The sequence below is a fragment of the Terriglobales bacterium genome (genome assembly GCA_035487355.1).
In the GTDB taxonomy this organism is placed as follows: Bacteria; Acidobacteriota; Terriglobia; order Terriglobales; family Acidobacteriaceae; genus QIAW01.
In genome coordinates this window covers 1-57671 of the sequence record DATHMF010000104.1, presented here as the reverse complement: position 1 = coordinate 57671, position 57671 = coordinate 1, and the positions used below count along the sequence as shown (strand labels likewise).

Below are 57671 nucleotides of genomic sequence, written 5' to 3'. Positions count from 1 at the left end.
AATAAAACCTAGTGGAAATTAAGGAGTCGGAACTGAGAATACCTCGCATCTCAGAGTGCGGTTCCATTCACATACGATGTATCGAGATACAGTTTTAAACCGATTTATTGTCACATTCTCTCTGAGTGTGACTCTGCTCTACCCGTTACGGTCGCAGGCACAAGAAAAAATAAAGACCGCCTCCGCTTCCAGCGACCACAACCCAGGAGCCGTGGTCGAAAAAATCACGGAGAATTCTTCCGCTGAAAAAGCAGGGGTGCAGGCAGGCGATCTCCTGCTGCGCTGGGTCCGGGGTGATGCCAAGGGTGAAATCGCATCGCCATTTGATGTTTCCCAAATTGAAATCGAACAGGCTCCGCGTGGGACCATCACGCTCGAAGGTTTGCGTGGAACCGAGAAACATACATGGGTGCTTACGCCCGGTGCCTGGGGCCTCAAGACCCGGCCGAATCTTCCCTCAAATCTTATTTCGCTTTACCAGGAAGGCCGTGATCTGGCCAAAACCGGCAAACTAACCGAAGCCGCTGAGCGCTGGCGATCGGCTGCGAGCCAGGTAGATCATTCTGCGCCTGCGTGGTTGCATCTGTGGCTGCTTTTCCACGCGGCAAACGCACTCGCAGGAGGGCATCAGTGGAAAGAAACCAATGCCGCCTATGAAGAAGTAATTGCACAGGCCGCAGATGCGGGCCCGAAGATTAAGGGAGATCTGCTGCAAGCCTGGGCCGAGGCCTTCCGCCAGCAACGCGATTGGGCCAACGCAGAGAAATACTTTCAGCAAGCCGCAGAGGAAAACCAAAAGCTGAGTCCTGAAAGTATGCTTTTGGCAGAGACCTTCGATGGCATGGGTCTTTCGGCTTTGCAGCACGGTGATCTGACCGGCGCTGAAAAGTACTATTCCCAGGCGCAGGCAATCCAACAAAAGCTCGCTCCCGGCAGCCTCAATCTGGCAAAGAGCCTTAACAATCTTGGTCTTCTCGCCCGCCGTCACGGTGATCTGACCCATGCCAAGGAATACTTCGATCAAGCCTTAGACATACGAACAAAGCTCGCCCCAGACAGTCTGGATGTTGCCGATAGCCTGAACAACCTGGGTACCGTAGCGTGGAGTCATGGCGACCTCGCCGCAACCGGGAATTACTACCAACAAAGCCTGGCCATCCGGCAGAAACTCGCTCCCGGCAGTCTGGATGTCGCCACCAGTCTCAGTAATCTGGGCACCGTAGCCTGGAAGCGCGGCGATCTGGCCACTGCAGAAGAGTATTTCAACCAGTCGTTAGAGATCAGAGAAAAACTGAACCCCGGCAGTCTGGATGTTGCCGCCAGTCTCACCAACCTGGGTAGCCTAACCTGGCGCCGTGGCAATCTCGCCAAGGCGGAGGAATATGGCCTCCAAGCTATAGCCATCCAGAAAAAACTTGCTCCCAGCAGCCTCGAAGTTGCCGTGAACCTCAATAACCTGGGTCTGGTGGTCGAGAACCGCGGCGATCTGACGAAGGCACAGGAATACTTCGATCAAGCCTTAGAGATCCGGGAAAAGTTGGCGCCCGGCAGCCTTGAGGTTGCATCCGTTCTCAATAACCTGGGAGATGTGGCCTGGGAACGCGCCGACCTGAACAAGGCAGAAGAGTATCACCGTCGCGCTTTAGACATCCGGCAGAAGCTGGCTCCAGACAGCCTCGATGTGGCGACCAGTCTCAGTAATCTTGGTACGGTGGCTTGGGATCGCAGAGACTTGGCGAAGGCGGAGGAATATGGCCGCCAGGCTTTAGCCATCAAGCAAAAACAGGCTCCCGACAGCCTTACTTTGGCAGAGACCCTCACCGTCCTTGGAGGTGTAGCTCGAGATCGTGGGGACATGGCGAAAGCAGAAGAATATTATCGCCAGGTTTTACCAATTTGGGAAAAACTGGCGCCTGAAAATAAAGACTATGCCGAGACTTTAGCGGCTTTGGCTCGTCTCATGCTGCGCAAGCAGCAAATCGACGCTGCCCTGCCGCTCTTCGAGAAGGCTCTAACCGCCCTGGAAGGTCAGGCCGCTCATCTCGGTGGCTCCGAAGATGTTCGCTCCAACTTTCGTGCGCAATATCTTGGTTGTTATCAGGACTACATTGATCTGCTCATCCGCCAGAAGCAGCCGGAGCAGGCCTTTCAAGTGCTGGAGCGTTCGCGGGCGCGGACCATGCTCGAGATGCTGGCCGAAGCGCATATTGATGTTCACCGCGGCGTAGACGCTGCATTGCTCGAGCGGGAGCGGTCACTTGCAGCCGATCTCACCGCCAAATTCAACGGCCGCATCCGTTTGCTGAGCGGCCCGCATAGCGATGAGCAGGCAGCAGCCGTCAACCAGGAGATCGAAAAGCTTCTGGCCCAGCAGAAAGATACCAGGGAACAAATCCGGGCAAGCAGCCCGGCTTACACCTCCTTGACCCAGCCACACTCGCTGAGCACCAAAGAAGTTCAGCAGTTGCTCGATGGCGATACACTGCTGCTGGCGTATTCTCTGGGCGATGAGCGCAGCTACGTGTTCGCGGTAACGCAGGATTCCCTCGCTGTCTATCCGCTTCCGAAGAGCACCGAGATCGAAGAGGCCACCCGTCGCGCCTACGAAGAGTTGAGTGTCAACAGCCCTGCAACCGGCTATGAATCCACGGTAGCTTTAAGCCGCACTTTGCTGGGTGCGGTCGCTGAGCGCCTGGGGAAAAAACGGCTGGTGATCATCGCTGATGGCGCACTGCAATATGTCCCCTTTGCCGCGCTGCGAACTTCTCAGGGAGCGCCTCTGATTGCCGAGCATGAAATTGTTAATCTACCTTCGGCTTCGACGCTCGCAGTATTGCGCAAAGAAACCGAGACGCGAACACGAGCGCCCAAACAGGTTGCGGTACTGGCTGATCCGGTCTTCGACAGCAATGACGAGCGGCTAAAACCGGCAGCCCCTAATGATCTCCGGAAAAAAGATCCCGCGAAAAATGAAAACAGCACGGTCGCGACTGGAACGCAGCCGGCAATCGTCGAAGATTCCACAGCCGACCTGTTGACCCGCTCGGCTGCTGACCTGGGCATGACCGCCAAAGGTACGCTTTACCTGCCTCGTCTATTGAGCACACGTCAGGAAGCGAAAAGCATTCTCGCAGTAACCCAGGCCGGACAAGCCTTGGAGGCCCTGGATTTTGACGCCAGCCGGGCCACGGCAACCAGTCCAACTTTGGCGCAATATCGAATCGTGCACTTTGCCACGCACGGACTGGTGAACAGCACGCACCCTGAGTTATCAGGTCTTGTGTTGTCACTGGTGAACCTGCAAGGAGAGCCGCAGAACGGTTTTCTCGACCTGCAAGACATCTACAATTTGAACCTGCCGGCTGATTTGGTTGTGCTCAGCGCCTGCGAAACCGCCCTGGGGCACCGGATTCAAGGTGAAGGCCTGGTTGGCCTGACGCGTGCATTCATGTATGCAGGCGCGCCCCGCGTGGTAGCAAGTCTGTGGCGAGTGCCCGACCGCGCCACGGCAGAGCTGATGAAGCAGTTTTATACAGCCATGCTGGTTGAGAGCTTGCCGCCGGCAGCTGCCTTGCGCAAGGCCCAGATAACCTTGTCGAAAGAAAAGCGCTGGTCGGCCCCGTACTACTGGGCCGGGTTCACGCTGCAGGGCGAGTGGAAATGACATTTGCCGAAGCTACTGCCGCGGGGAATGAGCAACCAGCAGATCTGGTAAGAAGAATCCTGGCCGGCGAGCCAAGCGCAGAAGAGGAGTTGGTTTGCCGCTACACGCGGGGCGTGACAATTATCGTTCGGCGGATTGTCAAAGACCCTTCTGTTACCGAGGACCTCTGTCAGGAAACCTTTCGGCTGGTACTGGAAAAAGTCAGGCGAGGAGATTTGCGCGAAGCGGAAAGGCTCTCCGGATTCGTTTGCAGCCTGGCGCGAAACCTGGCGATTGATTATTTCCGCCAGGCAGCGCGGCGTGAAACGCTGGAGGATATGGAAGCCACCCGGCCACTTCCCGACCCTGCCCCCGATCAGCTCAGCCTGCTATTGCAGAAAGAGAAAGCCAAGGCCATCCGGCAGGTATTGAAAGAGTTGAAATCGGAAAGGGACCGTGAGGTGCTCTACAGGTTTTACATCGCCGAAGAAGAAAAAGACCAGATTTGCGCCGATCTTGGCTTGAGCAGCCTGCATTTCAACCGGGTACTTTATCGCGCACGCGAGCGCTTCAGGGAGCTGTGTGAACAGACCATCAAAAAATAGCGCATATCAGGTTGAGATAAATGAATTCTTGTCCACACCTTATGAATGTGAGCAAGAGCCAGAAGAGGGGGCTCCATAGCATGGACCATTCCTACATAGACGAGCACAACATCATCGCTCGATACGGGATGGGAAAGCTCTCATCCGAAGAGTGCGTGAGCTTTGAAGAGCATTTTGTGGATTGTCCCCAGTGCCAGGAGCAGTTGGAGACCACGCAAGACTTCAGACAGGCGTTCAAGACGGTGGCTGCAGAAGATGCGATCAAACCGCATCTCGCCACCGGACCGGGATGGTTGGCCGTATTCAATTGGCGCCCGGCCCTGGTTGCGGTGGCCGCATGTGCTGTTATCTTCGTAGTACCAAGCTTTTTCTTAATCAGGGAGCTGCGCCTTGCGCACGCTGAACTTAGCCAGGCAAGAGCGGCAGCGGCTTCGCATCCAAGTGCATACGAACCCCAGGCCAGCGCGGAATCGGCGAAACCGCTTCCCGAACCACACCCGGCATCGTCGCCCAGGACAGGCGGAGCTACGGCTGTCGCCAGCAACACCAACGCGTCTTCAGAACATACTTCAGGGGAACAAACTGCGGGGGGGCAATCTGCTGCGGGGCTGCCGGCCGTGGCATCCATATTCGCATTAGTGACCGTAAGGGGAGGGGATCTCAACGATTCTGAACCGGTCAACCAGGTTGTGATTTCACGGTCATCACAGTGGGTCGTACTCTCAGTGGATCGAGACGATCTGCAGGATTTACGAAACTATCGCGCCACGTTGGCTGATTCCCATGGACGGGTCTTGTGGCAACTGGGCAATCTTGCGCCTGTGTCGTCAAACGCGCTGGGTATCAGCGTGCCCTTCAATCTCTTGCACGATGGCGATTATCTTCTTACGCTGGAAGGCCGCTCCCGCGAGGCAGGCAGTGCCATCTCTCGCATTTATCCCTTTCGTGTGAAGATTAAGCAGTAGTCTGCAACTTTTCCTGAAAAAATCTTAACCCGCTGGGATAATTCCCCGCTTTTCCCCACTTTGCTCACTGAGCGGCGCCAGTTCCGCTTAGCACTCTCGCCCGAGATCGAAGCAGGAGTTAATCCATGAACAAAGGGAACCTACGTATCATTCTCGCTGCTCTTGCCGTTGTTGCCGGCCTGATGAAGCTTTTTATATACCTGAACACGCCCGAGCAGATGGAATTCCATACCACTGAAGCTGGCGAATACGTTGACAGTGGCAATGTGTACCTCCAGATGGGGCACTATGATCAAGCTATTGAAGATTATGATCAAGCCATTCGCCTGGAGCCCAATAACGCTGTGGGCTATTACGACCGCGGCCTCGCCTACTTGGATCTCGGGCAAGATGAGCGTGCTATTGAAGATTACGACCAGGCCATTCGTTTAGATCCCAACAATGCTGATGCCTACGAGCACCGTGGCGTCGCTTACATCGAGCTCGAACAATATAAACGCGCTATTGAGGACTACGATCAGGCTATTCATTTGCATCCCAATGACCACGAGGCCTACAACAACCGTGGCGCGGCCTATGCCAAGCTCAAGCAATATGAGCGTGCCATTCAGGACTACGACCAGGCCGTTAGCCTGGATCCCAAACCGACTGATACCTATGACAACCGTGGCAACGTGTACGTTGCTCTCAAGCAATACCAACGCGCTATTCAGGACTACGACCAGGCCATTAGCTTGGATCCCAATGATGCTGATTCCTACAGGCACCGTGGAATGGCGTACAAAAAACTCAAACAAAATGATCGCGCCCGTCAGGATTTTGATCGCGCCAAACAGCTTGAGAAAACAGCAGACACGCTGCGGTAAGGATCACATCAGCAAAAAGGAGGGTTGAAAGCATGGATCAGGTGTTGTATGTCTTGGTGTCCGTGTTTTTCATTCTTGCTGCCTTCACAAGGCTGATCGCACTGATAGGTTCCAGAGCGACTACCCAGGCCTCGCACGAAAGCAATAAAGGTATCCAATTGGCAGAGGCAGGAAAATTTCAGGAGGCGATTACACGTTTTAATCGGGCGATTGACCTGAGCCCCAATGATCCTATGGTCTTGTACGATCGCGGCCTGGCTTATTACTATCTGAATCAATATGAACGCGCACTTCAGGATTATGATGACGCCATTTGCTTAAACTCGAATGAATCTATTTTCTATTACAACCGTGGGTTGACCTACAAGGCGCTCAACCAATCTGACGCAGCCATCAAAGATTTCAGCCAGGTCATCCGCTTGGATCCAAGAAATGCGGAGGCCTATTTCAACCGCGGCCTCGCCCACAATATTCTGCGGCAATACGAGCAAGCCATCCAGGATTTTGATCAGGCTGTCCGCTTGGAGCCCTATCACACTCAACTTTTCTATAACCGCGGGCTGGCCTATCAAGAACTCAAACAAGATGTCCGGGCGCAACGGGATTTTGATCACGCCAAAAAACTCGAGGAATCCGGCGACCCGCCGCGGTAAGGATTCGAGTAGCCATGAATTTCATGAAACCCGCGCTAATCGCTCTCTCCGTGATCTGTCTCACAATTTGCGTGTTCAGCGCGCCGCGACACAAGATAACGCCTAAATTCGAACTGCTGCCCGGCGAGCTGGATCTTCGTTCCACTCATTCGAGGGAGCGCTGGCGAGGCACTCCCCAACGGGTCCCTCCGCTGTTCTTGCCCGATGGCAGGATGGTGGTGGTTGCCGCCGATAGCGTCTATATGCTGAGCAAACAAGGAAAACAGCTCTGGAAGTATGCAACCGGGGATGGAAAGGACCCGGAAGAAGTATATGACGAGGGATTTGGAGCAGGAATTGCGGTCAGGGAAATCGCCTTCCAACCCGCTCGCAATGAACTCGCGCTTGTCTGCGAAGATAACCTAAGCGTACGGCTCGATGCGGCCACGGGTAAGCTCAAGTGGGTAAATGAAGAAATGGGTCCGGGCGAGGACTTAGGTGTAATTGCCTACGGTAAGGGCTTTTTATGGCGTGATAACAATGGGTTCGGTTCGGGCGACCTGTCGTATCGCGAAGAAGATGGCGAATGGGCGGTCGAAACCCCCGATGATCCCGAGATTTTTGTAAATGGCGATAAGATTTATTGCATCGAGAGGATCTACTCCAGGAAGACGGGGCGCTACAGAATTCTGCTGCGGGAACTCCATCCGCCCTTGAATCGAGTGAACACCCCGCCGCGGCGATTAACCGATATCCAAAGAGCGGTTGACAATGGTGACTTCCTGCGCGCACAGGGGAAATATCAGGAAGCAATCGCAAGCCTTGATCAGGTCATTCAACACAACCCCGATGTAGCCGAGGCCTACTACGAGCGTGGCCAAGTTTACTATGATCTCGATCAATATGACCATGCCATCCAGGATTACGATCAAGCCATTCGTTTAGCCCCAAATTACCATGAGGCTTATTTCCGCCGCGGCGAGGCCTACCGGCGCCTCAAGCAATATGAGCGTGCCATCCACGACTACACCGAGCCGATTCGCGTGGCTCCAGAAGGCGCCTTTAAAAGCTACATCGCCCGAGGCGACACGTACCGCGATCTTGGACAAGATACGCGTGCCATTCCGGACTACGGCAAGGCTATTCGGCTGGCTTTCTCAAATTACGAGGCCGCTCCTGAGGCCTACACCAAACGTGCCGAGACATACTTTGATCTTGGACAATATGAGCGCGCCATTGCGGATTACGATCAGGTCATTCTCCTGGATCCCGATAACACCAACGCCAACCATAGTCGCGAGCTGGCGTACAAGGAGCTCAAACAACATGCCCACGCCCAGCGACGTTTTAACCCGACTCGACACAAGGTGATACCCAAGCTGGAACTGCTGCCCGGCGAGCTGGATCTTCGGTCCACCCACTCAGCGGACGTTCCCGAGCGAATCCCTCCTCTGATCTTGCCCGATCACAGGATGGTTGTGGTCGCCGCCGATACCGTCTACATGCTCAGCGCAGAAGGAAAGCAGCTTTGGAGATATGCAACCGGAGAGGCAAGCGACCCCGATGAAATGCCTGTTGGCGACGGAAGTGTGGTCATAGAAATTACTTTCAATGCTGCGCTCAACGAACTCGCGCTTTTGGGTGTAGATAGTCTCACCGTACTGCTTGACGCGACCACGGGGAAGGTCAAACATCAAAGCCAGCCCAATGGCCCAGGCGTTGAATTGAGCATGCTTGCCTACAAAGAAGGCTATCTAAGGCGCTACGACCCGGGAGCGGGGAGCCATCCCCAAGACCATTTGGCATACGCGGAAAACCCTTCCGAATCCGGCCTCTGGAACGTTTGGGATATCGATCTTCCCGACAGCGATGCCGAGATTTTTGTAAACGGAGACAAGATCTATTACATGCGCAGGAGTTATTCCAAGAAAACCGGCGGTTACAGAATTCTTCTGCGCGAATTCCATCCGCCACTGACGACGCAAAAATGCGACGATTGCGACGCCAAGACAGTATCTGGAGCCGATGCCGATGCCGATGCCGCCAAGGCGGTTCAAGAAAGCAGGCTGCTCTCCGCTGAAAAGAGGATCGCAAGCCTGGACCAGACGATTCGCTCATACCCCAACTACGCTGAGGCCTATGCGAGCCGTGCCGAGACTTACCACACTCTCAGACAATACGACCGTGCCATTCAAGATTACAGCCAGGCCATCCGCTTGCGACCTGATGTCACAGAATACTACCGTGAGCGCGCCAACCTATATTACCTATTGGAACAACCTAAGCTTGCGATTCAAGACTACGATGAGGCTATTCGTTTAGATCCAGAGAATGGCCACGTGGCCCGTGGCCAGGTCTACGTTGATCTCGGGCAAAAGAAGCGGGCCTTTCGGGACTTCGCCGAGGCCATTCGCTTAAGTCCAGAGGATGCGTCCGATGTCTACATGGCCCGTGGCGATGCTTACCGTGAGTTTGGAGAGGATGCGCACGCCATTCCCGAGTACGGCAAAGCCATTCGGTTGCTTGGACCGCAGCCTGAAGAGGCCTACAGCAAACGCGCCGAGACTTACTCATCTCTTGGACAGTATGAGCGTGCCATTGCAGATTATGATCAGATCATTCGCTTAGATCCCGATAACTATGAGGCTTACGCTGGACGTGGCTCAGTCTACTTGTCTCTCAAACGATATCAACAAGCTATCAAGGACTACAACCGGGCCATTCGCTCAGAGCCAACGTGGGGTGCTTTGTACTGCGACCGTGGCGATGTGTACCGCGCTCTTGGCGAATACAAGCGCGCCATCGAGGATTACGACCAAGCCATTCGTCTGGACCCTAATCAGTGGTACACCTTTTACAGCGGTCGTGGCGCAGCTTACCATAAGCTCAAACAATACCAGCAGGCCATTCAGGATTACGATCAAGCCCTTCGCTTGCTAGGTGCTGATGAGGCCTTGTATTTCAGCCGTGGTGTCGCTTATCTCGATCTGAAGCAATACCAGAACGCGATTCAGGATTTCGATCAGTTCATTGGCTTGCACCCTATTGACGCGGATGCCTACTACAACCGTGGATTGGCATATAAAGCCCTCAAGCAAGACGACCGCGCCCAACAGGATTTTGATCGCGCCGAAAAACTCAAAACGTCCTCCAGCGCGCGCTGATCAGGAGTAAGCCAGGTGCCTTTTACTTTTTTCACTCTTCTACCTAACGGCGATATCAAGATCCCTGATCAGAACGGTGCCACACGCATCATCGGTCCCGGGCATCCCGACTACCGGCGCCTTTGACGGGCAACAGACGCCAGGTTTACCCAACATAGTTCCGTGAGAAGGGCTCTGCGGTACAGAAGCAATCAGATTTTTTTTGCGGCAGCCACCCGAAAAAATCAGGAATAGGATGAGATAGTTCCGTGCTTTTCCCCACTTTACACAGTAGGCGCCGTTGGGTGCTGAAAGAGGGAAGGAAGACCACGGGAAGGGGCCTTTCTTCCCTCCAAAAGACCCTGAACCCTTTCCCCATTTACTCCTCATTTTGCAAACATCTACCGAACCCAAGGTAGAATGGCGGAGTAGCTCAACTGATTTTGGGCAAGCACTCCGAACCATGCAGACTAAATTATTCTGGATGATCTTCCTGATCCTCAGCGTTCTGGCGGATATTTATCTCCCGCTCATTTGGGGATTGCTCGCCACCCTTCCCATCGCAATTCTAAGTTGGTGGATTGTCTATCGCAGCGGCTGGCTACCCTGACTGCAGCAGCCGGATCCCCAGCCTTCTTCCGCAAAAACCAGCACAAGTGAAATAGATGGCCTCGATAGCAGAAGAGGATTTTTGTGGCTAAGAAAAACCTTCTTATGCGTGAGATAACTGACCGGCTTCCCCCACTTTACTTCTAAGACGCAAACTTCGTGATTACATCTGGCCGAGAAAACGGAATATACAACATGAACAACCTCCGTAAGGTCTTGACCGAAGACATAAGTTATTTATACCTGCTTGCATTTCTCCTCACCGGAGATCAAAACGCGGCCATGCAGTGCGTGGTCAACGGTCTTGAAGATTGCATTGCTGATAACTCAGCCTTCAGGCATTGGGCGCGCTCGTGGAGCACGCGCACCATTATCAGGAATGCGGTCCAAATGATTGCACCCGCGCCGAACCAAACCGGGAGCTCGTCGCCGGTCCACCCGGCAGTGGAAGCACAGTGCAACGCAGATGCCTTGATCGCTGCGGTCATTCAACTGCCGCCATTTGAACGCTTTGTTTTTGTGATCTCGGTGCTCGAAGGTTATTCTGATCGCGACTGTTCTACACTGCTGCACTGCACGCCTGAAGAGATAACTGCTGCGCGTGCACGCGTGCTCCAGAGCGTAACCGTGCCCGGCGAAGCAGCTCCTGTGGCGGCAAAATCGCGCTCCTGGCAGGGATCCCTGTTATCTCACGCAATTGCCTTTCTCGCCGCAATCAATGTTTTACTGTGACCAATGGTAGATCTCCCCGGGCGGATTCGAAGCCCATTCCGTATGACCCGCCACATGGTCCCATTGTGGTATCAAAGTCTTGGTTCCCGCAGAAACGAGGATTACCATTGTCCTTGGAAGTGTGTCCAGCATCCAGAATGCGGGGCACGGTGAGCTTTGGAGAGCGCTGCGAACCGAGAGCGAGTCGGGCCCCTTACGGTCTTTGAAAATTTGCAAAGCCTTTACCCAGGTGCCTAAGCTTTTTAAGTCTTGCTGTATCTGTTTCTGTGCTGCTCCCAGCGCCGGAGCCGGGGTCCCCAACACGCGCCGCGTGTGTTGGGGTGGGGAAGGCGCGGCCAGAGGTTAGCCGACCGCGGAAGCGCTGGGTAAGCTGGAAAAAGATCGTGAGCCCTGGAAGAGCGGCACTTGCCAAATAGAGCAGGTCTCCAATACTTCAAAAACAGCACGAATGATACACATTCAGTAAACACCACAGACTACCTCAGCTAGTCTTCGCCGCGACAACAACCTTCCCCAATAAATACGCGGCGATCACGCTGTTTCAGTCACCCTAAACAATATCCAGCAAGTGGGGTAGGGGAGCTGGCTTTTTGCACGAGAAGCCGAGGGCATGAAGATAACTAAACAGTAATCCAATCTAGTTAATTAACTTCCCAGATTCCATGTTTCCTAAAAAGCTATATCCGTCTCTTCTCCCCAGCGCATAGAGGTAATCGATCTTGGCGGGGTCGGTATAGTCCCAGCTCGCCACATTCACGTATTGCGAGGGCCCGGCGTAAACGAAACCAGGACGACCGTTCATCTGGTTCCTTTTTCTGGCGAGCAACACCAGGGTTGGGCCCGGCTCTTCCGGCAGCCCGCTCACTGGAACATTCTCGACCAGGCCTCCGTCTAACGCGATGCGGCCATCGAGTGAATACAGGGGAGTAACCGGTGGGGTGCAGGAAGAGGCCAGCACCAGGTCGGCAAGTTCTGCCGGTGTCCGGCACTTTTTAACGGAGACGAACTCCTTCGAGAAGCCCACCCGCGCCTCGAGTTCACGGTAGAACTCGCTCTCGGCTTGGCCCTTCAGGGCACACATCGCCAGCCCGGCCAATATCCCCGGATACCCGGGCAACGATGAAGACGTCCTGGTTAACAGGACGTGAATCTCCGGCCCCGAATACAGCGCCTCGATTGCCGACTGGTCAAAGATGCGGATAAGCGTTTCACGATAAATGGCGGCATGAGGAAAGACCGGCTGGTCACCGAACAGGTTCGATAGGTAGATATTTTTCTTGTTGTTCGCTATACAGGCTTTGAAACACTCTATCGCCCATTCCAGCCTGCCCGTGATCATGGCGCATGCGATGGCCGAACTGGCGCTCACAGAAGATATGAAATCGGGCCTGATACGGCTCTCTTCATTCAAGACCGAGATGAACCCGGCCTGCCAGGTGCACTTGATTCCGCCACCCTCTAAGACGAGATGTTTTACCTGCTCTAACATTCGGTCCTGCTGAACGTCGCGGCTGCAGCTATTTTAGCGCTTCCAGGCCAGGTTGGAAGAACGATGATAAATAGTGCCCGATGGCCGGGAACTGGGTTGCCAACAAGGTAAGCAGCGGCACAGCGCCAAAGGAGATGACCCGGTAATAGAAGTCCAGCCCAAGCTCGTTGGGTTTGGTGCCGGTGATGCGGCTCAGGATGGGGTCCTTGTGCAGCTGCATAAGGACAATCAGGATCGTGACACCAATGACGGCAAAGATGGCGGTAAATGACCAAACCAGGGACTGGTGGGGCTCAAAGGCGTAGACATTCAGCGAGATCAGCGCCAGGCTGAACAAAATAGCCAGCAGGATCAGCAAATGCTTGATGTGCCCCAGCACGCAGCGGATAAATGCCATGTAGCGCAGGGCCACGAACTCCTCCAGGCGCTGCATCTGCAGTACCTTCTCATCGGTCTTTTCCGGCTGGCAATAGACAACGACCTGCTTTTCGCCTTTCTCCAGCTCGTCTTTTTCTTCCGAACAGTGCGTCAGCCAATATCCTCGAAGGTCGCTCAGGCAGGCATTGAGCACATTTGCCAGCAGCCCCTGAAGCTCGCAGAAGCACTTCTCCACGGCGTGAAGAATCTCGCTATCCGCCTTTGCTTTCGAAGGGGTGCGGTTGTCGGCGGTGGCAGCTTGTTGAGAAGAAACCGTTCTGCCCGGTAATTGGTTGCGGAGCTCGTTTCTTTTGGCCACGGCCGCTTCTATGGCTTGTTTTAGAGCGTCGTCCACCTTCAGTTGGGCGTCCGGATCACGGCCGCAACTGTTGATCTGTTCTATGACCTCGAAAGAGCGGGCCATATTGGTCCATTCAACGTCCTGTCCACCGGACTCCCATATAGGAGACCAACTCCCCTCTTTCAGGCGGCTGAAGGCCAGGCGAATCGGCGACCACTCCAGCTCCCGCAAGAGCTTTCTCAGCCTCGACCAGATTTGTACCAGGCGCAGCCCGCCGGAGAGCGTTAGCGCCACCAAGATGCACAACAGCACGCCATAAAGCACGCTAAAAGCAACGTGCTCAAACAACCAGAAAGGCTGGAAAGGATTGAAGAAGAACAGCCATACCCCGAAGATGAGAAAAAAAACGATCTGATAGTTTGGGTTGAGAAAATACCTGTAGACAGAGTCCGCAATGCAATTTTCACTCCGGGCGCCAGGGAGGCCATTGGTAATGTTCAGCTTCGGGCGAACGTGATCATGAAAGCGCAGCCGCCATATCTCAAAGACGCACCAGCAGTACGAGGCGGCAAACAGCGGGAGCATAGGCGTAAACGGGGAGACGCCGGTTGCCAGGTTCACTGTACGATAAGCGAAAAAGAAACCATAGTGCGAGGGGCCGTCAGCCAGAAGCAACAGCCAGAGTCCTGCTCCGGCGACGGCAAGAACCCACACTACCGCACAAAGACCGTTCTTGCTCCAGAAGGGGAGCTTTGCCTCCGCTTGCTTCTCTTCTTTTGCTTTCTGCCAAATCCCATGGAAAACATAATTCAGCCAGGCACAGATGAGCAAAAGACCCAAAATGGCAATAGGGACCACAACCACAATTGCCAGGACAGAAAATCCTGCACGAAGGCCGAAGCGCCACGCTGGTGCTGCCAGCATCGCCAAGGCAAGGGCGAGACAGGCAGAAGCCACGTTGATGAAAAATAGACGTTGTCCGGGAGCTGCGCAGCCCAGGGCAAAGTCGCGGAACCGTGACTTCAAATTCGAAGCTGTCCAGAGTATGAAAATATGCAGGAAGGCGAGCGCACACAGTAGCAGCGTGATTACATGCCAGCCCGCGGAAAAATCTACATCTTCCAATATAGGGTCGAGACCTTGCGTCGGTGTTGTAGAGCCGGATTCTGGCTCCCGGGTAAGGATCTGTATCGGCCAATACCCTCCCGTACCTACCGCTGTGAGCCATAGCGGAAGCGGCGTTGTTTTGGGATCAAAGTCCGCTTGAGATTTCACGAAAGGCTCGCGGAATTCACGAAGACCGGAATTTTTATCCGGGTCAGGCGCGGGAACCACTTGTTTCATTACCAGCAAGGCGGCGTTGTATTGGCCTTCCTCATATTGATCGGCAAGTGGCAGATATTTGAGGGCTGGTCTCCTGTTTGTCTGGTTCGTTTTGTCCTGGCTTGTCCAATACGAGTTGCGCCCCACCAGCGGATAGGTTGTGACCGCAAGCATTCCGATGTACGGCACGTTATCAAGCTGGCGCTCAAACATCAGGTCTGAATTGAGAACGAAAAGGCGGGCATCCGGGCAGGCGTTCCGAAGAAAATTGCTAAGAAACAGAACATCCAGCACATTACTGCCAATCACTCCAATGTACTTGTAGTGCTCGCGCCGCAACTGGAGCCCGATTTGCATCAGCACCGCCTCTTTAGAGAGCGGCCCCTGTTGCATGGAGAAGTCGGGTGGCTCATCGCTGTTGTTGGGTTGCCTGTCGGTAAGATCGAACGGCAGGGAATTTTGTGCAGCCCCTGAATTGTTCGCCCCAGAAGCGGAGGTCTGGCCCACCGCCTTCTGGTATGCGTTGCGCAGGCTGGAAATCTCGCGCGGATAAGAAAAAGAGTCCAGCTCGCAGGAGACAGGCTGATCGTCAGGATCGGTCCTGCGCTGCGTCTCAGAATCGGTCCTGCTCATCCCACTGCTCCCTACCGTCCCATAGGTGGTGGCCGCTTCCGAGAGGATTGCGATCTCCGCATGGCCCTTGCAGTTAATGTTCTTGCTCTGTTGCAGCAGACTTACAAATTTGCTGACCGCGGTCTCTGTGTCGTTCACCAGAGACCTGAACTTGAGATGCGGCGGGCTTGTCTCATCTGGTTGAATACAGGCGGGAGAAAACGATTTTTCCAATAGTGCAGGTTGATCGAACAAGTGTTGATTGTGAATAGCACATAGGCTTGAAACCGTGCCGCTGTATGCCGTGAAGTCTGGGGAACTCTTTGCGGCGGTCAATCTCCGCAAAGATTCGAGGGATCCGGAAAAGGTAGGCCCCATGATCCAGATTCGGCCTGAGTTGCCACACCCAGACTCCTGCTGCCCGGGATTCATACAAACCTTCTGCACGTAATCCACAGCGTTGCTGAACTGGGTGCCATTGATACCGGCGGTGGATGTATCGGCGACCAGAAAAACGTAAAGAACGCTTGGAATCTTCTCGCTCGCTGCGCCGTTCCATCGGAACATGACTAAACCCGGATACGCTTCTTTTTCATTTTGGTCTTTCGTTGATGGCCGCGACCCGTCGCTGCCTGTCGGCCACGGCAGCCAGTAATCATCAATTACGTAATTCATGGATTGCGCCGCTAGCTGCAGGGCTTCGACTGACCGGTCGAATACGAGCGCCATATGACTGTGGACCGGGTCGGGCACGATCGCAATCATCGCCCGCACTTGCTCCTGGGGCGGAATGCACCATTGTTTGTCTCGGGGATCCTCCCCTTGTGCCATAAATAAAGGACATTCACCTTCAGGCCGCTTCCCGGCAAAGTGCCGGCGCGAGGCCTGCCATGGACCATCTTCTGGCCATGTCTTCGGCGAGCTTTGCGTCTCAGCCAGAGCCGCGGCCGCCAAATGCTCCATCTGTGTTGGATTCACAGCGGCAACGCCGGGACCGGTTGTCGAGCCGCGCAGCAGGAAAAGTGCGAGAATGGCAGTTCCCAAAGCAGAACCGGCAGCGGCGCCGCGCTTCATGGCTGGGCCTGCCCCAGCCGCTCAAATGCCTCCTCCAGGTCTGAACCGAGCTCGAAATCATGCAGCGTCTTGCTTGCCACATGCAAGCCAAGCCGCCTGTAGCTTTCGAACTGCGATTCAGAGAAGAACTGCTGAGCAGTAGACTGCTGCGGAAACTCGCTGTGTTCGCTGCGATATTCCTCAACATCTGCAGGTTCGTCTCCGGTGATGCTGGACTTGAGGTACAACAGACAGCCCGGCGCGCTATTCGGTTCCGGGTAATGGATTCGTCCTACCACGTAATGCGAGCCGTTGAGACCGTCGCGGGGCCGGATAGGACGCGGGTCAATTTCAATCTCCACCCCGAAGTCGGTCCGGCACTTCCGCACTGCGCCGCCCAGAGATCCAAAGTGGTAATCGCTGTCCGCTTCTCCATCAATCGCGATCACGTAGTGGCAACGCCGGCGTACCAATTCGTAGAGTCCGAGATTTTCGAAATGACCACCGTCAGAGAGATTCAGGTAACTCGAGCTTTCGTCCACAAAACCAAACAGCTCCCGCCCCAGCCACCACAGCGCCAATAGAGGCCCCGACCTCTGATAAGTGTTTGCATCCATGGGATTACCCATCCACCAGCCTAGCCGCACATCGAACAAGGTCAACAGGAACGCGGTTTGCGGTGAAGAGTGGTATCCGCTGTTGGGATTCACCGCCGCTCCTGATATTGCCATCGCTGTACCCAGGTGCAAGCCACCGCCGCCCGTCACCTTGCTATCTACAAAAGTTGCCGCCTCGGGCGCCTCACCCCGGGCGATTCGGTCGGCTTCCGAGCGTCCCGGGAAGAACCCGGAATATTGGGGGGTAAATATCCAGGGAAGTGCTTTTCTCTCCTGGCTGGCCAGATCGGAACCGGCGGTTACGGTGAGGGTGGCGTTCACAATAGGGTAAGGAACATGTAGAGGTTGGGATGCGTTGTACTTAAGATCAGCCAGCGGGAGATCGTCCTGCGGATCGAATCCAGTGAATGAATCTGCTGCCCGCGTTTTAGTCGCGCTTGCTCCCAGATAGCAGCGCACCAGGCGGTTCTTGTAAAAGTGGTGCATAGAAAATTCGTTGATATTCACTCGCACAGAAAGCACGAGGAAGATCACGGTAAACAGAATCAACAGCGCAACCGGATAGACCCATGGTGGCGTAGTAATCGCAATCGAATCCCAATACGAATTGGCAAAGTTAGAGAAAAACGACCCAGGTTTGCGGATTATATTGATATGCAGCAATACCTGCGCGAAGAACGTCACCGCCACCAGAAAACCAGGAACAGCAATAAACGGCCCGTAGCGCGCGACTAGATCAATGGTCTGGCTTTGGTTGGCTCCGCCGCTGCCATTTGTGGCTCCGGTTTTGCTGCTCTTGCCTGCCAGGACGCTCATGACCGTGCTCGCAATCCAGGCAGTCGCTGCGGAAATGATAGGCACTTTGCTTTTCATCCAGATTTGCGCAACTCCGAGCGGCAAAAAAATCGCAATGGCGAACAGGATTGCCCACACCCCGGTGATGGTCACAAGCAGGGCGCCGGTTCGGGCAAGCCACTCCCGGCTCGAATCGGGAAAATCTTGTCCCATCAGGCCAATTTGCAGGGTCATCCCTGCCATCAATACCAGCGAATAGAGAGGAGGCGCCCACGCCATTGACAATTGGCTCCCCGAAGACGACGTGACGTCCCAGGAGATCACGAGCCTTGTGACCAGAACAAATAGAAGCCATGTGAGGCCGGTGCTTGCCAGTGACATCCAGATGATATGGAGGAGCGCAACAAGACCGCCGCGGTTATTGCGGCGCGCCTTGAAGCAAAGCACGAAGCCACCGTGCCACTGCAGGGCCGCAAAAAGTATCCACAGCAGCAGCCCGCCAACCACAGCCACAGACCGCAAAGGAGCTCCTTTAGGAGTGACCGTACAAGTGAGAAAAATCACGGCTAAGAAGATGGGCAAAACCACCAACTTCCACACCGCTCCTGTGCCTTTCCCTTTTGGGAATGCTGCTTTAGCATCAGGATCGGATTCCCGTTTCGCAATTCGGCTGAGGTTGTAGATGAGTGAAATCACTGTAACCAGGGCCAATGCCACCGAAAGACCCAGAAACACCCAGGAATAGGTTGTCCCATCCGTGACAGCCAACTGGTGAAGTCCGATACCGGGCCACGCCACCAGCAGAAACAGCGCCGCAAACGCCGAAATGATGATGGCCTGGTTAAGCATCATGTTTCGAAACCAGATGAGCGGAATAAGCAAAGTGTCTATAGAGAACCCGTGCCGAGGCGCCAGGTAGTTGCTGTATTTCCGCAAGAACGTGATGGGGTCTTCGCTCGAGGGCCCCGGAACTTTCCGGGTCAAAGCCTCATAACTTTGGTCGCGTTTCAGAACACCCTGAAGCCAGGACCCGATGTATCCGCCCCCGGAAACAGTCGAGAGGTAATCGGCTTTTGACAGCAGCTCCTTTTCTTCCAGGCCTTGCAATACGCCAAGCGCAAATGTCGCGCTGCGGATTCCTCCTCCAGAAATCGAGACTCCAAAGAGCTTCTGGTCATGGCAATGCTGGACCCACTCCGCGCGGTCCAATATGGGAAGATCAACGCCTCGCCGGTGCAGGATGTCTTCCAGCTCGGCAACGGCGACCTGGGAAAATTCGACTGCCTTTGGATTCACCTTCATGCTTTTTGACCTCGCTGCGCATCCTCGATGATCACGTCAGAGGCCTTCTCGCTGACCATGTAGATCGGAGTCACGATGAAGTAGCCTGGGATTTTCGGAAAAACCGAGGCGTCCACTACTCGCAGCCCTTTGGTTTTTCGGACGCGGAAACGGCTGTCCAGAACGGCCATGTCGTCGTTATCCGCCCCGATTTTGTTGGTGCAGGAAGCATGATGACCCCAGGCTTCGTTCTGGATAAAGTCGCGCAGCTTTTCTTTGCTGTCGATTCCGGGGCCCGGCACCAGCTCATCGCCAATGATCCCAGAGAGCCTTTCATTCATATCGCGAACAAACTCGACCCCTTCGATGACTGCTTCGAGATCGGCTCCGCTCTGGTCATTGCCTTCACTGAAGTAGCGAAATTCGATTACCGGTGTATCGCGCGGATCGGCCGAGCGCAGCGTTACCCGCCCGGCCGTATTATTTGTGTGCGCTTTGAGAATCGCCCACGTAAACCGGTTATGGTAGCGCTCGAAGTTCTTGGAATATCCCGGCTCGTAGCCTTTAAAGAAACCCGGCAAGCCGAATACATAAAGGTCCGGCTCGGGTTTGTCCTGCGTAGATTTCTTGATGATCCCGATCAATGCGCCGTTGGAAGCATAGATGCCTTTGCCTTGCTTCCACTCTTCGAGGTAGGCATCCACCGGAGCGCCTTTTTCAGGCGGAGCGAACGTTGCCCCTTCCAAGAGGCTGAACGGCCGCTTCAATTCAGATACCACGCCAACTTCGTAACGATCTTGCAGATTTGCGCCTACGCCAGGCAGGTTCGCAACTTCGCGGATACCGAATTTGCTCAGTTGCTCGCGCGGCCCAACTCCAGAGAGCATCAGCATCTGAGGGCTATTGAAAGCGCCTCCGGCCAGAATCACTTCGCGGGCAGTTGCGCTGCGCGCTGCCAAAGGCGCGTGGCCGTCAAATCCAGGATCGGCTTTATAAAGGTGCGCACCCTCAAAGAACTCCACTCCAACCGCTGTGTTTCCGTCAAACAATACGCGGGTCACCAGCGCTCCCAGTTGTATCGTCAGATTGTTTGGATACTCCTTCTGCGTCTTTAATAGATACTCCCGTGGGCCGTTCCGCTTCCCGTTGGCAACGGCAAGCGGGGTAAACGCAAGTCCTTCAGAATTATTCTTACGGTTGCGGGAATCGTTTGGGTCAAAGCGGCACTCCAAACCGACTACCGGATTCCCAATATGGTCCTTCAACACTTCTTTTACTCCGTTGAGAAGCAGGGCCACAATCTCCAGATCTTTCAAAGCTAGCTTGGGATCGCCTTCACTGGTGGTGAGCCAGCCCTTAAAACCGTGCCCATGATGCCAGTCGCGCCAGTCTTCCTGACCTTCTAAAAGCTCGGTAATGCTCGATACCACGCCTTGGGCAACGTATTCCGGCGAGTCCGGCGGGGAAACATAGGTGCAGTTTTCCAGGCGCTCGAAATAGCTGCTCATTTTTTCTGCGTTCCAGCTTTGGTCGCCGGTGATCTGCGCGATGCAGTTCCAGTCGCTGTCCTGTGGCATCACCGTAATCATGGCATTGTGGGCGGTGCAGCCTCCCAGAGTTCCCGCGCGCGGATACCAGATGCCGTTCATCGCCTCCACGAATTTCGAATCCAGCTTCTGCCTGGCCGTATCGGAATAATGACGGACCGAATAACTCCAGGCGCATCCCGGGTACTCGGTAGAGAGACCGTGAAAAATCGGTACCTCGTACATGTAGCTTCCCAGTTCGTCCGACGCGCAGGAATCGCCTCCAGCTTCGAGTACCAAAACTTTGAATCCGGCGCGCGCCAGGTTCGCCGCAAGTGGCCCTCCTCCTGCTCCCGAACCTACGATGATGTAGTCAAAATCTCTTGCGCTCATTTCTCTCTCCTGCGCTGGGTTATTAAAATACGTTGCAAATCTTTGGGAACACTCCGGCTGCGACCCCGATGCAAGGCTCACCTGACTTGCTGCGCTTGGGACATGCAAGCGCCGGCTGTTCCCTACTCGCGCCTGATCTGCCTGCCGCTTCTAGAATGTCTTCAGGAATTCGATCAGTGCTCGTTTATCTTCATCGCTCAATGCCGGCTCGCCAGTCGCGTAACTGGTGCCGAAATAATGGCCGCGGTTGACCACGTAGTCCGGGCATTTGCTCAATTCGAATAACGGCTTGGCCACGTTCGCAAAAACCTTGCGCGCATCTTCGTCGCTCGCCCCTGCTGGGAGACTCTTCAGGTCTTGCTTCAGCTTGAGCAAAAGCGTAACAACCTGCTCATCATGTTTCAGCCGTTCCGCCGGATCTGCGCTCTCCGGCAACAGGTTCAAATTCGCCAGCAAATCGACCGGTGTGCCGGCAGGGATAGGTCCTATTTCGAGGCCGCCCTCGCCGAAGACCGAAGGCAGAACACGGCTGCCGAATCCGAGAAGCGGACGCAGCTTGTCAGGGAGATACCCCGCGGGCACGATGAGATAGCTCGTGGTTGTGGTGCGATCAATCACACCGGGCACTTTGTCTCCCAAAAGAGAGTCTTTCTCACGCTTCTCCGGCCAGAGCATCTTCTCAATCGAGTCATTGAACGACCTCATGCGGGCATCAACCGAAGGACTGGGCTCAAACTTCCCCACACTGTTGTTCAGCAGGAAGGGTGCGGTTGACCACAAGCTGATGAGTGAAGCCGGGCGGGTGTATCCACGCCCGCCGGCTGGCATTTGGTAGCTGCTTTTTTCTCCTGTGTAAGGGTCATAGACGGTAATTGCACCCACAGAGGGAAGGTCTTTGTATGTCTGCGAAGAAAAGTTGTCCCAGATGTTCCCGCCAATCGCGTTCGTTGCCAGTGGACTGCACGCATTGGTCTGTAACAGGGTCACTGGAATGCGCAGCTCGCTCGACAGGTAATTTCCATCGAGGAAGTCGTCGCGCAGCACAATCGCGCGCATTTTCTGCTTGAATTCGGGTGTCTTCGTCCACGCCCAATACTCGTTCCAGCAATCAAGATACTTCGGCCCGGAGCATCCACCGGGATCAACCCCCGGGGCCGGCGTCGGCAGCTTGCTCGAATGGCAGCGCGCGCATGTCTCCGCAAATACCACCTTGCCGCGCGTGAGCTGGGCCTGGTTTTTACTCAGATATCCAGTTCCCCCCGGAGCGTTTTTGAGCTTGTGCGGCGCTGTGCTCTTCAGGAAGAAAAGGGCCATATTGACCGTCTGCGCTTCGGTAGCTCCCCAATACGAGGAGTTATTCCTGGCATCCGCGATCTGGATCGGCGTCGTGGGCTTGCCACCAATGAGCGCATTGAAGTGCAGCAGCCACTCTTCGCTAAACAGCCCGATGTTCAGGTAAACACGATTAAGTGCGCCCAAGGCCCCAACTGAATCTGCACCGTCCTTTAAAACTCTCGGCGACCAGACCGTGTCCGGCTTCTGGAAGAATTCCGTAAGCGGTCCTTCTTTCACGAAATCGTTGAATTGTTTGTTGTTCAGCCCGCCACCCGCCAGCGTCTCTTTCCCAAATCGCTTGGCCTGCTGTAGCCGCGGCCCCAGGTTGTAGATTGCATTCATGGTTCGCGGATTATTGATGTTGTCGGTAGAGACCAATGAAGTATCGAGGCTCCCCGGCCGCGCCGTGTGAAAGAGTTGGAAGGCGAAGCTTTTCGGATCGGCCTCCCAGTCAAAAATCCGGTCAACCCAGAAGTACTGCGCCCCCACGTTGGAGCTGATGTTTTCCCACTTTGGGTTATCAGGGTCCGCCGGAGGCTTGGTCGGATTCGGCCCGACATGGCAAAACGCACACGACATGCCTACCCGGTAGGGCTTAACCAGGTCTTTGGACAGGTAGTACGTAGGATCGTTGTAGTAGCGCTCCGCGTCCCACTTCTTGGCGGCGGCGTCATCAAATGCAGGATTGGGAAACAGCCGCAGCCCGACAATGCCAGTCGCATAGCCGTAGAAAGATCCCGCAGGAATGTTTTTGCCCCGGGCGCCTATCGCAACTCCAGGATATTTTTTATCGTCCTCAAACGGTTCTGCCGGACAATCCGGGCCACTCTTCCGTTTATCCAGCCACAATCCAAATCTCTGCGGATCCGGGCCAGTGGCCTTTTCGAAGCAGGGCTCATTCACCAGGCCGAGATACTCCCACCGGTTGTCACGGGTGTACTTGAGGCTTGGATGAGACGATAGTGTCTTAAGAAAATCCAGGGTGCCGAAGCTTGACGTGGAAATGCTGTCCCAAAAGCGATCATTCCCGCCCGTCCAAATCAACCAGGTATTACGGCCTTTGACCTCATCTGGCGTAAGCGCAATGCCGCCATCCATATCATGGAAGTAATCCTCGCCCGCGGCGGGAAAGCTGTCGGCAGGACGCCCCGCAAGGCGGGCTTCATCCAATACGTGCCCTGGCTGTGGCTCTTGCTTGCCACAACTTACAAACAGGACCAACAGCAGACAAGCGAAGCAAAAAACTTTAAGTTGAGGTAAGCGTCTATGATTGGGACCGGAATTCACCACTGTTCACCTCTTTCCGCAATGGCTCGATACTGGTTAGAAAGGCTGTTAGGACAACCCAGCTTGCGGATATTCTCACTTACATTAGTGAGCCCCGCGCTGGAAACGTTACTCCCTCGCAATCAATTGTCGTAAGGCAATGCAGCAGCGATAGAGAGATGGCTATGTTACGGCCGATCTCTAAAAATTGAGGTTGAGCATAAGTAAATGTTCCTCACCCCGTTAGTCAACGGCCTTGGAACAAAATCCCGAAGCCTCTTTTCCGAAATGGAACTGTTCCAGAATAGAACTACAGGCTTGCATAGCATACCCGCAGCCGCGCCTGTTGATGGAACTACCGGGAACCTGCACCTGGTGGCGAAAGAATTGGCAGGTTGGAGGATTACCGGGCGTTTACGTACAGCTCGGAAGAATCTTTCGTAGAGACGCAGCTTGCTGCGTCTCCTATGGCGTCCTACTAGACTCTTTGTGGCACAGCTCGACCTTGGCTGCGTACCCTTATATATATTATGAAGACCACGTTTGACAGGCTGCCCCAGCTTTGTAAAAATAAATCTTTAGTTTCCTTCCGTTTGCGGACGGCTATCAGATCGCTGCCGTCCAGCAACTTCAAGCCGAAGTGGCGGAATTGGCAGACGCGCATGGTTCAGGTCCATGTACCCGCAAGGGTGTGGGGGTTCGAGTCCCTTCTTCGGCACCAGCTTTGAAAGAAAGTCCCTAAAAACTGGCTTTTAGTCCCTAAATCCGTGGCTATCCCGTTGTTTCCTCTACAAACTGCCGACTGATATCAATCTGATATCAAAACATTGACTCCTGCGAAACTGCGGGTCATCATTGAGAAGCGGTTGCCGGTTGCCGGTGAAAAACAACCGCCAAAGAGCGAGGCCAGCATTCGAGAATGCGGGGGTTTCATGACCCTTTAGGTCTTTGAAAATTTGTTCCGATTCTGAGGACTGAGTACCGAGGACCGGCTCCAGCAAGTCCCCCGCTCCAGTTCGATTTCCGCCAATAATGACGCGGGTCAGACACGATTTTGGCACTCAAAAACACCTGCCAGCAAGTGGGGTGGGGTCGCCCGCAATCTTCCGAAAATCTGCGTTGATCAGCGTTCATCTGCGGCGAAAGGCTTTGCGGTTGCTTTTGCTGAGGATTTGGGACTGGGGACTGCTATTAGCAGCAAGTCCCCACTCCAGATCGACTTTCGCCAATAATGACGCGGGTCAAACGCGATTTTGGGACTCAAAAACGCCTGCTAGCAAGTGGGGGTGGGGGGTCGCCCCACAATCTTCCGAAAATCTGCGTTGATCCGCGTTCATTTGCGGCGAACGTCTTTTGCTTTTCTCTGTGCCTCTGTGTCTCTGTGGTGAGCTGTTTTTGGACTAGCAGCAAGTCCCCCGCTCCAGCTCGACTTTCGCCAATAATGACGAGGGTCAGACGCGATTTTGGGCACCCAAAACGCCTGCCAGCAAGTGGGGTGGGGTCGCCCCGCATCTCTTCCGAAAAATCAGCGTTAATCAGCTACACAATCCCAGAACTTCATAATCTTCGATCGTGGGTGTTTCGAAGGTGATGGTTCCAGCCTGTTGCTGAAACTTAACTGTACGATCGGAGCGCAGTGCCTGGACACTCCTGACTGGCCGGCCGTCACCAACTTTGAAGCGCACCTCGAATGGGCCCACGGGATAGAAGCGACGAACGTAGCCGCGGGTCATGTTTGGGTTGGTATAGTTGAGCAGGTGAAGTGCATAGCCGCGCTCGGTTTCCCACGCGAAGAGCTCAATTACTCCGTCGCCAACGACTGAAACTATCGGGGGTTCTGCACCTTGCACCCAGTGGATGGCATTCTGCAACAGCAGGCTGAGGTCGGTATTTCCCGAGCGCCAGCAAGTGCGGTCGACGTCGCCGGGGAAAAAAGCAATTCGAGAACTCCCCAGTTCACGAAAGATGGCGGCCGGCTCCGATGTGTGGGGAGTACGCGGGTAGACCATCTCGGGCGGAAACGCCGGATAAGCGGGAACTACGCTCAAGGTCAGCGGCATCAAGTCGCTGCGCACGGGAACCCGGTTTTCCGCGCCAGGCAGCAAGGCGGTATGATCAAAACCGTTCAGGATAGGATGCTTTCGCTCAATCCTCGCATAGCTGTTTCCCTGGGGGCCGATCACCTCACCATTCACATGCGCTCCAAAGATATCGGCCAGTTGAAAGTCAGGGCGGAGGTCTCCCCACTCGGTGTAGCGCGAGGTTTCGAAAGTAGCGAGAAGAGACCCTCCTCCGGCTACGTATTGGCGAATGATCTGGCACTGCCCGTCACTCAAATAAGCAGCGTTCGGAATCAGAAGCGCCCGGTATTTGCGCAGAGCCGCCAGATCCAGGTTGCCCTCGTGGACGAAATCGAAGAGGAAACGGCCTTCCAGCAGCGCGTAGTACAGCCCCTGCAGATAATCGGTTGGCGCACCCCTGTAGGGCGGCCGGCGCGAATCCGGCCGGGAGTAGAAAGCAACTGTACGTTGTGGATATAAGACGGCAAGCTCGGCAATAGGACGTCGGTTGCGGAAGTGGGTTTCATTCGCCGCAAGCCAGGTAAAAAAATTACGCCCAACATCTCGCCAACGATTGTCTTCAGGCTCCCCGCCCAGCCAATGAAACCATGGCACCATTCCACTGGCGGTGGTTTGTGCGAGCCACAAGGTTAATTCCGCGGGCGCTTTCGAAACATGACGCCAGTTCGGTTGCGCGTTGCTGTAGGCGCCCGCGACATTTGTGATCGTGCGCCCCTGCATAACCGACTGGGCCACCCTTCCCTGCTGCGCGCAGATCCAGATGGGTGTGTCGCCCGAGCGACCCTGATGATCGGCGTTGAACCACTGCGCCGTCTGACTTATTTGTTTCAGGTCCTTTACAGTGTCGAGTCCGCCGCCCAGGTTACCAACATATGCCGATTCGGGATTCTTCTCGCGCGCGATGCTATCCCAGAGCCGCCAGATTTCCAGCACACGATCCATGTGCGCCAGGTAGTACTTCCGGTAAAGAAGGCTCGAAGCGTCCGTCTCCGCCGGCGGAGCACCGCCCAGCTTGTCAAATAACTGCCGGCAGTTTTGACAATAGCAGACGCCCGGCGCCCCAGTGGATGGCCAGCCATTGGTGAAAAAAGCGTCAACCGCATAGCGACTGTTGATCTCGCGGTAAATTGCCGGCATCTGTTCACTGAAGTAGGGGCTGAACATGCAGGTGGCAAATAGCCCCGGTGCTTCACGATGCGGCCTGGGTGACCCATCGGGATTGCGCTCAAACCATTCGGGATGGGCTTTCAAAGCCTCTTCGTACGCAAAATTGCAATCCATGCGGGCGACCGCGCGAATGCCACGCCGCTTGATGGCGGCCACCATCTCGCCGAACAGGTCGCGCGTGCCCAGAAACTGGCTGCGATGATGATACGGGACCTGAGTAGGATAAAAGGCGACGATGCCTCCGCCGTTCAGCAACACGGCATCAACTTTGAGAGACGCCCAATAGTCCCCCCAGGCGTCAGCGTTCATGTCCAGCGGATCACGTTCGTTGTAGTTGATTTGCCCGCATCGGCGCATGACCGCATACCACGCCCTGGAACGATCGTCGGGGGCAGCAGCGATGGACTGCATGAATTCAACTGGTGGCGCCACGACAGACGCCGCCGTAAGCAAGAGAAATGATCGTCGATCCATAGCGGAGAAGTTTAATCCAAATCCAGTGACGGTTCACTTCGATAAATGTGCTTGGCGCTCATTGCGTCTGCAGTTGGAGCACAGTGATCGAATACGCGGGAAAGCTCCGGGTAAAGCTTGCTCCCAGATCTTTCACTGTGGTTGTTACGGGAACGATTTTTGTTGGCTCAGTGATGGAATTCGTGTCGGTTGGGTTAGCTGACGTAAGCACAACAGAAATCCCTTCGGCCCCAACCCCGGCGAGACCCGTAAGCTTGATTCGCACCGGTTGAGCTGCGTCGGCTGTGTTCACTACTTTGAGGTAAATGGCGCCTTTTTTGCTGTCGCGAGTTGCGTTGAAGAAGAGGGTTGGCAATTGTTGTTTTGGGGGCAGTATCTCGGTTCCGCGCCGGGCTGGTGGCTGCCATTCTTTCGTGGGGATACCCACGGCGTGAATTGGCAACACGACATCCCCCAGGTAGGTATTGAACATTTGCTGAGCGTAGTAAGAAGGCGAGCCGTAACTGGTCAGCGTATCGTAACCGATCAGGTCAGAATGCCACTGCATGGCGCCGGGATTTACATTGACGAAGAGCGGCGCATAGCACGACATTACGATCACATCGGAGTTGCGCTCCATGCCGGTCATCCACGCGGCGTCGCCCAGTGCAGCGTTCAGGTTCGTGGTGGGTGAGCCTTCACGCGTTGCCCACTCGCCGACGAATATCTTGGTGCCGGTTCGACTTTGATTGTCATAGTGATGCGCGTCGCCTTCCATCTGCCCGGCGTTGCGGTAGTAGTGATCGTCAATCACGTCGGGGGTACGGCTGGTAACCTTGGTGGTAGCGATCAACTGCAGGCCGGGATAGCGCGCCTTAATGGCGTCGTAGAACTGCGCATACCGGCCATCATAGCTGCCCGATCTGTCGAACTGGTCTTCGTTGCCAATCTCGACGTAGGTGAGCTTGAACGGCGCCGGGTGTCCGTCGTGGGCGCGCTGAGCTCCCCAGGTTGTGCTGGCATCGCCGGTGACATATTCGATTTCATCGAGTGCATCCTGCACGAAGGGTTGCAGGTTGGGGCCAGGGGCAATGAAATCCTTCTTGAGCGAGTAGCCCGCATAGACGGCGAGTACGGGCTGCATACCCAGGTCCTCGCACCACTCCAGAAATTCGAGCAGCCCCATGCCGTCTGACGAGCGATAGCTCCATGGACCTTGATGACCAGGGCGCTGCGCCAGTTCATGCAACGTTTTTTTCCAGTCGAACCGTGTGGGAATGGTGTCGCCTTCCAGGTAGTTGCCGCCGGGAAAGCGCAGGAACGCCGGCTTCATGTCGGCGAGCAGCTTCATGATGTCGACGCGGTTGCCGTTGGGCCGGTCGTGCCAGGTCGGCGGAAAGAGCGAGACCAGGTTGAACCAAACCCTCGCCGGACGTTTGCTTGAGATGACGAGACGCCCTGTAACCAGGGGTGCTCCTTTTTTGATTGTTAAAGGGGCCGTGTAGGGCTGCCACTTATCAGTCAGATGTTGGATCTCTGCGCGGGCATAAGTCGTAGCTCCATCGTTGCTCTCAATGGTGATCGTGAGCGGGCCGGTGAAACCGCTGGCGGCCCTTGCGTAAAACGAGGCGCGATATTTTCCGCCAGCTCTTACCGGAATGCCCCAGTAACCGTCGTTGGCGACGCCCACGCGATGCGCGTCTGATGCAGCAGTCACGTCGAGCCTAAGGCTCGTGGTGAGGACATCGTTCAGCGGCTGCGCTTCATCGAGCGCAATCGCGCCAGCAGCGCCTTTATCTTTATCTTGCACGACCGACCAGTGCACAGGAGCGCTGGCATCATCTTTGAAGCTGCGGTTGCGGACCAGTTCGCCATAGAGGCCGCCGTCATAGGAATAATTGATCTCCTCGGTCATCAAGCCGTAGAGAGTGGGACTGACGTGAGCGGCAATCTGGCTGCCGTCAATTTCAAACTGCGGCACAGCGGAAGCAGCAGTTACGTTTTGCGAATCGGCGACTTTTTGCGCGTTCGCTGCAGAAAAAAGGCTGAATGCGGCCCATAGGGCCAGGAGCGCGGTGCGAAACAGTTTTGTCAGGCGTTCAGTCATCATAAATATAGAGTCTTTACAGACAAAGTCTTTCTTCTGTCTTCTATCTATCTGGGAAAAAAGACGGGCACAGTCCTATACCGTTTCTGTTGGCTTGGTGCAACTTTTTTCCTCACCTACGTGCATGTTTCGTAAAGCAAAACATATTCGAGAGTCAATTGAGTTGCTTAACCTGTGCTAAATGAATCGATTAGGCCTTCGTAACAGGTTTTTATAGTACGGCAGCGGAGCTCGGCATCTGGTTTTATGTACCGAAACGTCAAAATATCGAGCACAGTGAAGACTAAGGCGCCATCTTTAAAGGAAAAATTGCGCGGTCGGGCGGAGGCAATTCTTTGCGATCAAGAATCAATTTTGTTTCACTATATAAAACACATCCGCATAACTCTTTAAATAATAAGGAGATCAATCCGGGAGTAATGCGGCCTCAACTACTTTAATCTATAGCACTTATCGGCTCCGGGGTTGTTCCCTTTCATTTTGAACGGCAAAACATAGGCTTCTGGAAAGAAAGTCCTTGCTTGCACTAGAGCGCTGCAGGTATTACATACAACATTAGCAAGGTAGACGGGAGTTAATGACTGGAAATGTCCGCACCATTTCCTATATTCATAGAACTTACTGGCCGCCGATGTTTGGTCGTGGGGGCCTCGACCATAGGCGAGGTGAAGATACAATCTTTGCTTGCCTCCGGCGCATCGGTACACCTAGTCGCCCCGTCAGGCACCCCGTTGATTGAAAAATGGGCGCGCGACCGCAAGATTTCCTGGGAGAAGCGGCCGTTTCATCCCGATGATCTCAAGTCCACGTTCTTCGTCGTGGCCGCAACATCGTTACAGAAAACCAACGAATCTGTACTGCAGGAGGCGCAAAAGCGCGGCATCTTTTGCAGTGTTGCAGAAGTCTCGAATCGCTGTGATTTTTATCTGCTGCTGGAGTGGCTCCCTCAGGTCCAGGACCCATATATTAAAGAGACTCTTGTGCGGGCGCTTTCCGTCCCTTCGGCCAAACCCTTCGCGGCCCCGGTTTTAATCGAGGAGTTCCGCAAGACAGAGCCATCGCAGACATTTTTAAAGCTTGCCATTGGCAACGCGCTTTCCGTCGTCGCCGACGACAACGTGTGCAACGACATCATCGAATTGGCCCAGGAGCGGAAACACGGCAAAGCCCGCCAACTGATTGTTCTCGCGCTGGGGAATATGAAAGATCCTCGCGCTGCAAAAACTGCTATGCAACTTCTCAATGACGAAGTTGTGGCCGGTCACGCTGTTATGGCTTTAGGGATGTTGAAAGTGAAAAGCTCAAGGAGTTCGCTCATGCCGTTCTTACAACATCGGCGCGCATGGGTCCGCAGAGAAGCACAGAAGGCCATACAAAGAATTGACGGAACCATAACCTCGGAATCGGTCAGCGCGTTTGACGAAGGCAGTAAAAGAAAGAGGCTGCTCCGCTCCGAACTGCGCCGTGGAGCTTGAGGTTGCCTTACTTGAGCTCCGGCGGGCTCGCGGGAAAATACGCTCGCGGCTGCGCTTTACCCTTGGCCGAGAGATAGTTGATCAGCAGACAATTAGGGATACCCTTGATTCCGCTGACGACCAACGAAGCGTTGAGATCGGCGCCTGCTGCGCTGGTGTGGGTGTGGTCTTGCGGGAAGAGTGCGCTTACCTTTTCCTGGCCCATCTTTTCGTACTCATCTGCGATAGCTGATGTCAGATCCACGAACGCAACACCGGTTTGTTTTGCCACCTCCGCAGACCACTCCCCAAAATGGCCTGGACCGCGTTCCACCTTGCCATCCTTCCAGATGTTGCGAACCGTCAGCGAGAGCACGATCGGCGTGGCGCCCCTGGCTTTGGTCTCAGTGATGAACTTCCGCATATACCAGCCAAAAGTATGGACCACTTCTTTGCTGCCGTTCGGCATCGTGAATTCCTGTGACTCTTCTCCGATGCCGGGCAGTGAACCGCGTGCTTTTTCTTTGTCGGGAGGCCCTCCATCGTTATGTCCAAACTGGATGAGCACGAAGTCGCCGGGTTTAAGTTCATTCCGCGCGCTCTCCCACAATCCTTCGGTAACGAATGTCCGGCTGCTGCGGCCGCCGCGCGCGCGATTCACCACATTGATTCTGGTCAGGTCAAAGTAATCCGCCAGCGGATCGCCCCAACCACGGTGGTCAGAATTGTTGGCCGTGGAATCACCAATCACAAACAGCGTCGGGAGTTGCGGATTAAGGCTTCTCGCCGCTGATGGAGATGCTGCCCCAGTCGCCGTCTGCGCTTCCGATTGGCTTGCAGAAGAAGAAGTTTGCTGTTGTGAACTCAGGTGTCCTGGCAGCGGAAAAAGCAGGCAGAAGATGAGTGTAAGTGCCGCGACGTGATGTTTCTTCATGAAAAGTGTTCTTGCGGGATTACCCAGCACGCGCTCTTGCTACGTGTGCTGGGATAATCCCGAGGGTGCGGACCAAACCGTTTTCCTAGCCTACCAAGACAGTTTCGTGCTGAACTGCAATATCCTTGGGTCGTAAACACTGGGAAGGAAACCCGGCGTACCTGCGGCAGTTTGCCTGCCGAAGTTAGCTGAATTGAGCCCGGCTGTAGTTCCCGGCCCTCCAATGCTGGCATTGAAATGGTTGATGGCATTAAAAGCTTCGAACCGGAGCTCAAATTGCGTTTGCTCATGAACCTTAAAGCGACGGCTTACCGCGGCATCGAAGTTGAAGACACCGGGAGAGTAGACGAAATCACGCCCTACGTTTCCGAAAGCGCCAGGGGCGGCAGTGGGAACTGAAAACGCCGCGGGATTCAACCATTGATAACACCAATTGGCCCCGCAAGGCACGAAGTGCTTGATGTACAGAGGTTGACCCGGCACGATGTTCGGGCGATCGTTCCCTTCTCCGGTCAGCGATCTGTCTGAACCGTCGGTTACATTGATCGGCCAGCCGCTTGTGGCGCGGATTGTGGAAGAAAACTGCCAACCGCCAAGCAGCGAATTTCTCAAGCCTCCACCGGTGAATGGGCTTTGCGCAACCAGCGTGGTGTTGTAAATGTGTTTGATGTCGAAGTTGCACGGAGCGTAGTCAGCGTTAGGATTCGTCTGGTTTTGGAAGTAGCTGCCGCGAAGGTCGCCGTTGAAATCCCCCGTGCTCATGCATTTGGACCAAGTATAGTTGGCCTGCAGTGAAATGCCTTTGGTAAAGCGGTGCTGCAGACTGGCGAGGAAGCCGTTGTAGTTGGCGTAGCCTTTGTCGAAACCGAGATCCAGAGTTCCTATCGCAGTCGGGTTTTGCGGGGCTGCAGCGCCACCGGCAAGAAGCGTGAGGTAGCGGCGCGCGTTTTCGTTCCCGGCGGTGCAAGTGCCCACCGCGGCGCAGGCGGCGGGTGTAACCTGGGGCGCATTGAAGTCATAGGAGAGCGGGACATGCAAGCTCCTGCTGCCTAAATAAGAGAGCGACATGACCCAATCGCGATCAAACTGGCGTTGAAAGCTAAAGTCCCACTGCTGCATGTACATGGGGCGCATATTCTGCGGCAGCGCGACCCAGAATGAATTTCCGGGGAAGCTGATGGTCCCACCCGGAAACGGGTTCTGATTGGCCCCCGCCACTCCGCAGCCGTTCGCGATGGAGTAATTCAGCCAGGGATTACTGAAGGTCCCGCACTTGTTCTGCAAGTCGATTTGATTTACGACAGGTGGATTCGACGTTAGCCGTTGCGAATACCAGACCATCGAAGAATCGTAAAAGATTCCGTATCCGGCGCGAATGCTCTGTTTTCCGTCGCCAAAGGGATCGAACGCAATTCCAAAGCGCGGCGCGAAATTAAGCATGTGATTGTTGGTAAAGGCGGCAGGAACACCGGGATCCCCGAAGAAGAGCATTCCCGCGGGGGCCGATGGGTATACACCACTGTGCTGATTGTTCAAGAAGGCCTGTGTATTGAAGATGCTGCCGCGATGGAGCGTGTCGGTAGGCCACAGGTTCGGCTCCCAGCGCAGGCCGACATTTAAAGTAAGTCTGTTGCTGAGACGGATCGTATCCTGCGCGTAAAGTCCGGGTATGGTCTCGCGGTAGTTGACCTTCTGAGCACGGCTTTGCGTAAACCCGAGGCCACCGCCGCCGTTGTAAGTTCCCATCAGAAAGTCCGCCAGGCCGTCGCCACTGACGCTTCCTTGAAAAGTAAAGGTGCCGTTCTCGTCGTAGCCGGTCAAGGTGTTGTTCTGGGTGCGAATGGCGGTCACGCCGAATGAAAAATGATGACGGCCACGAATCCAGTCCACATCATCGGTTGCCGATAGAGTGTTCACATTGAAGTGTCCCGGAGCACAAGTACCACAGCCTACGTTGAAATAGCTATTCACCGACAGCAGGAGAAAATTGGGAATGGCCACGAACATATTGCTGCCCAACGTGGTTGGGTTGATGTCACGCGGATCAACTCCACGGTTGTCGCGCCGGCGAGTTAACGTAAGGTGCGCGGAGTTCATCAAGTTCGAACTGAACGAGTAGTTGTCGCCGAGCGTAAAGCTCTGGGCTCTTTCGAGATTGCCGGGATTCGCCGTCAGGAGGAGATTTGTAGGGCTAAAGGGCGCCGGGGCGCGGAAGTCATCAATCAGGTATCGGCCGTATAAGCTGTGCTTGGAGTTGAACACATAATCCATGCGGCCGACGATCTCATCCTCGTTATCAATCAAGGGAATGGTGTAGCTGAGTAACCCGCACGGATCGCTCGAAACCGGAATGTAATTGGTGACCAGCTTGACCGCCGCGGGATCGAACAGGCCCGGATTGACCTTATTGCCGGCGAATGGCGCTGCCAGCGTCTTGGTCTTGCTGTTGGATTGGCATCCGGCGCCAGCCAGCGTGGTGAAGTCCCCGGCCAGAGCGGCCGGTGTAAACGTGTGCGTGCTCGCGGGCGCGCTTGCATGCTGCCGTGTCCCTTGATAGCCGGCAAAAAAGAAAAGTTTATCCGTGAGAATCTTGCCACCGATTGTGCCGCCGTACTGGTTGCGCAGCAGGTTGTCCTGCTTGGTGCCTGAGGGCGTGAAAGCGTACTGCTTTGCGTTGAAAACTCCATCCCGATAGAACTCGAACGCATTGCCGTGCAGATTATTCGTGCCGGATTTTGTCACAAGATTGACCACGCCACCTGGGTGCAGTCCATTTTTGGCCGGCAATGAACTCGTCTCCACGCTGAATTCCTGCAGAGCATCCGGAAATGGGAAAGGGAGATTCACGTTCGAGAAGGTGTCATTGTTGTCGCCGCCATCGAGCAGGTAGTTGGTTGCGTTCGCCTGCCCGCCGGCCACGGAAATCGTTACCGAGCTGTAAAAACTTTTGCTTCCGGTTTCATCTCCACCTGGCGCCATCATAGAGGCGCCTGAAGTTATCACCAGTTGCGTCGCATAGCGCCCGTTCAATGGCAGTTCGGCGATGGGCTTGGATTCGATGACGTTAGAGACGGAAGCGTCCTCGGTCTGGATGGTCGAGGCGCCACCGATCACTTCCACGACTTGGCTCACCGCGCCCGCCTCCAGCACGATGTTCAGCATGGCATGATCGTTGACTTGCAGGACGATCCCGTCTTGAACAAAGGTCTTGAAGCTGTCTTTTTGTACCTGCAGCCGGTATGCGCCCACCGGCAATCCGGGCATGACGTACCGCCCGCCTGTGTCGGTCACGGCGGTATGCGCAACACCACGTTCAACTTCGGTCATCCTGACGCTTGCGCCTGGGATAACGGCGCCGGTCTTGTCAGTAATCTGACCTGCCACTTGGGCGACGTTGATCTGTTGAGCAAGAACAAGTGTGGCCGCGGAAGCAAAAAGCACAACGCTGACCAGCACATAAACTTTTCTGAACAGAATTGCCTTCAACATCTTCAATCTCCCTTGCAGGAGCAAGGGTGATTCATTTAAGAGCGTTATTGGTGTGACTCGGCGAAGTATGTGCTGGATCATGGCAGCCCCCCTTTGGCATGATCAACTGCGATGTGGTTCAGGATTGGGTTTTGCCCTGTGATTTCTCAATTTTTACAGTTGCGGAAAAAAATTCTCTACATCAAAGAGCGGCCTCAGCCGTCACTCAAGTCGCTCGTAATGTGTCGGGGGTTCAGCCCCCTAACATGAAAACCGCTTGCTAAGGAAAATTTTTCGCACCCTGTTTGGGCAAACTCCTTCCCCAAAATTCCGGGGCTAGCGTACTGATGTATGAAAAGCGAAGTCCAGCGCTTTCTGCGTTTGAACGTGTGTTTTTTATTGCGAAACGTTTTTTCGCTGGCCAACATGCAGGTAAGTGCCGTTAAACAAACAAATTACATGTATTTATAAAATCTATGTAAGACGTCAACCCGAATCGCCTGCCTTGTCGGCACGTTTCACATGGCAAAACGCGGTACATGCCTTTGACCCGTGCTTTCGAGGAGTACTGGCCCTGTTTCCCTGCCTGGCTGATCTCACAAATCTTAAGGCGATTGACATGTTTATGCCGCACACGATAGTTTCACATCCGCCAATCGAGCAAAAAGTTAAGAACGAAGCTCGCACCAGGAGAACTCAAAGCGATGCGATACAACCGGCTGATCAAGCTCCTTCTGATGGCTTCTCTCGCCACGGCTCATGCCCAGACAAAAACTGCCGCGCCTCCCGCTTTCACCGTCGAAGGCGACCACTTCGTGCTGAATGGAAAACCGTTCAAGGTGCTTTCCGGCGAGCTTCACTACGCCCGCATTCCGCGTGAATACTGGCGCCAGCGTCTGCGCATGGCCAGGGCCATGGGCCTGAACACGGTTGCTACTTATGTCTTCTGGAACGTTCATGAACCCCAGCCCGGTGTTTACAACTTCAGCGGTAACGCAGACTTGGCCGCCTTCGTTCGCATGGCCCAGGAAGAAGGCTTATATGTGCTGTTGCGCGCAGGTCCGTACTCCTGTGCTGAATGGGAGCTTGGCGGATTCCCCGCGTGGCTGCTGAAAACTCCGGAGATGCAGAAAGCTCTGCGCAGCAACGATGATGCCTTCATGCAGCCCGCCGAACGCTGGCTGTTGCGGCTGGGCCAGGAAGTCGCGCCTCTTCAGATCGGACGCGGCGGCCCAATCCTTGCCACCCAGATTGAAAATGAATATGGAAACTTCGGCTCCGATCAGGCCTACATGGTGCATTTAAAAGAAATTTTCGTGCGTGCAGGTTTCACCGACTCGCTTCTCTATACCGCCGACAACTGGCGCAACATTCCCAAAGGCATCATACCTGGCGTGTATGCGGCCACCAATTTCGGCATCAGGAACCATGAGAAAGGAATGGATGCTCTGGCGCAAGTGCGCCCCAGCCAGGCGCTCTTCGTCTCAGAGTATTGGCCCGGCTGGTTCGATCATTGGGGCCATCCCCATGAAACGCGACCCATTGCGCCGCAGCTCGAAGACTTGGATTACATCCTGAAGCATGGCACTGGCGTGAACATCTACATGTTCCACGGTGGCACCAGCTTCGGCTTCATGAGTGGTTCGAGCTGGACTGACCAGAAGTTCCTGCCCGATGTCACCAGCTACGATTACGATGCGCCGCTCGACGAAGCCGGGCATCCAACCCCAAAGTACTTCGCTTATCGGGAGCTTCTCGCCAAGTATGCGTCTGCTCCGCTGCCGCCGGTGCCCGAAGCTCCGCCGGTCGTAACCGTTCCTGATTTTGCTCTCGAGCAGTCGTCTTCCCTCTGGCAGAATCTCCCACAGCCCGTTACCAGCGAAGACCCTCAACCAATGGAACACTTCAGTCAATCCTACGGATACATTCTCTACCGCACCCACATCGCCGGTCCGCAGAATGGCAACCTGGAGTTGGATGAACTCCACGACTATGCGCACATTTACCTGGATGGAAAGCTGATCGGAACGGTTGACCGCCGATTAGGTCAAAGCTCGCTGCCTTTCACCACCACAGCTGCCTCCAGCCAACTGGATATTCTGGTAGAAAATTCCGGGCGCATCAACTCGCAGGGCATTATGCGCACCGAGGTCAAAGGCATTACCCATCAGGTGCGTCTCGGGGGAAAACCACTAACCAAGTGGCAGATCTTTTCTCTGCCGCTGAACTCCATCGAGAACCTGAAGTACCACTCCAAACCCGAAACCGAATCCGGCCCTGCTTTTCTCCGCGGCCACTTTCAGATCACTACCGTCGGAGATGTCTTTCTCGATGTTCATAATCTGAGCAAGGGCGCTCTCTGGATCAACGGTCACGCCATCGGCCGTTTCTGGAACCTGGGTCCGCAACAAACGCTGTTGGTTCCCGGTCCCTGGTTGCATCAGGGCAAGAATGAAGTGGTTGTCTTTGATTGGTTCGGAAGGCAGGGCGCAACTTTTCCGCATCTCGCCGGCCTGCCAAAACCGATTTTGGATGCTCCCACCAGAGACACGATTGGAAGCAAACAGGAATAGCGAGCCCTTGCATGCTTCTGTGGCACAGCGCGGCAAGCCGCAATGGAAAAGCACCGTTTCCTACTGGCTATGCCACATATCCCTGTCATGTTGAGCGTAGCGCTACGGTTCCATGGGCCATCGTGCAGAATCTTAGGCGCGCAGTCGAAACACCCCGAGAAGGTTTCGGTCTACATGCCGCATCCGGGAATTTTCCCGATGCCGCCGCTAGCGAACCGACTGACCGCGCCACTCGCGTCCCACCCCTACATTCCGGGATTTCGTGCAACGATCGCTACGAGCGAAAGTTACGCCGTCGCGGGACACGCTCTGGGGAGAATTCCCTGGGGCGACATTTCTTCCGCCGGCACGGTCGGGGTCTTTCGACTACGCGCCCATCCGCATCGCGGCTACAGATTTTCTCCAGGCGCTCCGCTCAACATGACAGTAAGGAGATGGTTTGGCAGTCCTAAAAATCGTTCGCGAAAAGCAAAGAAGTTAGGACATAAGTAAAACAACCGTCCCGGCTGTGCCTTTCTCTTCACCAGCTCAATTGCACCAGCGAGACCGCATGGCGTGGCAATTTGAAACTCAACTCCACACTGCCTCGCTTGACCTCAATCCATCGCGGCGAATCGAGTTCCTGCAACTGTCCGGCGGCTTCGAGTGCCGCATACTGCTCTTGGGTGGGGTTCTGTGGTGAGCCCATACTCTTCCACTGCGTGTAGGCGTTGCTATGGGTTTGATCAATGCGGTAATGCCGGAGCAATACGTGCCTGGCCGCATCTGGCACTCCGCTGATGTCGAGCTTTATGTTCGCTTCCGGTCCCGGCACATCGTCATCATGGTAGTTCCAGACCATCACCGAGATCTCGTGCTCCGATCGCACCGCGAGCCCATCTATATCGGGATTGCCGCGCACACCGTCTTTCAGCACTTCATCCAGCGGCACGCGGCCACTGCTTTCAACTTTCACGCGGTTGCCATGCATCAGGCCTGCCATGCGAAAAAAATTCAGAACTGGTTTATCAACCCCGTTGGTTGCCAGCGTGCGGAAGCCATCGAAGTAAGGCTGGTCTTCAAACTCGAACGCCCAACTCAGCATGCCTTCGATGTTCGTGCCCCGGCGCTCCGCCAGTTCAAGAATGTTCTTCAACATGACCGCGGTGTACGTGGGATAGAGCGGTCCGTTGCGGTAAGCATTTTGCGGATACACACGCGCAGAACACGCCGCGCATCCTTCCGGGTCCGATTCACTGAGCACGATCGGCAGACTGCGGAATTTCGGAAACGCGGCCACAGTCTCATATCCCTTGTCTACGTCCTGCGTGTTTTTCGCCAGGCCCATTCGCACACGCCCGTCGACCAGCGCAGGCCGGCCCTTGGCGTGATACGTAATGAAATCGAGCGGAGTGCCCGTGCCTCCGGTGGCAAAATTCTTGCCGTGATCACAATGCTCGAGAAACTGTTGTAAGAACGCGGCCGCTTTGGGGCCTGAGGGGCTGGTGCTGGCCGGTCCGCCGACTCTGGCCGAGGGAAGAGCCCGCTTCACCGCGGCCGCACTATAGTCGTAGAGCTTGTCATACTCTTCCGGTGTCCCGTGCCAATACGAGATGTCCGGTTCATTCCAGACCTCCCAATACCAAGACTCGACCTGCTGTTTGCCGTATTTGTCTACGTTGTGCCGCACCCACTGATATATCAATTCGCCCCACTTGTCGTAATCTTTGGGCGGATACGACCAGCCGATGGAGTAATCTTTGTTGGCCGCGCCCGGAATCCATGTTGGACGATACGGCTCCGGATTTGAAGACAAAGCTTGCGGCATGAAGCCGATCTCCACAAACGGCTTGGCTTTCGCCTGAAGATAGGTGTCGAAAATCTGGTCCACGATCTTCCAGTCGTAGACGGGTTTGCTGGAAGCGTCTTCGGTATATGCATTCGTAGATCCCCACTTCAAGCCGGGTGTGCCGTCTCCTGTCGCGAGCAGGAAGTGGGTGCGAATATAGACGGGAGCGTAGCTCAGTGCGGCCAGCTCACCAATCAACTTGCGGCCATTTTTGGTGTACGTGTAATTCGGCTCGTCGTATCCGAAGTAAGACGAAATCGGTTTAAACGGACCAAGTTTGGAGTTCGCATCTACCTGAATGGTGACCAGCTCTTGCGCCAGCAATAGCGTCGGTGCGAATGCGATCAGCAGAATGAAACAGAGTAAGATCTTTGTCTTTGTCATTTGTCGCGGTCCATATTGCGATTCCATAATTACTGTATCCGCTACTGTGGAAGAGCAACGCCAGCTCTCAGCTTCAAAACGAATCGAACCTGAACCAATCAAAGTCGGCATAACCAATCTCACGGCTCGTGCCTGGCCCCACGGCGAAGATACCAACCTTTGCTCCAATCCACCTGCCCTGCCGCGCCGTGAATGGCTCGCCGATTGGAGTGAAGTTGATGCCGTCACTGCTGTAGCTGAAGCTGGCGACCGCCTGCTTCGATACCCCAGCCCGCAAGTAAAATGTCTTTCCCTTTACGGGAATGCTTGCGCTCACACGTTCTGGCGCATGCCGGTCGGCGTCCTTACAGATGGCCTGCGAGATCAACAGCCCTTCGGTCCTCTTCTCCACAGATACATAGGCATAATCCATTCCCATGATGATGAGTCCGATCTTCTCGCCGTCTGCTCCCGGCGTAAAAGTTACTTTCGTAATGACCGTAAACTCCGGGCCTGGGAACTTTTGCAGCAGCAGGTTCGGGGCGTCCCACAGATTTTTAAAATCTGGCGGGGTCGCGATATTGAATATACGCAGAAATCCCAGACCTCCAGCCGGGAAGGCCCAGCCTGGCTTTGGATTCGCCTGCCACTGCCATTGCATGCCAAGTTCATTGCTGTTGAATTCGTCGGAATCCGCCGGAGTTGCCACCGGCCACACTTTGCCCACGTTCGGCTTTTTCCACGTAGCCACCGGCTCGTTTTGCTTTCCCATCACCGGCCAATCGTCCACCCACGTCATTGGCTCCAGATATACAACGCGTCCGTAAGCGCCCATGTCCCGAAAATGCAGGAACCACGATTCGCCCGTCTGCGTCTTCACCCATGCGCCCTGATGCGGCCCGTTGACTTGCGTGCTACCCTGCGCCAGCACAACTTTCTGCTCGTAAGGTCCATATACGTTCTTTGCGCGAAGGGCCAACTGCCAGCCGCTCTCCACTCCACCCGCAGGCGCAAAGATGTAGTAATAACCGTTGTGCTTGTAGAATTTTGGTCCTTCAACTGTGGCGTTTCCCTCATGACCGTCGAACACCAGCGCGCCATCATCCAACAGCTTGGTTCCGTCAGGCGCCATGCGGCTGACTACAAGAACACTCTTGATACCCGAGCGGCTCGCTGCCATCGCACTGACCAGGTATGCGTTGCCGTCGTCATCCCACAGCGGACACGGATCAATCCATCCCCTTGCTTGTTTGATCAGCAGAGGCGTTGACCATGGTCCCGCCGGACTCTTTGCCTTCACCATGTAAATCCCGAACTCTGGATCGGGATAGAAAATATAGAACTCACCATTGTGATAGCGCATCACCGGAGCCCACACTCCGTTGCCATGCTGGGTTTTGCTGTACACGTCGATGGGAGGTTGCTGATTCAACGCATGTCCGATGATCGTCCAGTTCACCAGGTCTTTCGAATGCAGGATGGGCAAGCCCGGTACGGCATCGAAGCTGGAAGCGGTCATATAAAAATCGTCGCCTACGCGGATCGCATCCGGGTCAGAGTAGTCGGCGTATAGAATCGGGTTCTTGTATGTGCCGTCTTTATTGTCGGCGACCCAAACATGAGAGACATTTGGAATTGGAGATGCCTTTTTCCTGGCGATGTTCCCGCCGGCATGCAAGCTGCTTTGTGCAATGAGAATGGTAAGAGTAAGAACGATTGAGTTGATTTTGAAGGGTTTTTCCCGTGACATTGGTTTGGATAAGGAATGCTAGAGGACCTTTGAATGCTTTTATCGAACAGGCAGTTCCTGCCAGCACCCTGCCTTCTCCCTAAGACTCTTCCTTTTCGTGAGCTGCCAAAACTTTAACCACGTAACGGACCCGCCGTGAATCGGCATCGCTGCCGCCCGATTTCGTGGATTGCAAGGTTTGGCGTGGGCCAGCCAGCGAAGGTGGTTGCATCAAACTGTCGTTTGGATAGAAATGGTCCACCGTGCTCGGCGTTACCAGCTTATGTTCAACAAAGACCGCGGGAGGCACCAGCTTTTTGTTCAGAATATCCAGGCTGACCCGGATCAGGTCCGGCCCATAGCGCTCTGGGAAGAAAGCAACCGAGCCGATGAGATGGGTATTCGGCTCGCGCAACTCGGCTCTTCCTTCCGGTGACGCATTCTGTCCCATAATGGCACATGTTTCCGCGCGGCCCGCTTCTTCAAACGCGCGCAAAGCGCCGATAGCGCTGAGGTCATTAATGGCCCCAACCACCAGGCGGCGGGAACGCGTGTACTGCAAATGCCGGCGTACCGCTTCAAAGCTTCTCCCCCAGTCTCCATCACCGTTCAAATGCTTGACCAGACAATTTTTCGCTTGCGGCAAAGACAAGTGCAATCCGACGAGCATTCCCGTGAGCCGCATCTGCGGCAGATTGCCCGCGCGGCGCAATTCGAGCAGAATGATTTCGTCCAACTCGGAGTGCCAGTGCTCTTTGACCCACCGGCCGAGATGGCGTCCGCCGATCAGTCCCGCCTCATAGTTGTTGGCCCCGTAATAAGTGGCTCCGGGATGCGGAATATCAATGGCGATCATGGGAATGTTCGCCTCGCGGTACTTTGCCGCAACGATTGGCGCTACGGTTTCGTCAGTTTGAAATTCGATGGCCAAATCTACTTTCTCGCGCACCAGAAGATCAGCATTGCTCTGGGCGATCTTCGGGCTGTAGCGGTTATCGAGTGAGATAAGCTCGATGCCCTCAGCCGTGGCCGCTCGCTGCAAGCTCGCGGAAACTTCCCTGGAAAATTCATAATCGGTGCCCTGGGCGGCGTAGCCCAGCCGGTAGAGTTTCTGCTTGAGCGGACGTATGTTCGATTGATAAAGGTTTTTGCCGACCTTCTCCACGATGCCGCACGTTTCTAAAGTGTGGAGCAGGCGGAAGGCCATGGTCTTCGGCAGGCCGCTTCGTTCCGCGATCTCTTTAAGCGGAAGGGCTTCTCCTACAGAACAGAATGCCGAAAGAATTTTGGAAGAATGGACAACCGATTTAACCAGATATGGATCTCGACTTCTTAAATTGGAGCTCATGAATGCGGCGAGGAGTATACCAGAAAATACCTCTTCTTGCGTTCTGCATAGCAAAATCGACATGGATTTTTCACAAATCCTTATTTTGCCCTTGCGACTGGGCTTTTATGTTTGCATGTCTTTGGTTTATAAGGATTTTTTGGCAAGATGGAACAATCACAAAAAATTTTGCAATACGAAATAATTAACGTAATCCAGAAAAACGCCTTTTCCAGCCCTCCAGACGTGTAATCTCGCTCCGCTATGGACGCTCCAGATACTGATTTGCGAACCGGGAGAAGTGCAGCGCCTGCTGACGATTTTCAGGCGGAACCAGTCCCAGGCTCGAATGGCAAACCAGGTTCCAACGGCCGTGTGAAACGTGTCTGTTTTATTTTGCAGGTAAAGCCTGAACGTCTTGAGGAATATACGCGCTGGCATAGTGCAGTATGGCCCGAGATGCTCGCTGCTTTGCGCGAGACTGGTTGGAACAACTACTCATTGTTTCTGCGAGCTGACGGTCTGCTGATCGGGTACCTGGAAACTGAAGATTTCGAACGGGCGCGAGCCGAAATCTCCAGACTCGACGTAAACAAACGATGGCAGCGCCAAATGGCCGATTTCTTCGTGCAGCCCGAGGGCTTGTTGCCAGACCAGAACATGGAATTTTTAGAAGAGATCTTTCACGTTTAATACGTTCACCGGGTTTACCTCAGCAGACGGGGTCGCCTGGACGCAGGTTGGATCAATTACCGTGACCGTGGCGACCGCTGCCCAGGCAGGTTTGGCGGTAACGGTGCACAACAATGCTGCGCTGAACACCTCCACCTTCGACAACGTGACTGTAGGACCGTAAAGTTGTATGGTGAAGGTGGGCTCCAACATTTATATAGGGCCTACCTTTCCCCGAATGCTTACGCTGAGAAGCACTGGATTTAGTCTCTGAAAATCCAAATTCATCAGGCAAAAATAATTCCCCTGCGGTTCCTAATGTGGGAAAGCTTAGATTTGCCTGTTTGTCGTATCGCTATGCGAAACGGATGGCTCGAAAGGTGTTGGTCGTCTGCCGCGCCCGCGATTGGACTGGATTAACCTCAATCCTCTTGTTATGAGTACCCTAGATTAAGGCCAACTCCCCGTTTTTTGTTCTATCTGACAAAACCTTCCCTTTTGGCCAGCAACTCGTTGACACTCATTTCTTTCCGGTGCTACATAAGCGTCCGATTGATTTGAGGAATGCCCGCACATATGAGGCTTCCCAAAAACGGGGGAGAGCATGAAGGTTTTACTGCGTTTTCGCATACTGATCGTGATTGTGTTGTTGTCTGGATTTCTAGCTGCACAAACCAACCGCGGCGGAATCTCCGGGACCGTCTTTGATAAATCTGGCGCTGTGGTAGCCGGGGCTACAGTCACAGTAACCAATCTTGGCACCAACCAAAAGAGCGTGGCCAAAACTGCTCGTAACGGCGCGTATAGCGTCCTTTCTCTCGACCCGGTGCTGTACAGTGTGACCGTCGAGGCTAAAGGATTCAAGACAGAGATCGTCGAGCAGGTTAAGGTGGATACCGCCAGCGTTGCGACGGTAAACGCAACCCTCCAGGTCGGGACATCCAACCAGGCGGTCACCGTCAGCGCCGAAACGGCGCAGATCAATACCGTATCCGGCACCACGGGCACTACCGTCACCGAGCGCGAGCTTACCGACGTACCCCTGATCAACCGCAGTGTGCTGGATCTAGCTGTGACCCAGCCCAACATAACTGGAGACGCCGGCAGCGAAGACCCCGGGCTATCGGCGAGTGCTACCGTACCGGGCTACAACTTGAGTATCAATGGAGCGCGTCCCGGCGCCAGCACCTTTCTCTCTGACGGCGTCAACAATACCGGAGTCAGCCTGGCGCGCACCATGGTCAGCTTCTCACCTGAAACGGTGCAGGAGTTTTCGGTGCAGACCTCGGCGTTTTCGGCGGAATACGGAAACACCGGCGGGGGCATCATCAACGCCACCACGAAACAGGGCACCAATCAGTTCAACGGCACAGCCCTCTGGTATGTCCGTAATCCCTATTTCGACTCCCCGAACTGGATCGCTGGCCCCACAGCCCGCAAGCCGCCCGGGCCCCAACTCAAGTACAACCAGTTTTCGCTCACCGCCGGCGGACCGGTTATTATCCCGAAGATCTATCACGGCCAGAACAAGACCTTCTGGTTTGCTGCCTATGAGCCACGCTACCGGCGCGACCTTTGTGTCAATTGCAGTGACAGCTACCAACTGTTGCCTACAGATGCAATGCGAGCGGGGGACTTCAGCAATACTGTTATGGTCAAGCAACCGAATGGCGGCGCCATCGTCAGGGTCCCGACTGCTGTTGCAGCCCAGTTTGGGTTTCAGCAGTGCACCGGTAATAACGCATGCGACCCACTAATCTACAACCATTACGTTCCGGTCCCCGGCACGAATCAGTTTCAGGCCATACTGCCGGCTCCGGCAACCTACCCGGTGTTTACGGGCAATATCATCCCGCAGAACCTTCTGGATGCGACTGCCCTTAAGGCTCTGGCGTACATTCCCAGAGCAGGAGCGTATTTTCTTGACCCCAATGGCAACATCACCAATTTCTTTAACCCGCGCACGCTCCGCCAAGATGAGACCCGGTACACGGTGCGCGTTGACCACATCTTTTCTCAGAACAACCAGATCAACGGCCGCTACACCAACCAGCCGACCGTCAAAGACCAATTTACCCCCTGCTGCCCAACCGGCGAGGGAGCTGAGTACAGTAACTCGAAGCAAGCGATGATCGCCTACACCCACGTGTTCACGCCCACGCTGTTCAACGACCTGCGTCTGAACTACACCCGCGGCCGCTTCAGCACCACAATAGGGCAGAAATACGACGTCAACACCGGCCAGAACCTCAACACCATACTGGGCCTGCCGAGCTTGACCCATGGCGGAGTCCCCTCTCTTCCCTTCATCGGCGGGCAGGGCTCCAGCAGCCAGGACGATACCGAAGAGCGCTATGGCATTACTGATATCGTCTACCTCACGCGCGGCGCCATGAACTGGAAGTTTGGGGTTGACCTTTCGCACTCGCTGCAAAACGAAACTCCGCTGTTCGATGCCATCGGCGGCAACTACGACATCCGGGCGCTGCAAACCAACAACAATGGCAGCAGCAACACCGGCACCGGCGGAGACACGATAGCCAGCTTCTTACTTGGGGTTGCAAACGCTGCAACCTTCCGTCCAGCAATCCTTCGCTATCACTACCGCTGGAACGCCGCGGCCGGTTTTGTGCAGAACGACTGGAAGGTGCGCTCCAACCTGACCCTGAATCTGGGTGTGCGTTACAACCTTGAGCTGCCCCGGACTGAACAGAATAATCTGCAAGGCGTGTTCCGTCCTGACCTGGCGCAGTCCTACCCTGTGCCGGGAGGTGCCGTCGCCGGGGTTCTTCCCGCAACTGCCGGCAATCCGACAGGGAGTATTCCGCTTGCATCCATCCTGGTGCCGCCGTTTGCCTTTGCCGGTAAGGGTGGCCGTTCGCGATACCTGTTTCCGGCCGATTACCACGACTTCGAGCCGCGATTCGGCTTCGCCTGGTCGCCCCACTTCCTCGCCTTCGGGGGACGTCAGGTAACCATCCGCGGCGGATACGGAATATCTCACCTTCCTGTATCTGGTGCTGCCCGCCTTCCTAACCCTGATTTTGGATTTCTGACAAATTACGTAGGAGCTACAGTAAATCCTGCGTACATAATGAGGCTGGGTGAGAATCCACCGGTTGTTAACCCAATTGACGTCAATCAGGCAGTCTTCAAAAACATCCCGGCAAATGGGTTGCTGTACATTCAGCCCAACGGGTTCAGTAGCCTGACTATGCCCGGATTTGCACTCTCCCCTAACCATCACTCGCCGTATTCCCAAAATTGGAACTTTACCCTGGCATGGGACGCGGGCCGGCACACGACGGTAGAGTTAGCTTATGTCGGTAACAAGGGCACGCATTTGTTTGAAGGTGGCGAAGATATCAATCCGACCAACTTCAACCTCGTTGTGAACACGCTTGATCCAGCCAACGTTAATCCCTATAGCACCACTGGCAGCAGTGGCGTTGTTGATCCGCTGGGGCGGCAGACACCGAACGGCACCAAGATATTCACGGGAACCTTATATAGTCCTTATGCTGGCTTCGCCGCTTTGATTTCTTTGTACGACGCCTCCGGCAACAGCGTCCGGCACGCCGCATATATAAATGTGATCCACCGAACCAGCAAGGGCTTGACCGTCATCTCGAACTACACCTTTGGCAAGTCCATTGACGACTCCCAGGGCGCGAGCGACAAATTTGTTCTGTCAACCGGCCAGGTTTCGGGAGAATCGGCCTTCGGCGCGCCCAGAAGCTTCGACCGGTCGGTATCAACCTTCGACCAGAAGCACAGTTTTAACACTACCGTGATTTACGATTTGCCCTTCGGGCAGGGACGCAAATTTCTCAGCAACGCATGGGCTCCGGTCAAAACTATAGTAGGCGGCTGGACAACGACTGGCATCTTCCGTATTACCAGCGGCTATCCAGCGTGGGCAACGCTGGTTGATTCGAACCAGATCGGTGATCCCGCAAATACCCATCAAATGCGCCCCAACATTGTTCCCGGTGTTCCTCTAAAGAACCCGCTTTGGAGCAGTAGTTGCCCGCTCGGCACCCAGTGCCAGCCTTTCCTGAATCCCTTGGCGTTTGAGCGTCCAGCGCTGGGGCAGTTCGGCAACGCTCCCCGCACCTTCGATGGCGTCCGCGGCCCATCGCAGCAGTACTTCGATGGTTCGATTCAGAAGAGCTTCCCGCTTGGGGGCGAGGGCAGACGCAAGCTCCAAGTCCGCATGGACCTGCTCAATGCCTTCAACCACCCGGTGTTCCGCGTTGGGCCCAATAACAACTTCACCGATTTCATGTCGGCGCCGGTTGCAACATTCATGAACTCTAATGACTATAACGGTTGGGCGATCGCAAACGGCCAGCCAACGGTTACCTCTGTGAGCTCAACCACTGGTGTGTGCAGTGGTCCAGGTGCCGCCGTATGTAACCAAATCCAAACCCTGGTGAACACCCAAAGAAGCAATGGGGTATTGCCCACGGATTTCTTCACCATGCAGCTTCCGGCAAACTTCAATGCCACGCAGCCAAACTCCTATGACATCAGAACGCTGAACGGTTATAAGTTGTGGCGCTTGCGTAACGCATATAACAACAGCTTCGGCACTCTGTTTAATCCAGGCGGAAGTTCGCGCTACATTCAGTTTGGTCTCAAGGTCTACTTCTGATTTATGGGTTGGAGATGTTTTCGTATAGCAAAGGCGTCCCTCGGGACGCCTTTGCTATTGCTGTTGCGTCGGCTTTCAACCTTATGCCTGAGATGAATTCACGTTCATGACATTCGTGCCGAGCAATTTCAATGGGCCCCCGTTTGGATGTCGAACAGCACAGCGGCAGCACAATTGAATTTCGTCTTTCACGTAACTCCTCATTAATTAATTTTGGCGCCAGCTTCGGAAATAATTGCATGTGCGCCACGAGCAATTGATTACCGCCCCTTGGGCACTATGGTATTGTAAGCGTTTACTCAAGATTGCGACTTTGGAAGTCGCCAGACTGGGTTCTTGGGCGAATCGTTTTGCTTTAGCATAAGCGCTGCTGAGATCTGTCGCTCTGCCCGGTTGAAAACTAATCTGCACGCAGGAGAGGAACAACTATGTCTCTGGTAGGCGCGGGTTTCAAGCTTACGGTTTTTTGCATCTTGCTCGTGTCATTGGTTGCACAAGCGAAGACGGTGATCACCAAACAATCCTTCAATCAACTTGACGACGGCACGCCGGTGGAGATTTACACCCTCCGCAGTGGCAAGATCGAAGCGCGCATCACCACCTATGGCGGAATTATCGTCTCTCTTCGTGTACCCGATCGTAAGGGAAATCCCGACGACGTTGTGCTCGGTTACGATTCGCTGAGTCAGTATGTAGCCAAGAATCCTTACTTTGGGGCGATCATCGGCCGGTACGGGAACCGCATTGCCCATGGCAGCTTCACCCTGGATGGCAAGACTTACTCCGTGTCCAAGAATGACGGGGGAAACTCGCTTCATGGCGGCACGCGCGGCTTTGACAAGGTGGTATGGAAGGCAAAGCCAATCAAGGATGGAATTGAGCTCACCTATGTGAGCAAAGACGGAGACCAGGGATATCCGGGGACCCTCACCGCCACCGTCCGCTACACTTTGAGCGAAGACGCGTTACACATCGAGTATTTCGCTACCACGGATAAAGCTACTGTGGTGAATCTGACGAACCACTCTTATTTCAATCTTGCCGGTCAGGGCAAGGATACGATTCTGCAGCACCAGCTCAAGATCAATGCCTCTCACTTTACACCGGTGGATTCCACTCTTATTCCCACCGGAGAGTTGAAGTCCGTTGAAGGCACGCCTTTTGACTTTCGAACATCAACTGCAATTGGTCAGAGTATTGACGCGGCTGATGATCAACTTGTGAAGGGCAAGGGCTACGATCACAACTGGGTGCTCGATAAAACTCCGGGTAAGTTCAACGAGGCCGCCGAACTCTACGAGCCCGTTACCGGTCGCGTGTTGCAGGTGCTCACCACCGAACTCGGACTGCAATTTTATTCCGGCAACTTCCTTAATGGAACCATCACCGGCAAACAGGGCCGTGTCTATCCGAAACGGTCTGGGTTGTGCCTGGAAACGCAGCACTTTCCCGACTCTCCAAACCATCCCAACTTTCCCTCGACGGAACTGAAGCCCGGAGAGCGCTATCATACGGTTACTGTACTCAAGTTCAGCACGCGTTCAGAGCCAGGCAGCAAGTAAACGGGAGAGGCGCTTACTCTATACGACGAACTCTACACCCTCTACAGCAAACTCTATTTTGCTTTCAGCGAACCGGGAAGCGGCGAGTTTGATAAGATTTTGCCGGCGCTCATCCGTGTGGCCGAGTCTGTAAATCAGGGTGCGAATGTTGCTTCGCGATAGGAATACATCCCGGCGGCAGTTTCTGAAACTGAGCGCGGTGGCGGCTGGCGGAGCGTTCTGCACACCGTTTGTTTCTGCGTGGAGTGCTCCAACTCAGGTTTCTCTCGCCCCGCCGCTCTCCGTATTTGACTATTCCCAGGTTCAGTTGCTCGAAGGTCTATTCCGCCGGCAATTCGATCATAATCACCAGGTCTTCTTAAATTTGGACGAGGACGCCCTGCTGAAACCCTTCCGCCAGCGTGCGGGACTGCCTGCTCCCGGTCCGGACATGGGCGGATGGTATGACAATTCGAGCGACTTCGATCCCAAAAAGAACTTTCATGGCTTTATTCCCGGCCACAGCTTTGGACAGTACCTCTCCGCTCTGGCCAGGGCACACGCGGTGACACGCTCCAAGGCTACCCGGGAGAAAGTACATCGCCTGGTTCTCGCCTACGCCGAGACCGTTGATCTGGCAGGCAAATTTTATGTGGATTATCATCTGCCGGCCTACACATTCGACAAAATATGCTGCGGCCTTATAGATGCCCACGAGTTTGCTGGGGACCCGCAGGCGCTTAAGGTACTGGCACGCAGCACCGACGCAGTGCTGTGGCATCTTCCTGAGAAGGCTCTCAGTCGAGACGAGCAGAAAGCCAGGCCGCATAAGGACAACGCCTACACATGGGATGAAAGCTATACGCTGCCCGAAAACTTCTTTCTTGCTTACCAGCGTAGCGGAAGCGAGCGCTATCGTGATCTGGCAATCCGCTTTCTTCACAAGGATTACTTCGATCCGCTCGCGGAAGGCCAAAATGTTCTTCCCGGCAAGCATGCTTACAGTCACGTCAACGCATTGAGCTCCGCCATGCAGGCCTACCTGGTTTTGAACGATGGGAAATATCTTCGCGCGGCGGCCAACGGTTTGCGTATGGTACAGGAACAAAGCTACGCCACCGGAGGCTGGGGGCCGAACGAGAGTTTCTTCACACCAGGCAAAGGCAAGCTGGCGGCAAGCCTGGGGGCTACACACTCGAGCTTCGAAACGCCCTGCGGCGCCTACGGCCATCTTAAGATCACGCGTTATTTGTTGCGGGTCACGCGCGACTCGCGTTACGGCGACAGCATGGAGCAGGTGCTTTACAACACCATCGCCGGCGCCAAACCTATCCTTCCTGACGGCACCAGCTTTTACTATTCCGATTACAACAACGACGGCAAGAAGGTCTACCACAAGGACAAATGGCCTTGCTGTTCGGGAACATTTCCGCAATTGACGGCCGATTACGGCATCAGTTCGTACTACCGGGCGCAGGATGGCATCTACGTGAATCTCTTCATTCCTTCCCGGATCACCTGGTCGCAGCACAAAACGCGCTGCTTACTGGAACTGAAAACCGATTATCCCAAAACCAATACCGTACAGATGGAATTGAAGCTGGCTCGCCCGGAAAGGTTCACCGTATATCTGCGCATCCCGGAGTGGGCTGGCCCGAGGACGAGGCTCTCCGTGAACGGCCGCCGTGTTGAAAACGAGATTGTGCCGGGAAAGTTTCTTGCTCTGCAGCGCCATTGGAAGAATGGCGATCGCGTCGAGTTTGAAATGGATATGCCGCTGCGCTTGCAGGCCGTCGATAGCGAGAACCCCAACCTGGTCGCATTATTGAGAGGCCCGCTTGCGCTTTTTGCGGTGGGTGATCTTCCCGGTCAGATAACGCGTGAGCAATTGCTCAGCGCCACCGCCGCGTCGCAGTCCTCCGATGATTGGGTTGTAAAGGCAGACACAGGCAGCCTTATACTCCGCCCATTCGCAGCAATTGGAGACGAGAGCTATCGCCTGTACCAGAATGTGGAGTAGGTGGCTCAGTTTGACGTAGCGCCGGCGTCTCGCCGGCTGTCGTGTGGGCATCCTGCCCACACCCCCTTTATCTTTTTAGTTACTCACACCATCCATCAAGGGACCGAGTGATACCATTCTGGCACTAAAACCTTGCTTCCCCGGAAACTACAGGTCATCATTGAGAAGCAGTTGCCAGCCACCGGTTGCCGGTTAAAACAACTGCAAAAGAACCAGGCATTCTAGAATGCGGGGTTTCATGACCCTTTAGCTCTTTGAAAATTTGTTGCGATTTGGGATTCTGAGAACTGATGACTGGAGCTGTTTTTGACCAGCAGCAAGTCCCCCGCCCTGGAACGATTTTCGCCAATAATGACGAGGGTCAGACGCGATTTTGGGCACCAGAAACACCTGCCAGCAAGTGGGGGTGGGTGGACCGCTACAATCTTCCCGAAAATCAGCGTTGATCTGCGTTCATCTGCGGCGAAAGTCTTTTGCGGTTGCTTTTGCTGAGGACTGAGGACAGACAACTGAGGACTGCCCAGCAAGTCCCCCAGCCGAGCGCCCCATCGCCCCGCCTAAGTGCAAGATTTCAGGTGACTTCAGCGAGGGCGAGGCGGCAAAAGCAGGGCAAAATGACTACCATGCAAGTACCCCGTCCCCGGACCCGCCGACGAGGCAAAAAACTGGGGACCAAAATCAAATGTCAGCGCCGCCGGTTGTATATTTAGACACCGTATGAGAATCAAGAAAACTGCCGCGCTCAGGCTGAGTTGTGTTGCCATTGCTGTTCTTGTCGCTGTTCTTGTCGCTTTTATTGTTTTTATCGGAGGCGTTGGAACGAGGGTCTGCGCCGCAGAACCAACGCCTGATGTAGAGAAGATGCCGGTTAAGGCATGTGCTGCGCTCACAGCGAATCGGACGCGTCCGGGTGCTGGGCGGCTTGATGCCAGTCAACTCGACACTGCCAGGATTCAATCGGCGCTTAACCTTTGCAGTCCGGGCAAGGCAGTTGTTCTCTTCGCCGATGGCGCGAAGACGGCGTTTGAATCGGCGCCCTTGATTTTGCCGCGTGGCGTTACGTTGTTTGTGGCGGAAGGTGCGACCCTCTATGCATCGCGCAACCCGCGCGACTACGATCTGCCGCCGGCAAAATGTGGCGAGCCGTTAACTCGCAGCGACAGTAATGTCCCTGCCTGCAAGCCATTTATCTTTGCCTATCAGGCGGCCTTCAGCGGCGTGGCCGGATCGGGAGTGATTGATGGCCAGGGCGACGCCGCTCTGGACGGCACTGCAATGGACGGACGCAAGTCGTGGTGGGAGCTGGTTCGCTTGGCTAAAAAATCCCGCAAGGCGGTCCCGGTGCCCGATCTTGTTTCCAGCTACGAGTCGCAGGGATTCCGGATGATCGACATCACCCTGCGCAATGCCGCCGGCATGCATGCTGCAATCTTCAAAACCACCGCGCTCGTGGTCGCGGGGCTTAAAGTAGATTCGCCGGAAGATTCCGCGGCCTCAGCCGGATTGCTTCTCAGCAATGCGCTCGATGCGCGCGTTACCAATACATGGATTCGCGTGCCGGCCGAAGGACTGGTCATCAAGGCGAGCATTCTTGGGGCCAGCTCGCAGGTTGATATGCATGATGTGCATCTGTTCGGCTCGGGCGGCGTTTCCATCGGTGACGACGTCTTTGGCGACGTGCATGGAGTAACGCTCGACAATGCCTCCATCGAAGGTGCCCGCACCGGCATTCACTTTAATTTGAAGGGCGGCGAAGGCGGCGCGGCGCACGATATCCACTTCAATAAAATTTGCATGCGCAACGTGGCTGAGCCTTTCGGTGTGCAACAGTCAGATGGCCAGATGGTCTCGTCCTTATCCGGCGTCAAGGGTGCCGTCAAAGACATTGATTTTCGCGATGCCGTGGTCGCGGGCATAGGTGGGCTTAACGGTGATGGCTTGAAGTCATCGCCTGGCGCAACCTGTGATGCAGCAGCATTCTCCGCTGCGCCGAAATGGGAGGTGCTCGTTGATCTCACGTCAATCGAATCTCCTGATGCGGTGGGATTCCCCTTTGCACTGAAACCGGAGGTGCTCGTTGGCCTCGGGTCGATCGAATCTCCGGGCAAAAAGAAGTCGGTGATCGTTGCCCAGAATAATGAAGATGGCGCCGGCTTTACCTCCATCCAAAAGGCGATAGACGCGCTCGCCTCGACCGGCGGCGACGTTCTGGTCAAGCCCGGCACCTATCGCGAGGTCGTCACCATCCGCAAGCCGCATGTGCATTTGCATGGAGCGGCGTCTGATCCCGCGCAGACCACCATCATCTATAACAATGGCGCCTCGACAGCCGGCGGAACTTTTAATACTGCTACAGTGTTTGTCGAAGCCGATGATGTCACGCTCGATCATCTCACTATCGCCAATGACTTTGGCGTGGATAAAGGACAAGCCGTAGCGCTGGCGGTTACCGCCGACCGGGGCATATTTAAGAATTTGCGCATACTCGGCGCGCAGGATACGCTCTTCGCCGCCAGCCGCTACTGCTATGGAGATTACGGTCCATGCCTGCCCACCCGCCAGTACTTCGCCAACTCTTATATAGAGGGTGGTGTGGATTTCATCTTCGGCGACAGCATGGCCGTCTTCGATCATTGCGAACTGCATGGCATCCCCACTGGCAACGTGATGTTCACCGCGCAAGACCGGCACACTGCCGAGCAGTCGAGCAGCGGATACGTTTTCAATAAGTGCCACCTGACCGCCGCGCCGCGTGCTGCCACGATCGCGCTGGGCCGGCCGTGGCGTCCTTATGCGACCGTCGTGTATCTGAACGCCCAAATTGATGCTCCGGTGATTCCCGCCGGATGGACGGAGTGGGTGCGCTTCGGCAAGCCCAGTCTTCCCACCGCGTTTTACGGCGAATACAACTCAACCGGTCCCGGATCCAATGCTCAGGCCCGTGAACCCTACTCGCATCAGCTCAGCACTCAAGAGGCAGAGAAGTGGCACACAAAACAATTTCTCGCCGGAGAAGATGGATGGAATCCCTTAGCGCCTTAAACTGCGACTCGAAAGTCAGCGGCCCGATTGACTTCTCTTCCCCGCAAACCTAAGATTTGTTGTCTCGACTTTCGAAGGAGGAAGAATCTATGAAACGAAGCCTGGCTACAATTCTCATTACGATTTTGTTTTTGTCTGTTGCGGTCTTCGCACAGGCCCCGCCACAAGCACCCAAACCCGGTCCCGAGCTCAAGCGGTTCGATTATTTTGTGGGCACTTGGGCCACCGAAGCTGATATGAAGCCAAGCCCTTATGGCCCGGGTGGTAAATTCACCGGCATCGACCGCACCGAATGGATGCCGGGTAATTTCTTCTTGCTCATACACTCTGATTTTAACAGCCCCATGGGACCGGGGAAGGAGCTCGCAGTAATGGGCTACAAAACCGATGACAAGGTTTACACCTACAATGCCTATAACAGCATGGGAGAAGCCGATCACTCCACGGGCACAGTCGAAGGCGATACCTGGACCTGGATGAGCAATGACAAGATAGGAGGCAAGGAAATAAAGGGCCGGTTCACTATGAAAATAGTCTCCCCAACTTCTTACACCTTCAAATACGAGATGGCGTCTGAAACTGGGGAATGGGCAACCCTCATGGAGGGCAAAGCCACCAAGAAATAGTACGCGGGCTCGGACCGGGCACAAGGGTCGGGATTACGAAAGTTGCAGCAGGTTGTGGCCATGCGGCCAAAACAGCTCTTACATCGGAGCTTAGCTCTAATTCTGCAGTGACCCAGCCCTGTGTCAGATGTAAACTGTCTTTAGAACGGAAGGGACTCCCTCATGCCGCCACAACCGAAGACGAAGTCTTCCGCTCCTCCCGAGGAGAAAGAAGAAAAAAAAGATGTTCAAGAGACAAAAGAGGTTCTTTCCGTCGTCGGCAAAAAAATGCCTGCCGAATTGAGCCAACAGCTCCGCAAGCTGGCGCATGACCTGAGCAACTCCATGGAGACCGTCATGCAGGCCTCCTACCTGCTCGGCCAGGCTAATCTTGATGAAAACAATAAAAAGTGGCTGTCCCTCATTGACCAGGCAGCTCGCGACGCCGCCCGCATCAACCGCGAAATCCGTGAATTATTGCGCATGCATAGTGAGTAGTATCGCGCAGCGCTTTTATAGAAAAATCGCAGATCAACGACCAGGAATTCCCTGGCCGCTCATCAATAAAAATCAGAGCAGCTCAAATAAAATCCGCATGTCTTGCAGGCCAGCTTGCAGCGTGAATCATGCAGCTTCGCTCCGCAATTAGGACAATACTGGCCTGGATTGACGGCGGGCTTGGCCGCCTTGAGTGTTTCCGGGAGCCGCGTCTCACTGCGCTTACCAGAACGAGGATCAGACTCTTGCATCCCGCCCATCCTACACCAACTCGAGGCGTTTGGCGCTTGTTGGATTCCGCAGGAAGCGGAAGGGGACGCAGGTTCATCAGACCCTCATCCACGCGAACTGACCACTGAGAACCGAGAACTGCTTCTAAATCAGCTTCGCATCCATCGTGATCTCCGCTTTCAACACTTTCGAAACCGGGCATCCGCTCTTGGCGTCCTGGGCGGCCTTCTCAAAGGCGGCTTTATCTACGCCGGGGATTTTGGCCGTGACATCAAGATGAACTTTGGTGATGGTAAAGCCTGATTCCAGCTTCTGCAGCGTAAGCGTGGCTTCGGTGCTGATGCTCTCCGCGGTGATGCCGGCATTGCCCAGCTGCGCGGAGAGGGCCATGGAAAAACATCCGGCATGGGCCGCGGCGATCAGCTCTTCCGGGTTGGTCCCTTTTCCATCTTCAAAACGCGTGCTGAACGAGTAGGGTGTGGCCGTCAATACTCCGCTGGCGGTGGTCAGGATTCCTTTTCCGTCCTTGAGTCCGCCCTTCCAAACTGCTCCTGCTTTTCTTTCCATAAGTCCTCTCCTTACAAGATAGGTAAGCTTTCCAACATATCATCTCAGCGCCTGATTCGTCAGCCCGAGACGGGTCAACTAAAGATTGGCACTGATTTTCTTAGATGCTGGCGAACCCCGCCTAGATTCCGCGAAGTGGGAGGTCAAAGTAGCGAAGGCCTTAAATTGATTGCTGAATGTTTCTTCAACTGAGAACTGGGAACTGTTTTCTTCTTTCTTACTTCCTCCCATTGGCCAATTGCTTCAGAGAGTTTTGGTACGGCGCTCTTGCCAGTCCGCGCTCGGTGATAATGGCGGCAATGTAGTTATTGGGCGTGACATCGAACGCCGGATTTTCCACCCCAACACCTTCAGGAGTAAGCCGCTTGCCGGCAAAGTGTGTGACCTCGGTAGCAGCGCGCTGCTCGATGGGAATCCCATCGCCATCGGGTGTGGCCAGGTCCACCGTGGACCACGGCGCTGCCACATAGAACGGAATCCCATGCTCTTTTGCCAGCACTGCAACCGTATAAGTTCCAATCTTGTTGGCTACATCGCCGTTGGCGGCAATGCGGTCGGCCCCGACTACGACAGCGCCGATCTTGCCCTGGCGCATCATCGCGCCCGCCATGTTGTCGGAGATGACGGTCGTCGGAATGCCGTCTTTATTCAGCTCCCATGCGGTCAAACGCGAGCCTTGCAGAAAGGGCCGGGTCTCATCGGCAAAGACGTGGATCTTCTTCCCCGCCTCCACCGCCGCGCGGATCACCCC

32 protein-coding genes and 1 tRNA gene are annotated in these 57671 nt (G+C 54.9%); 18 read left to right on the top strand and 15 right to left on the bottom strand.

The window, feature by feature from the left end; genetic code table 11:
• Positions 1-127: 127 nt before the first annotated feature.
• The 8 genes from VK738_18570 to VK738_18535 all read left to right on the top strand — a co-directional run bounded on the left by VK738_18570 (position 128) and on the right by VK738_18535 (position 11195).
• Positions 128-3664, top strand: a complete 3537-nt coding sequence (locus VK738_18570; protein HTD24667.1) for a tetratricopeptide repeat protein — start codon at positions 128-130, stop codon at positions 3662-3664.
• Complete coding sequence (locus tag VK738_18565) at positions 3661-4248, top strand: sigma-70 family RNA polymerase sigma factor (GenBank protein ID HTD24666.1); 588 nt, start codon at positions 3661-3663, stop codon at positions 4246-4248. Before VK738_18570 ends, VK738_18565 begins: the two co-directional genes overlap by 4 nt.
• 80 nt (positions 4249-4328) lie before the next feature.
• On the top strand, positions 4329-5213 hold the full coding sequence (locus tag VK738_18560) for a hypothetical protein (GenBank protein HTD24665.1): 885 nt from the start codon (positions 4329-4331) through the stop codon (positions 5211-5213).
• A 125-nt stretch (positions 5214-5338) separates the two neighbouring features.
• Entirely contained in the window at positions 5339-6079 is a 741-nt protein-coding gene (locus tag VK738_18555; protein ID HTD24664.1) for a tetratricopeptide repeat protein, read from the top strand.
• A gap of 32 nt (positions 6080-6111) precedes the next feature.
• A complete protein-coding gene (locus VK738_18550; protein ID HTD24663.1) occupies positions 6112-6732 on the top strand; it encodes a tetratricopeptide repeat protein in 621 nt (206 codons plus the stop codon).
• 23 nt (positions 6733-6755) lie between these two features.
• A complete protein-coding gene (locus VK738_18545; protein HTD24662.1) occupies positions 6756-9875 on the top strand; it encodes a tetratricopeptide repeat protein in 3120 nt (1039 codons plus the stop codon).
• Between the two features lie 442 nt (positions 9876-10317).
• The gene (locus VK738_18540; GenBank protein ID HTD24661.1) at positions 10318-10464 is read left to right on the top strand and encodes a hypothetical protein; all 147 of its coding nucleotides are present in this window, start codon (positions 10318-10320) and stop codon (positions 10462-10464) included.
• 194 nt (positions 10465-10658) lie between these two features.
• A complete protein-coding gene (locus tag VK738_18535; GenBank protein ID HTD24660.1) occupies positions 10659-11195 on the top strand; it encodes a hypothetical protein in 537 nt (178 codons plus the stop codon).
• Between the two features lie 637 nt (positions 11196-11832).
• Here the strand turns inward: VK738_18535 and VK738_18530 are convergent.
• The 5 genes from VK738_18530 to VK738_18510 all read right to left on the bottom strand — a co-directional run bounded on the left by VK738_18530 (position 11833) and on the right by VK738_18510 (position 23507).
• A complete protein-coding gene (locus VK738_18530; GenBank protein HTD24659.1) occupies positions 11833-12684 on the bottom strand; it encodes a patatin-like phospholipase family protein in 852 nt (283 codons plus the stop codon).
• Positions 12685-12712: 28 nt separating this feature from the next.
• The gene (locus VK738_18525) at positions 12713-16411 is read right to left on the bottom strand and encodes a hypothetical protein (GenBank protein ID HTD24658.1); all 3699 of its coding nucleotides are present in this window, start codon (positions 16409-16411) and stop codon (positions 12713-12715) included.
• Positions 16408-19104, bottom strand: a complete 2697-nt coding sequence (locus VK738_18520; GenBank protein ID HTD24657.1) for a patatin-like phospholipase family protein — start codon at positions 19102-19104, stop codon at positions 16408-16410. Before VK738_18520 ends, VK738_18525 begins: the two co-directional genes overlap by 4 nt.
• On the bottom strand, positions 19101-21002 hold the full coding sequence (locus tag VK738_18515; protein ID HTD24656.1) for a GMC oxidoreductase: 1902 nt from the start codon (positions 21000-21002) through the stop codon (positions 19101-19103). The genes VK738_18520 and VK738_18515 overlap by 4 nt, the downstream gene beginning before the upstream one ends.
• A gap of 150 nt (positions 21003-21152) precedes the next feature.
• Positions 21153-23507: a hypothetical protein gene (locus tag VK738_18510; protein ID HTD24655.1), complete on the bottom strand. Its 2355-nt coding sequence runs from the start codon at positions 23505-23507 to the stop codon at positions 21153-21155.
• Between the two features lie 730 nt (positions 23508-24237).
• On the opposite strand from VK738_18510, the gene VK738_18505 reads away from it, so the two are divergent.
• A tRNA-Leu gene (locus tag VK738_18505) sits at positions 24238-24324 on the top strand.
• 814 nt (positions 24325-25138) lie between these two features.
• Here the strand turns inward: VK738_18505 and VK738_18500 are convergent.
• Both VK738_18500 and VK738_18495 read right to left on the bottom strand, forming a co-directional pair.
• Positions 25139-27325 carry an alpha-amylase family protein gene (locus VK738_18500; GenBank protein HTD24654.1) on the bottom strand — a complete coding sequence of 729 codons (2187 nt, stop codon included), beginning with the start codon at positions 27323-27325 and terminating at the stop codon, positions 25139-25141.
• 58 nt (positions 27326-27383) lie between these two features.
• Entirely contained in the window at positions 27384-29414 is a 2031-nt protein-coding gene (locus tag VK738_18495; GenBank protein ID HTD24653.1) for an alpha-L-arabinofuranosidase C-terminal domain-containing protein, read from the bottom strand.
• A 584-nt stretch (positions 29415-29998) separates the two neighbouring features.
• Between VK738_18495 and VK738_18490 the strand changes: the two genes are divergently transcribed.
• Positions 29999-30886, top strand: a complete 888-nt coding sequence (locus VK738_18490) for an NAD(P)-dependent oxidoreductase (GenBank protein HTD24652.1) — start codon at positions 29999-30001, stop codon at positions 30884-30886.
• A gap of 7 nt (positions 30887-30893) precedes the next feature.
• Here the strand turns inward: VK738_18490 and VK738_18485 are convergent, their stop codons facing one another.
• Together VK738_18485 and VK738_18480 are read right to left on the bottom strand one after the other, a co-directional pair.
• Complete coding sequence (locus VK738_18485; GenBank protein HTD24651.1) at positions 30894-31799, bottom strand: rhamnogalacturonan acetylesterase; 906 nt, start codon at positions 31797-31799, stop codon at positions 30894-30896.
• Positions 31800-31889: 90 nt separating this feature from the next.
• Positions 31890-35288 carry a TonB-dependent receptor gene (locus tag VK738_18480; GenBank protein ID HTD24650.1) on the bottom strand — a complete coding sequence of 1133 codons (3399 nt, stop codon included), beginning with the start codon at positions 35286-35288 and terminating at the stop codon, positions 31890-31892.
• Positions 35289-35971: 683 nt separating this feature from the next.
• Between VK738_18480 and VK738_18475 the strand changes: the two genes are divergently transcribed.
• On the top strand, positions 35972-37840 hold the full coding sequence (locus VK738_18475) for a beta-galactosidase (GenBank protein ID HTD24649.1): 1869 nt from the start codon (positions 35972-35974) through the stop codon (positions 37838-37840).
• A gap of 520 nt (positions 37841-38360) precedes the next feature.
• Here the strand turns inward: VK738_18475 and VK738_18470 are convergent.
• The 3 genes from VK738_18470 to VK738_18460 all read right to left on the bottom strand — a co-directional run bounded on the left by VK738_18470 (position 38361) and on the right by VK738_18460 (position 43108).
• Positions 38361-40052: a hypothetical protein gene (locus tag VK738_18470; protein HTD24648.1), complete on the bottom strand. Its 1692-nt coding sequence runs from the start codon at positions 40050-40052 to the stop codon at positions 38361-38363.
• Between the two features lie 73 nt (positions 40053-40125).
• Complete coding sequence (locus VK738_18465; protein ID HTD24647.1) at positions 40126-41781, bottom strand: glycoside hydrolase 43 family protein; 1656 nt, start codon at positions 41779-41781, stop codon at positions 40126-40128.
• 79 nt (positions 41782-41860) lie between these two features.
• Positions 41861-43108 carry a substrate-binding domain-containing protein gene (locus VK738_18460; protein ID HTD24646.1) on the bottom strand — a complete coding sequence of 416 codons (1248 nt, stop codon included), beginning with the start codon at positions 43106-43108 and terminating at the stop codon, positions 41861-41863.
• 354 nt (positions 43109-43462) lie between these two features.
• On the opposite strand from VK738_18460, the gene VK738_18455 reads away from it, so the two are divergent.
• Positions 43463-43780, top strand: coding sequence for an L-rhamnose mutarotase (locus VK738_18455; GenBank protein ID HTD24645.1), 318 nt, complete (start codon positions 43463-43465; stop codon positions 43778-43780).
• Here VK738_18455 and VK738_18450 read toward each other — a convergent pair.
• Positions 43757-43972, bottom strand: a complete 216-nt coding sequence (locus VK738_18450) for a hypothetical protein (GenBank protein ID HTD24644.1) — start codon at positions 43970-43972, stop codon at positions 43757-43759. The genes VK738_18455 and VK738_18450 overlap by 24 nt on opposite strands.
• 391 nt (positions 43973-44363) lie before the next feature.
• On the opposite strand from VK738_18450, the gene VK738_18445 reads away from it, so the two are divergent.
• The 6 genes from VK738_18445 to VK738_18420 all read left to right on the top strand — a co-directional run bounded on the left by VK738_18445 (position 44364) and on the right by VK738_18420 (position 56122).
• Positions 44364-48416, top strand: coding sequence for a TonB-dependent receptor (locus VK738_18445; protein HTD24643.1), 4053 nt, complete (start codon positions 44364-44366; stop codon positions 48414-48416).
• A gap of 428 nt (positions 48417-48844) precedes the next feature.
• Positions 48845-49978 carry an aldose epimerase family protein gene (locus VK738_18440; GenBank protein ID HTD24642.1) on the top strand — a complete coding sequence of 378 codons (1134 nt, stop codon included), beginning with the start codon at positions 48845-48847 and terminating at the stop codon, positions 49976-49978.
• A gap of 145 nt (positions 49979-50123) precedes the next feature.
• The gene (locus tag VK738_18435; GenBank protein HTD24641.1) at positions 50124-51977 is read left to right on the top strand and encodes a beta-L-arabinofuranosidase domain-containing protein; all 1854 of its coding nucleotides are present in this window, start codon (positions 50124-50126) and stop codon (positions 51975-51977) included.
• A gap of 717 nt (positions 51978-52694) precedes the next feature.
• Positions 52695-55019, top strand: coding sequence for a pectinesterase family protein (locus tag VK738_18430; protein HTD24640.1), 2325 nt, complete (start codon positions 52695-52697; stop codon positions 55017-55019).
• Between the two features lie 89 nt (positions 55020-55108).
• Entirely contained in the window at positions 55109-55645 is a 537-nt protein-coding gene (locus VK738_18425; protein HTD24639.1) for a DUF1579 family protein, read from the top strand.
• A 162-nt stretch (positions 55646-55807) separates the two neighbouring features.
• Complete coding sequence (locus VK738_18420; GenBank protein HTD24638.1) at positions 55808-56122, top strand: hypothetical protein; 315 nt, start codon at positions 55808-55810, stop codon at positions 56120-56122.
• A 375-nt stretch (positions 56123-56497) separates the two neighbouring features.
• On the opposite strand, the gene VK738_18415 is transcribed toward VK738_18420, so the two are convergent.
• Both VK738_18415 and VK738_18410 read right to left on the bottom strand, forming a co-directional pair.
• A complete protein-coding gene (locus tag VK738_18415; GenBank protein ID HTD24637.1) occupies positions 56498-56920 on the bottom strand; it encodes an OsmC family protein in 423 nt (140 codons plus the stop codon).
• Between the two features lie 217 nt (positions 56921-57137).
• A partial coding sequence (locus tag VK738_18410) for a s-methyl-5-thioribose-1-phosphate isomerase (GenBank protein HTD24636.1) occupies positions 57138-57671 on the bottom strand: 534 nt, incomplete at its 5' end.

What these genes read in the sequence shown, in the direction of transcription:
- VK738_18565 (HTD24666.1), top strand. Translation starts at nt 3,661, where the DNA reads ATGACATTTGCCGAAGCTACTGCCGCGGGGAATGAGCAACCAGCAGAT.
- VK738_18560 (HTD24665.1), top strand. Translation starts at nt 4,329, where the DNA reads ATGGACCATTCCTACATAGACGAGCACAACATCATCGCTCGATACGGG.
- VK738_18555 (HTD24664.1), top strand. Translation starts at nt 5,339, where the DNA reads ATGAACAAAGGGAACCTACGTATCATTCTCGCTGCTCTTGCCGTTGTT.
- VK738_18550 (HTD24663.1), top strand. Translation starts at nt 6,112, where the DNA reads ATGGATCAGGTGTTGTATGTCTTGGTGTCCGTGTTTTTCATTCTTGCT.
- VK738_18545 (HTD24662.1), top strand. Translation starts at nt 6,756, where the DNA reads ATGAAACCCGCGCTAATCGCTCTCTCCGTGATCTGTCTCACAATTTGC.
- VK738_18540 (HTD24661.1), top strand. Translation starts at nt 10,318, where the DNA reads ATGCAGACTAAATTATTCTGGATGATCTTCCTGATCCTCAGCGTTCTG.
- VK738_18535 (HTD24660.1), top strand. Translation starts at nt 10,659, where the DNA reads ATGAACAACCTCCGTAAGGTCTTGACCGAAGACATAAGTTATTTATAC.
- VK738_18530 (HTD24659.1), bottom strand. Translation starts at nt 12,684, where the DNA reads ATGTTAGAGCAGGTAAAACATCTCGTCTTAGAGGGTGGCGGAATCAAG.
- VK738_18525 (HTD24658.1), bottom strand. Translation starts at nt 16,411, where the DNA reads ATGAAGCGCGGCGCCGCTGCCGGTTCTGCTTTGGGAACTGCCATTCTC.
- VK738_18520 (HTD24657.1), bottom strand. Translation starts at nt 19,104, where the DNA reads ATGAAGGTGAATCCAAAGGCAGTCGAATTTTCCCAGGTCGCCGTTGCC.
- VK738_18515 (HTD24656.1), bottom strand. Translation starts at nt 21,002, where the DNA reads ATGAGCGCAAGAGATTTTGACTACATCATCGTAGGTTCGGGAGCAGGA.
- VK738_18500 (HTD24654.1), bottom strand. Translation starts at nt 27,325, where the DNA reads ATGGATCGACGATCATTTCTCTTGCTTACGGCGGCGTCTGTCGTGGCG.
- VK738_18495 (HTD24653.1), bottom strand. Translation starts at nt 29,414, where the DNA reads ATGATGACTGAACGCCTGACAAAACTGTTTCGCACCGCGCTCCTGGCC.
- VK738_18490 (HTD24652.1), top strand. Translation starts at nt 29,999, where the DNA reads ATGTCCGCACCATTTCCTATATTCATAGAACTTACTGGCCGCCGATGT.
- VK738_18485 (HTD24651.1), bottom strand. Translation starts at nt 31,799, where the DNA reads ATGAAGAAACATCACGTCGCGGCACTTACACTCATCTTCTGCCTGCTT.
- VK738_18480 (HTD24650.1), bottom strand. Translation starts at nt 35,288, where the DNA reads ATGTTGAAGGCAATTCTGTTCAGAAAAGTTTATGTGCTGGTCAGCGTT.
- VK738_18475 (HTD24649.1), top strand. Translation starts at nt 35,972, where the DNA reads ATGCGATACAACCGGCTGATCAAGCTCCTTCTGATGGCTTCTCTCGCC.
- VK738_18470 (HTD24648.1), bottom strand. Translation starts at nt 40,052, where the DNA reads ATGACAAAGACAAAGATCTTACTCTGTTTCATTCTGCTGATCGCATTC.
- VK738_18465 (HTD24647.1), bottom strand. Translation starts at nt 41,781, where the DNA reads ATGTCACGGGAAAAACCCTTCAAAATCAACTCAATCGTTCTTACTCTT.
- VK738_18460 (HTD24646.1), bottom strand. Translation starts at nt 43,108, where the DNA reads ATGAGCTCCAATTTAAGAAGTCGAGATCCATATCTGGTTAAATCGGTT.
- VK738_18450 (HTD24644.1), bottom strand. Translation starts at nt 43,972, where the DNA reads ATGTTGGAGCCCACCTTCACCATACAACTTTACGGTCCTACAGTCACG.
- VK738_18445 (HTD24643.1), top strand. Translation starts at nt 44,364, where the DNA reads ATGAAGGTTTTACTGCGTTTTCGCATACTGATCGTGATTGTGTTGTTG.
- VK738_18440 (HTD24642.1), top strand. Translation starts at nt 48,845, where the DNA reads ATGTCTCTGGTAGGCGCGGGTTTCAAGCTTACGGTTTTTTGCATCTTG.
- VK738_18435 (HTD24641.1), top strand. Translation starts at nt 50,124, where the DNA reads ATGTTGCTTCGCGATAGGAATACATCCCGGCGGCAGTTTCTGAAACTG.
- VK738_18430 (HTD24640.1), top strand. Translation starts at nt 52,695, where the DNA reads ATGAGAATCAAGAAAACTGCCGCGCTCAGGCTGAGTTGTGTTGCCATT.
- VK738_18425 (HTD24639.1), top strand. Translation starts at nt 55,109, where the DNA reads ATGAAACGAAGCCTGGCTACAATTCTCATTACGATTTTGTTTTTGTCT.
- VK738_18420 (HTD24638.1), top strand. Translation starts at nt 55,808, where the DNA reads ATGCCGCCACAACCGAAGACGAAGTCTTCCGCTCCTCCCGAGGAGAAA.
- VK738_18415 (HTD24637.1), bottom strand. Translation starts at nt 56,920, where the DNA reads ATGGAAAGAAAAGCAGGAGCAGTTTGGAAGGGCGGACTCAAGGACGGA.